The organism is Stenotrophomonas forensis, from assembly GCF_028752115.1.
GTDB classification, from domain to species: domain Bacteria; phylum Pseudomonadota; class Gammaproteobacteria; order Xanthomonadales; family Xanthomonadaceae; genus Stenotrophomonas; species Stenotrophomonas forensis.
In genome coordinates this window covers 624,181-680,487 of the sequence record NZ_CP082270.1, presented here as the reverse complement: position 1 = coordinate 680,487, position 56,307 = coordinate 624,181, and the positions used below count along the sequence as shown (strand labels likewise).

Here is a 56,307-nt window from a genome sequence, read left to right as displayed (position 1 = left end):
GTTCCTGTTCGCCACCCTGGGCGATCTTGCCAACCAGCTGCCCGCCGAGATTGCCGAGCCGCTCGAAACCACCCTCGCCGCCAATCCTGCGGCCAATGGCATCAACTTGCTGGACTGTCTGCAACGCATCCGCGAGGTGGAGGCGGCCGATGGCCAACCGCTGCAGCGGAAGGGCCGTTCGTCCGGCCAGTGCATGGCGCTGGCACGCATCAACCGCGCCAATGCCGGGCTGACGGTGCTGTTGGAACTGCTGCACGCCAGCGAGCGCGTGCGTGTTGATGGCGAGGAAGCGCAGCAGGTGGGCAACGATGTGCGCGAGGGCCTGCTGCTGGCGTGCCGTGGTTTGTCGGAGTACGTGGATACGCAGGTCTACGTGGCCTAACCGGCACCGCCGGGCTTCGGTAGAGTCGAGCTTGCTCGACTGCTCTTGGCCAAGGCAGTCGAGCAAGCTCGACTCTACAAAAGCGGGCCTCAGCGGTAGGTAGCGGTAATCACCGCCTGCCCTTCCACCACACCGCCGTGCAGCGTACCCGTCTCGCGGTAGTAGCGTGCACCCAGCGTCACATCCTGCGAACCGTTCTGGCTCATCGGCACTGACCAGCGTTGCCCCAGCACCACCGGATTACCCTCAAGCAGCAGCTGCACGCGTACGGCCCCAGCCGTGGCGTTGCCGGTGGGCGTCAAACGGCTGCCGGTGTTGCCCGGCGCGTTGGCGTCGGTCAGTGCCAGGTACATCGGGAATGCACCGTTGCAGTTCATCGGGACAGTGAACTCCCGCTCACGGGCAGTGCTGCCTTCCGCGGGCAGATCGGCAATGTCCACATCCTGCAGCGTGACAGCGGTAGCCGTGAGTCTGCAGGTCTTGGTCTTCAGGGTGGCGGTAACGTTGTAGTTGTCCTTCTTTACAAGCGCAGGATAGCTCGGCGTCGAATAGGTGATCTCTCCGACAACAGTGGTCGGCAACGCCTCCATCTCGCCGCCGCGGGACACTGCGGCCATGCGCACCCACGACCAGCGAGTGCTGCCGCTCCAGCCGGCACCGGAAAACTGCAGGCCGGTCTGCGGGTTGAAGGGCATGAACCGATTTCCCCCGCTGGCGTTGCCAACCGCGTACTGGAAGATCAGCAGCGGGGTTTTGGGCTTGCCGCGCATTCCGAACGCCGGAAAGGTCTCACCATCCACAGTGACGTTCCGGACAAACTCCAGTCCGGGCATTGCCGCTGAGACATCAACGGGTATCAGTTCACTGGCGTTGCAACCAAGCAGATAGGTGGCGTTGCCTGAATGCATCCAGGGACTGACAACGACACCTTCATCGATGTCGTCCCACGCATCGATTCTGATGCTGGTACTGGCCCCGGCATGCGCACTGGTGCAGGCCTGCGCTGCAAACGGCGCCAGCACGCCGCAGCTGAGCAGCACCAGCAGGGGGCAGCGGCGGCCGATGCCACTGAAGAATGGAAATTTCATCATGTAGTTACCTCTGCCTTTCTGCTCTGCGTGCAGAGCTATCGGTAGGTGGCGGTGATCACCGCCTGCCCTTCCACCACGCCACCATGGAACGTGCCCGCCTCACGGTAGTAGCGCGCGGCCAGGGTGATGTTCTGCCGTCCGTTCTGGGTGAGCGGAATCGTCCAGGTCTTGCCCAGCTCTACCGGCACGCCTTCGCGAAGCAACTCCACACGCACCGCACCTGCGGTGCTGTTTGCAGTCGGCGCCAGACGGCTGCCGGTATTGCCCGGAAGGTTGGCATCGGTCAGCACCATCTCAACCGGGAAAGCACCGTTGCAGTTCATGGCGACATCGAAACTGCGTTCGCCCGTATGACTGCCGCTGGCGGGAAGATCGACCGCAGCGACGTCCAGAAGTTTCACGGGTGTATCAGACAGCTGGCAGGTGGGAACCTTCAGGTTGGCAGTGACGGTAAACGTATCGGTCTTGACGAAGGCTGGGTACAGCGGTGACTGACGGCTCACAGTGCCCAGCAGTGTGGTAGGCACCCGCTCCATGATGCCTCCGCGGGATACTGCTGCCACCGCCACCAGTGAGCCGCGACCGTTGGAGTCCAAGGGTTTGGACGTGAAATGGACCATGCCGCGAACATCCAATGGATAGGATTGCTCACGGATGCTGCCACCGCCTGTCCAGATTTGATGCGAAAAGATGAGCAAGGGTGAACGAGGGTAGTCGGTCAATCCGAAGGCGGGATAGCTCTGCCCATTCACCAACACATCGCGGACGAACTCCAGGCTAGGCAGCATGGAAGTGACGTCCATGGGAACAACCTCGCCGTGCGCACATCCGAGCAGGAACTGGGAATTTCCGTTGCCCATCGTGAAGTTGGCGATCAGCTTGTCCTGTTCGACATCATCCCAGGCGTCGATCACCAGGTTCACCGGCCCGCCGGCATTGTGCTGGCTAGTGCAGGCAGTGGCGGTGGCCGAGGCCAGCAGCCCCAGCGCTGCCCACACGCAGCGGGCGCGCACATGGCGCCGCGTGGCGCTGCTTTTGTGTGTAGAAGTTGCCATCATGCTGGAACCTGTCAGAGAGTAAAAAGCTGCTATCGATACGTTGCGGTGATTACCGCCTGCCCTTCCACTACGCCAGCATGGAAGGTTCCTGCTTCGCGGTAGTAGCGCGCGGCCAATGTGACGGCCTGCCCACCGTCCTGGGTGAGTGGAGTCGTCGAGGTCCTGCTGAGCACCCCTGGCACAACCTCATGGGAAACCATCACCGGCACTCCGCGGCCAGCCCAGCGGCCAGGCGTAGGGACGGCACGTAAACGCGAAGACCCGAGCTGGCCGTTTCATGACAGTCTCCTGGATTACTTGTAGGCCGCTGTAACGGTGATCTGCGAGCTGACCGTGCCCGCCGTGAGCGGTGTGCTGGCATCGCGGAAGTAGCCGGTACGCATATCGAACTTGGCTGTGGCTGCGCCGTTTACCACAACGCTTCGCTTCGCTGTCTTTTTCAGGAACACGTTGCCGGCCGTTCCCTCGAGCAGAGCCACCGCAACGCCGGTGGCACCGCCGGTGCTTGCCAGGTTCTTCCAGTGCCCGTCCTGCGCGGCATCGTCGGTGCCGTCAAAGGTCAGATCGATGCCCGCAACGCCTACGCAACTGGTGAAATTGAGCACGGCGGGCTTCAAGCCGTTGTCATGCCCTGCCTTCAGATCGGTGGCATCGATGTCGTCCAGCGCCACGGCAACGGTGGGCGCGATGGTGCAGGTACCCGGCAACACCTTGCCGGTAACGGTGATGGTGGCCGAGTCGGCGTGGGCCAACGGTGCGGCGGCGATCAGCAGTGCTGCACACACCAGGTGCGAAGTTTTCATTGGGAAGCTCCGGTAGTTGAAGGGGGAACATCGTCGGCCAGCCCTTCCGGGCCTGGCGCCATGCAACGGGCTTTGGCCCAGTACTGGCCGTGTGCATCGGGGGTGTCGGGCATGGCGTAATGCAGTCGGCAGGCGATGCCGTCTTCGGTCTGCACGTGCACCAGGCCGGTGTTTTCCAGGCCACGCAGGGCCACCACACCGCCCTGCCCCACCTGACCCAGCATCCGCCCATCGGGGTGGGCAATCTGCGCGCCGTAGGGCAGCGGCTGCCCGTCGGTATCGCTGGCGTCGATCAGCCACAGGCGATCGTTACGGGTCTGGAAGCTGACCTTGACGATGCTCCCGGCGCTGGGTGCCACGCGCTGCGAGCTGGCCTGCACTTCCACGTCCAGCGGCAGTGCGGCGGTATCGAGGTGTACCTGGTTCCAGCGGTAGGGGCTGGTATAGGGCAGCACGGCATAGCCGTTGCCGGCCACGGTGACGGTGCGGCCACTGCCCACCTTCGCGCCCTGCGCGCCCTGCGCTTCCACCAGCGCGAAGCTCTCGCCCAGCGACGGGCCGAAGTTGATGCCGCCCCGGTGCAGCACCACGCTGCCGGTGGCCCCGGCATTGAAGCTGCTGCTGCCGTTGGCGTGGCTGTAACCGGCGCTGAGATCGGCTTGGCTGCCCTGGTAGCTGGCGTAGGCGTTGTAGCCGCTGCTGCCCTGGCCACGGTTGCCCGACAGGCTGTAGGACAGCGCGCGGTCTTCGCCCAGGTTGCCGTTGACGCCCAGCTGCTGCTGGCTGCCCAGGCGGCTGTCGCTGTAGGTGGCGGTGGCACGCGGCGCGTTGCCACTGCGGCCCAGCGGCACGCTCAGCATGAATGACAGGCGCGTATCGGGTGCGCCGTTGGCCATGCGGTAGCGCGTGGCGGACAGGGTGTAGTTGGCGCTGCGGTAGCTGCTATGGAAACCCAGCTGCAGATCGTTCTGCTTGCCCGGCCGGTTCCAGTAGGCGACGTGGCCGCCGCTGACATACAACTGGCTGCGCGAGCCAATGCGCTGCGAGAAATTCACCTGAAAGCGCTGGCGGGTACGCATGACGAACGCGTCGGCCGCCTGCGGGCGGTCGAACGACAGCTGCGACACATCGGTGAGGGTGAGGAAGCCTTCGGTACTGTAGCGGTACGCGGCCAGGCCCAGGTTGGTACCGGTACGCGCCACGCTGCGCTGGTAGTTCAGGCGGTAGCTGCGGCCGCTCTGCGCCGGCAGCCCCGGCACACTGGCGCGGGCATGGGTGATATCTGCACCGATGGCGCCGAACGGCGTGTTGAACGCCGCGCCGGCTAGGCCGGCCTGGTAGTGCTCGGCTACCTGCACGCCGCCCAGCAGGGTCATGCGGTTGCTGACGCCACGCGCGTAGGTACCCTCGGTGAAGCGCAGCGCGTTCTGCGCCAGGCCGGTATTGCGTAGTTCACCCGCGGTAACGCTGAAACGCTGGCTACCTTCGCGCAGTGCCTGCGGCACGGCAGAGAACGCCACGGTGAAGCGCTCTTCGCGGCCATCGGCTTCGGTGACGGCTACTTCCAGATCGCCGCTGCCGGCGTTGGGGTAGAGATCATCGATGGCGAACGGGCCGGGCGCCACCGTGGTTTCGTACAGCACCGCGCCGTTCTGGCGGATGGTGACGCGAGCGTTGCTCTGTGCCACGCCACGCACCACCGGCGCATAGCCACGCAGTGAATCGGGCAGCATGCGTTCGTCGGTGCTGATGCGCACACCGGTGAAACCGACGCTGTCGAACAGTTCGCCACCGGTGTTGGCCTGCCCCAAGGTGAGCTGGCTGTTCCAGCGCGGCAGATCGCGCTGCAGCGTGCTGTTGAGTGTGGTGAAGTGTGTGCCCTGCGGGCTGTGGCTGAGCGAGCTGCGGTGGCGCAGCCGCCATGCCCCCAGGTTCAGCCCGGTGGTGATGCCCGTGTAGGTGTTCTGCTGGCCCTGGTTGCGGTAGTGGTTGACGCTGTACCCGAGGAACGCGGCGGTGATGCCGTGGTCGCGCAGTTCCGGCGCAACGAAGCCGCGCGCCTGGCGCTGCAGCGCCACCTGCGGCAGCGAGATATCCAGCCGCAGCTGGCTGTCGTCGTAGCGTACGCGTGCGCCTTCAATCGCGGCCTCTACATCGACGCAGTGCGGGGTGGCCGTCGCTTCCACGGCCTGGCGGGCGGCATCGCTGAGGCCCAATGCCAGCAGCAGGTGTGCGGGCACGCAGGGCTGCGCGACATGCGGTGTATCCGAGGCCACCAGGTCGATGTCATCGCGGCGGACGAACTCACCGTTGAGGTGGATATCGACGTTGTAGCGGCCCGGCTCGACCGGGTTGCCCATGCTGAAACGCGCCAGGTCTTCGCCGACGAAGCCGCTGGCGAAGCCTTCGCTGAACTCGACTTCGCCGCCCGGCCGCGCGTACGCCGGCAGCGCAGCCGCAAACACTAGGGTGGTGCTGATGGCCGCAGCCAGCGCGGTATGGCGCAGGGAATACTGCGTGGCGCTTTGAGGGGGAGAGGAAGACAGGCGCATGGCGTCGACGCGGCCGCAGTGCAGCCCCGGTAGTAATGGGAGGCGTGCAGACTAGGGCGCGATCACACCGGCGAACATGCAATTACTTGCAGTTTTTCCTCGATGTAAGTGTTTGCAACTAATTGTATGGAGCACGGCGGGCATCGGGCCGAACATGCGCCGGGCAGAAGACGGGCGTGCCTCGTCCTGCGTCGGCAAGGGATCTGTCGACAGACATCACGCCTCCTGCACCGGCCACCCTTCGCACAGATGACGGGTGGCGTTCCCGATTCCATTACTTAGTTGAAGAGCACACCCATGAAGAACCTGAAGACCCCGATGGCGCTGGCCATCCTGCTGGCCGCTGCCCCGGCCGTGAATGCTGCTGATCTGACCATCAGCGGTGAGATTGTTGAGACCACCTGCACCGCTGTCATCAACGGCGGCGTTGCCGTGGCGATGGGCAAGATGGATCTGGAAGACCTGAAGGGCGCAGACCGTATCGGCCGCCGCGATCTGGACGTTGAAGTGGCCTGCCCGGGCGCTGCTGGCGCGCATGACGTAGCGGTGAAGTTCAGCGGCCCGAGCACCGCCGATGGTGCGTTGGCACTGACGGCTGCCAGCGGTGCCGAAGGCGTGGCATACAAGATCTTCGACAGCACCGACACGCTGCTGAAGATCAACAACGCGCCGACGCAGTTCGTGAACGTCACCGACACCGCGCCGCAGACGCTGAAGCACAGCGTCTGGTATGCCAAAACCGGTGCAGCTGACGACGTGGTGGCCGGCACCGCCATCGCCAACGCGCAGATGGACATCGTCTACAAGTAAGCGCACACCGCCCGGCGGCGTGCTGCCGGGCGGCTCTTCCCGAGGAGACTTCCATGAACCTTCGCGCATGCGCGGCAGTGCTGGCCCTGGCCGGTGCTTCCGCAGTACTTCCGGCCTCTGCGGCAGTGACGCTGCAGGGCACGCGGGTGATCTACGATGGCAGCAAGGGCGCGGTGACGGTGAACGCCAACAACCGCGGCGACAACGTGGCCCTGGCTCAGGTGTGGCTGGACGATGGCGATGCCAGCGCCAAAGCCGGCAGCCAGAAACTGCCGTTCGTGCTGACGCCCACCACGCGCCGCATTGATGCCGGGCATGCGCAGGCGTTCCGGCTGACCTATGCACCGATGGCCGGTGCAGCGCTGCCGGCAGACCGCGAATCGCTGCTGTACTTCAACCTGCTGGATATTCCGCCCAAGCCGGAAAACGTGGAAGGCAAGAACCTGCTGCAGTTTGCCGTGCGCACGCGGGTGAAGCTGTTCTACCGGCCCGCCGGTCTGCCGGGCCATGCACGCGATGCAGCGGCGGCGCTGGAATGGCGTGTTGAAGGTGGGGCGTTGCAGCTGCACAACCCCACTGCCTATCACGTGACGTTGGCCAACCTGGTGCTGCCCGATGGCAAGACCATCGAGGTGGACATGGTGCCGCCGGGCGAGCGCATCAGCTTGGCCGTGCCGGCTGGTGCAACGGTGCCGGCCACGCTGAAATTCCAGTGGCTGGATGACTACGGTACGGCGCGCGATGCCGAGGCGAAGATCGCCCGTTGAAGATGTAGAGCCGAGCCCATGCTCGGCTTTTTTCTTTGCGCCAGGCAGCCGAGCATGGGCTCGGCTCTACTGAGATGCGCGTTGCGATTGCAACAAGTTGCATGGAGTACCGTCCCGCCAGCAGCGATAGTGCGCGCTTCCTTTTCTGAGAGAGTGCCGATGCACAAGATGATGACTCCGCTGACCCGCTATGCGCAGTTCAGCGGTCGTGCCAGCCGTAGTGAGTTCTGGTGGTTCCAGTTGTTCATCGTGATCATTTCGATCCCGCTGTACGTGCTGAGTTTCTACGCGGGCTACACCGGTTCAAGCACGCTTGCGCTGGTAGTCAGCGGGTTGAGCGTGGTGCTGTGGCTGGCGGTGATCGTGCCGCTGATTGCAGTAACCGTTCGCAGGCTGCATGACACCGACCGGTCCGGGTGGTGGTACCTGCTGATGTTCGTGCCAGTGGTGAGCCTAGTGGTGCTGGTGTTCCTGCTGCTGCCGAGCACCCCGGGCGGCAACCGTTTCGGCGCGCCGGTTCCGCACGTGTAATTCCCGCGCTTTGGTAGGTGTCGACCTTGGTCGACACGGTGTGGGTATGGATGCCTGACACATTCGTGCCAACCAAGGTTGGCACCTACCAGAGCAGTTCCGGCGCGCCGCGCTTTGGTAGGTGTCGACCTTGGTCGACACGGTGTTGGCACGGACGCCTGACACATTCGTGCCAACCAAGGTTGGCACCCACCAGAGCAATTCTGGCACGCCCCGCATGGGTGGGTGTCGACCTTGGTCGACACGGTGTTGGTACGGACGCCTGACACATTCGTGCCAACCAAGTCCATGGCTTTGGTAGGTGTCGACCTTGGTCGACACGGTGTTGGTTCGAACGCGTGACACCTTCGTGCCAACCAAGGTTGGCATCTACCAGAGCAGCACTCAGGCAGCCCATGGCCTTGGCCTGACACCTTCGTGCCAACCAAGGTTGGCACCCACCAGAGCAGGTATTGCTGCTTCTACGCGAAGTGCTGGTAACCGCCGCTGGCGGCTTCGCCATCCACGTGTACGCCCTGCCCTTCGGCAATACGGCCGATGCGGGTAAGCGGCAGGTCGAGCGTCTGCGATAGATACATCAGCGCGTCGCGTTGATCGGCGGCGGCGGTGAAGCACAGTTCGTAATCGTCGCCGCCGCGCAGCGCGCACTCACGTGCTTCCTCGCGACCCAGCAGTTCGCGCAGCTCCGGCGAGATCGGCAGCATGTCGGCATCCACATGCACGGCCACGCCACTGCGTGCGGCAATATGGCCGGCGTCGGCCAGCAGGCCGTCCGATACATCCACGGCCGCGTGTGCGAAGGCACGCAGGCGCAGGCCGAGGGTTACACGCGGCGTGGGCCGCAACAGGCGCAGGCGCAGGTATTCGTAGTCGGCCAGCAGTGTGGCGGTAGCCACGTTCAGCGCGCCCTGCTGCCAGAGCTTCAGTGCGCCGGCGGCATCGCCCAGGGTGCCACTCACCCAGAGGTCGTCGCCCACCTGCGCGCGATCACGACGCAGCGCCTGGCCTCGGCCCACCTGCCCCATCGCAGTCACCGACAGCGACAGCGGGCCGCGCGTGGTGTCACCCCCGATCAGCGCGATGTCGTGCTGGTCGGCCAGTGCGAAGAAACCATCGGCAAAGGCTTCGATCCAGTCTTCGGAAGTTTCCGGCAGCGACAGCGCCAGCGTGCACCAGGCCGGGCGTGCGCCCATCGAGGCCAGGTCGGACAGATTGACCGCCAGGGTCTTCCAGCCGATGTCGAACGCCGGGGTTTCCACCGGGAAGTGCACGCCGCTGTTGAGCGTATCGGCGGTGACCACCAGCTGTTCGTTGGCACGCGGCTGCAGCAGTGCGGCGTCGTCGCCGATGCCGAGCAGGATGTCGTCGCGCTCCAGGGTGCGGGCGCGGATGCGGTCGATGAGGGCGAATTCGGCCAGGGACATGGGGCGCTCCCGCTGTTGTACGTGCCGCGCAATGCGCGGTGGGCGGTAGTGCCGGCCGCTGGCCGGCAACCTCAGGATCCCTGCAGCTGCCGGCCAGCGGCCGGCACTACCACAGGCGGGTCAGTGACCCGATTCGACCTTGCGCCATTCCACGGCGGCACGATCCAGCACGCCGTTGACGTAGGTGTGACCGTGCTCGGAACCGAAGCGCTTGGCCGATTCGATGGCTTCGTTGATCACCACGCGGTACGGCACGTCCAGGCGGTAGCGCAGCTCGTAGCCGGCCAGGCGCAGCACGGCGCGTTCGATGGCGTCCACTTCTTCGATGCCACGGTCCAGGTACGGGCCGAGCGCTTCGTCGATGTCGCGGCGGTTGTCCAGCACGCCATGCACCAGCGCTTCGAAATAGGCCAGATCGGCGATTTCGCGGGCCTGCTCGTGGGCGAACTGGGCGATCAGCGATTGTGCGTTGCCGCCGGAGATCTGCCAGGCATAAAGCGCCTGCACGGCACGACGGCGCGCGCGCGAGCGCAGCACCGGGTCGACGCCATCGCGGCGGACGGGTTTACCGGAGGGCTTGCCCTGGGTGTTCTTGTTCATGGCAGTTGCTCCAGCAGGTTGACCATTTCCAATGCGGCGAGTGCGACTTCCTCGCCCTTGTTGCCGTGGCTGCCGCCTGCGCGGGCCTCGGCGTCTTCAACGCGTTCCACCGCCAGCACGCCGTTCAGCACCGGCACGCCGAAATCCAGCTGCACGCGCATCAGACCTTCGGCGCAGCGATCGGCCACGTGTTCGTAGTGGCGGGTATCGCCACGGATGACGCAGCCCAGAGTGAGGATGGCGGCGTGTTCATGCGCGGCGGCCAGGCGTGCGGCCACCAGCGGCAGTTCCCAGGCACCCGGCACGCGGATCACGTCGATGTTGGCTTCGCTGACGCCGTTGCCGGCCAGGCTCAGGCGGGCGCCCGCGACCAGCGCGTCGGTGATGCGGGCATTCCAGCGGCTGGCCAGGATGGCGAAGCGCGCCGACTCGGGAGTGCGAAGATCGCCTTCGTAGTGGCTCATATGCGGCTTGGGGGACTCGATAAGGGGGTGATTCTACCGTGGATGGGCCCCGGCCGTGGCTGGCGGGGGCCCACAGGGTGTGCCGACCAACGGTCGGCACCCACCGGTAGTGCCGGCCGCTGGCCGGCACTACCGGGGATGCGGTTGCCGGCCAACGGCCGGCACTACCGGGGATGCGGTTGCCGGCCAACGGCCGGCACTACCCATTACAGGGTGACCGTCTCCACCACTTCCAGGCCGTACCCGGCCAGGCCGACCTGGCGGCGTGGGGTGCCCAGCACGCGCAGCTTGCCCAGGCCCAGGTCGGACAGGATCTGCGCGCCGGCACCGTTGCGGCGCCACTGGCCCACATCCTTGTCCTTGCCCGGCACCACCGGCGCCGGCTGCTGGCGCAGGCGGGCCAGCAGGGCCTCGCCGTCGCGCGGGGCCGACAGCACCACCATCACGCCCGCCCCTTCGGCATCGATCGCACGCAGGGCATCGGTGGCGGCCACGCCGAAATCGTCGCGGCGCCAGTGCAGCAGGTCAGCCAGCGGGTTTTCCACCTGCACGCGCACCAGCGTGGGGCTTTCCGCGTCCGGGGTGCCGCGGACCAGGGCGAAATGCAGGTCGTGGGCGATGCGGTCGCGGTAGGTGACCAGCTTGAATGGGCCGAATTCGGTGTCGATGTCGCGCTCGTCGACGCGCTCGACGGTCTTTTCGGTGGCCAGCCGGTAGGCAATCAGATCGGCGATGGAGCCCATCTTCAGGCCATGCTCGCGGGCGAACACTTCCAGCTCCGGGCGGCGCGCCATGCTGCCATCCGGGTTCAGGATCTCCACCAGCACGCCGGCCGGCTCCAGCCCGGCCAGCATGGCCAGGTCGACGCCGGCTTCGGTGTGGCCGGCACGGGTCAGCACGCCACCCGGCTGCGCGATCAGCGGGAAGATGTGGCCCGGCTGGTGCAGGTCGGCCGGCCTGGCATTCGGCTTCACCGCAGTGCGGATGGTGTGGGCGCGGTCGTGCGCCGAGATGCCGGTGGTGACACCCTCGGCGGCCTCGATGCTGACCGTGAAGTTGGTCTGGAACTGCGCGGTATTGGCCTGCACCATCGGCGCCAGGCCAAGGTCGGCGGCGCGGGTGCGGGTGAGCGGCAGGCACACCAGGCCACGGCCGTGGGTGACCATGAAGTTGATGTCCGACGGCTTGACCAGCTCGGCGGCCATGATCAGATCGCCTTCGTTCTCGCGGTCTTCGTCATCGACGATGACCACCATGCGGCCCAGGCGGATCTCTTCCAGGATTTCCGGAATCGGGGCGAAATTCATGCGGCATCTCCCTCTTCAGACGGTAGCTGCCGGCCGCTGGCCGGCAGGCTGACAAGCCTTTCCACATATCGGGCCACCAGGTCGATTTCCAGGTTCACCGCACTGCCCACGCCCGAGGCGGAGAAGGCGGTGTTGGCCACGGTGTGCGGGATCAGGGCGACTTCAAAACCTTCGTCATCCACTTCGTTGACGGTGAGGCTGACGCCGTCCACGCAGATCGAGCCCTTCTTGGCGATGTAGCGGCGCAGCGAGGCCGGCGCGGCGAAGCGCCAGCGCTGGGCGCGCGCGTCTTCGTGGATGGACAGCACCTGGCCGAGGCCATCGACGTGGCCGCTGACCAGATGGCCGCCGAGGCGGTCGGTCGGGCGCATGGCGCGCTCCAGGTTGATGACCGCGCCCTCGCCCAGCTGGCCCAGCGTGGTCAGGCCCAGGGTCTCGGTGGAGGCATCGGCCTGGAAGCTGCTGGCGTCAAAAGCAATGACGGTGAGGCAGACGCCGTTGATGGCGATGCTCTCGCCCATCTGCACGTTGTCGAACGGCAGATTCCCGACATTGAAGGTGAAGCGGACATCGCCGCCGATGGACTCGCGTGCGGCCAGACGGCCGACGCCTTCGATGATTCCAGTAAACAAGTAACGTTCTCCGCGAAAAGTGAGCGAAAAACGCCGCAAGGCAAACAGGCGCGCGCAGGGCATGAGCCCTGTGGCACCGTCTTCTTTCATCCGGACTATGACCGTCGGCTCCGGCATTGGACCGGATCTGCTGACCCCCGGCGTGGGCCGGGGCGCTCGCGGGCTCGTGCTTGCGCACCTACCGCCGGTGGGGAATTGCACCCCGCCCTGAAGACGTTTGTGTACCGGCGAACCGGCACCGGTAGTGTACCAGCCGCCTTGCCGGGGTCGCGCAGGGCCGGGCCATCCCTCGTTCAGCTGTGACCGGCGTCGCGTTGCTGGCCACGGCTTCGCCCCGCAGCTCGCATTCTGTAAAATTTTCATTAAAATCCGTCGCCGGACGACATGAGGTCGCCACGGGCCGCCCGCAGGGCCGGCTCGCCAATGGACTGAAATTCACAGGAATTCCCATGCGCAAGATCCTGATCGTGGCCGCTCTGCTGGCCGCCGCCCCCTTCTCGGCTTCGGCTGACGCCCTGAGCTACACCTACGTGGAAGGCGGCTGGACGCAGGTCAAGGTTGACGACAACGCACTGGACGACCCCAAGGTCGACGGCGCCTATCTGCGCGGTTCGTTCGCACTCTCCGAGCAGGTGCACGTGTTCGGCGGCTGGTCGCGTACCCGCAAGACCTACCACTACAACGACGGTTCGCTGAAGCTGGAACTGGACCAGCCGGAGCTGGGCATCGGCTACCACATGCCGTGGACCGACCGCGTCGACTTCACCGCCGACGCCGCCTGGGTGCGCCAGAACGTTGAGCTGACCGATCGTTACTACGGCTACTCCGAGCGCTTCAAGGACCACACCAACCTGGGCCGCGTCACCGTGGGCCTGCGCGGCAAGCCCTCGCCCAAGACCGAAGCCTGGGTCAAGACCGGCTACATGGACGGCGGCAACAACTTCAAGGGCACCTGGGTGGGCACCCTGGGTGGCCAGATCAACTTCACCAGGACCTGGGGCCTGGTGGGCGAGATCTCCGGCTACCGTGACGTCACCCAGTACTCGGCCGGCGTGCGCGCCAGCTTCTGATCCAACGATCGCTCCTCGTCGTGCGATCGAACGGGCCCCGCAAGGGGCCCGTTTTTTTTGCCTCCACCGCGACGCCGCGGTACGAGACGAAACGTGTGTCGCTTTCCGCAGCCCTGCACGCGCACTGCACCGAGCGGCGCTAGGAATAGTACGAAAGCCCTTGCGGGCCACCGCGACGTGGCATTGCGGAAGACTTCAATGATCTCGGCACGTTAGCGATGTTGGCGACGCCTCTGGAGACATCACGGCAAACCGACGGCCTTGTCTGATGCCCACGCGGCGCCGCATGTTCTGCCGCAGGCAACGCAACCCGCATCGCGTCATGAAAAGACACTGGATCGTCGTAGGCGACAGCACCCGCAGCAACGGCCGCGTCATCACCGGATCGCCGCATACCGATATCGAAGGCAAGGCGGTAGCACGCGAAGGTGACCGCGCGACCTGCCCGCTGCATCAAGGCACCTTTCCGATCGTGCAGGGTGACCCTACCCTGCTCATCGACGGACATCCCGTCGCGCTGCACGGACACCACCTCGCCTGCGGCTGTCCGCTGATTTCGACCCAGCAGCGATTGGTGTATGTCACCGATGCCACCTTCCGCGATGAACCCTCCACCCCGGCACCGATACAGCTGTCTGCGTTGAAACCTGCGGTCTGTCTGGAATGTCTGCGGGCTGCGGCCAGCAGTGCCGCCCCATTGCTGGTGCGTGCGTGAGCGGCCAATACGCTTATGCACTGCTGGACTGTGCGCCGGACGAGGGCCGCGAAGCGCAGCTGCATCACCATGCCGCGCAGAACGCATTGATGCATCGCTCACTGTTCACAGGACAACCCGAAGAAGACCTCCCATTCGCTTCACCGTATCTGCTCGAACTACCGATAGGCGCCATCGAACGGCCCATCCATCACTGGTTGCGGCAGCTCGGCCGGCAGCGTCCAGGGTCGACCTGCCTGTTCTCGGACGCACCGTTCGAGGAGCTCTTCCACCATCTGCACGCACAGCTCGACATCGCCCTTCCCGATGGATCGCTGGCGCTGATGCGCTACTACGATCCGCGCGCGTGGCTGCGTTACCGCGACGTACTGACGATGCAGCAACAACGGCAACTATTCGGACCGATCAACTCGTGGCAGATCACCATGGGCGGCCAGACATGGACGCTGGCCCGCAGCGAACTGGAGCTGCAGGCGCCAATGATGCTGACACTGAGCGCTGAACAGTACGCGATGCTCTGTTTGCCGGACGCGGCCACATTCTGCAGCCCACTCTCGGCCGAGACACGTAGCGAATTTTCCGATGAAACTGCACATCTGAACGATGCAGCGCTCATACAGGCGGTGTACGCAAGCTACCGCCATGCGGTGACGTCACTGCATATCACCCATCTGCCCACGGTAGTGCGATGGGTGAAGGCCGACGTGGCCTGGGCACCAGGACTTCGCAACCACGCGGTGACCGCCGTATGGTTCAAGCGGACCCTCCATGCCAATGCAACGGCAGCCGATCTGCTGGCGCTGCTTGCCTCCCGCTTTCTGGCCGACTGAAAGGAGCCGACCATGGGCGCCCTCCCATTACCACTGCCCTTGCCCCCGGTAACAACCCCGGGTGGCTGGGACCCCACCCAGGATGTTCCCGGGCACGCGCCTGGCGGGCCGCCTGGGAATATCGCAGACAGCCCTACCCTCGGCCAGGTCTGGCGCAGCATCAAGGAAGCAGCAGGTACCGGCGTCGATTCCAGGGCCGAGCCACGGGTGGAGTCCAGCGACACGGACTGCTCGCAGACCCGCAACCAGAACGACTGCAATGCCTGCAAGCTGGCGCAGGGCTTTCTGGTACCTGCCAACTATACGATCCCGTTGAAGCAGTACCGCGACTTCGACTACCAGCTGCGCATCGCCAATCACCTGGCAGGTCCGGAAGTGTTCACCTATACCTACGGCGGCACTGGACTGGACCGCGCTCGTCTGAGACTGACGGGTAGCAAGGGCAAGAACGAAATTACCGTTACCGAGTGGAACCACGGCGGTATCCGCTTTGATGGGTTCTGGCGGAGCCGATGCACCGTTGTGGAGGCGAAGGGGCACTACAAGCAGTTCTTTGATGAGGAAGGAAAGCTGCACCGTTGGGCATCGTCGAGCAGGCCCACAGTCTTGGAAAGTTGGGCGCGACAGCTCAACTCTCAAAGGCGACATATCCAGTCTCTTGGCAAACCCGCCAAGCTTGAATGGCATTTTCTTGAAGCCGAGTGCTTCTCCGCGGCACAAAAATCCTTCAGGGCCTTCTCAAGCCATCTCAGGCACACACCATGAACAGCATGTACAGATGCGAGATCTACTGCTCAATACCTGATGAAACACTAGACGCCCCAACAGTCTACGAACGACTCAGCGAAGTGCTCCATGCGCTTTCCGAGGTCAGTCCTGCATTGAATGGTTGGGTGGAACATTCACGCGGGAATGGCCCAGTTCCATTCTCCGAAAAATCGCGGTTCATCGAGATGCTTGCAATCAACGCGCGGCAGGACGGTGATGAGTACCCGACAGACCCCTCTGCAGCGGGCGCAGGCGCCAACCTGACCACCGCGAGAACGCACAAGGAATGGAAGGCTCCGGGGTGTGCCACGATCAACTATTGGCCCTGGTTTGGCCAGTTGACGATGGAGATCGATGCTCCGATCAAAGCATTCGGTGAGTCCGAAGCACCCATCATCGTACGTAAGTGCGTTGCGGCGATAGCGCAGGCAATCGAAGTCGAGTTCATCTCAACGGATGTCGTGGGACCGAAGCCTGAAGGCAAGGAATATGAAACCTACTACCTCAACCACAGGCTGTTCCCCCACCGCCGTTGGCTGGGCTGGATGGGCTTCGTCCCTGAGCTGGTGCCACGCAGGTTCATTCCGGAAGCCGCCGTCATCGAAGTGGTGAAAGGCAGAGGCACGATCATCGTGGCCGTAGATGCACCCTTCGACCTGCACAACCCGGACCACCTCAAGCGCGTGCACCAGGTGGAACTGCGCATGGCCAACGCGGGGCTGCTGGAAGTCATCGATCCGTCGCTGCTTGAGTGAGGCGTCCGACGGTGGCGGGTAGCCGTGGCATGGAGACCTGGCATTTGCCAACGATCCACCGCCGAGAATGCGCGAATTCCATTCATTTCTACTGGGCCGCGAAGGATGCCCGCTGGACCCGCATGCAAAGTGCGCTAGGCTTGCGCGCCTCTGGAACAGGAAACTCCGTCATGAAGACCCCTATCCGCACGCTGCTGGCCAGCGCCCTGCTGTGCGCCCCTGCGTTCGCCACCGCCGCCCCGGCCACGCTCTCGCCCGAGCAGGCCTTCGACCTGTATGCACGCGTGCTGCTGGAAGACGACGCCGCCGCCACCCGCACGCTCAACGATGCGCTGAAGCCCGCGTTCGAAGGCCAGGACGCCGTGACCCCGACCCCGGGCGCGCTGGCCAAGGCACTGGCCGAACCCTGGCAGACCGTGCTCACCAGCACCGGCGCCAAGGTAGACGCCGCCGCCACCGAAGCGCTGTACGCCAAGGCACTGCGCGATTCGCAGTGCCGCGCGACCAAGAGCGTGATTGAAGACAACGAATACGTGGAAGACCAGAAGCTGGCGCGGATCAGTTTCAGCTGCCAGGTACCCGACCTGGGCAAGGTGCGCCCGCTGTTCGCCGCCAGCCTGGCCGCCGATGCCAGCCCGGCCGTGCGCAAGCAGTTCACCGATGCCTACACCCAGGCACTGCAGACGGGCGCGCGCGTGCCGGTCAGTGGCACCTTCACCCTGTACCCGGCCAAGGACAACGGCTACTGGTACAGCGGCAATTTCGATGATCTGGTCGGCACCGTAGCCGGTGCACTGGCGCCGTTCGAGGACTGGATGCAGGACGCGCAGGCGGCCAGTGCACCCAAGGTGACCGGCGTGCCGGGCTGCGACCTGCTGCTGCAGCAGCACCGCGCGTGCGTGGCGAAGATCGCACCGGAACAGATCAGCGGCGTGGATGCGATGGCCGAGGAACTGAAGGCCAAGGCGCAGGTACAGTCGGCCGAGGAGATGACCCAGGAGTGCAAGGCACTGCGCCCGATCGCCGAGATGATGTGGACCGACGCGTGCGCGTGAGCCGGTAACGCCGGGCATTGCCCGGCGATTCCCAGCTGCCGTCATGCTTCGTCATCGTCGTCCGGATGTTCGCCGAACTCCGGACGATTCTGCTGGTACTCGCAGCCGTGCAGGGTTTTGCCCTGTCCCCAGGCACGTACGATGCGCGCGCGGTCTTCCAGCCACCCGTCGGCAGCGGTGTCGGTATCGTGGAAGCCGACAAAGGCGGCTTCGTCCCAGCCATCGTAAGAGGGAAGAGCCCACTCTTCTGCCAGCGCCGGTGCGATGTCTCCGTCGAGTTCCGCGTACAGGGTCAAGCCCACCTTCACGAAGCGTGAGACGGGCCTGCCGGCGATCATCACCGGCGCCGGCGGCGTCCACCAGCGATAGCCCTCTTTGTCCTCCCCATCCTTCCAGCCCTTGAAGCGCGCGTCAGTGGTGTGCGCTGACATGCCTACCGCCCAGCCCGCCGTGTAGTTGCGCAGCGCATCGGCCCTGCAGGTCAGCACGTCATCGAGCTCGGTGGCAACATCCACCCCCGAAGCAAACACCACGTCAGGTTCCTTGCCGCGCCTGCGCAACTGCTCCATGCGTGTGTCGTAGCGATCCTCACAACCGAGCAGCACCGCATTGGGGTGGCTGGAAATGCGCGATGCGGTCAGCGAGCGTACCTGGAATCCGATGTCGCCCCTGTTGCGAAGTGACAGCTCCCGCACGTGGATGTGCGGCGCCACCGTTGCACTCAGTGGCCGCATCTCCAGCTGACGCGACATCTCCTCCAGCGTGACGCCCTCGATGATTGCCATCACTGCCTCGGAAAGAACAGCAATGCGCGTGGTTGAGTGACCGAACACCGTGATCGGTTCGGGCAGGGCCACCTCGTGCAGTGACGCGTTGGGCTGCTCGACAACAGCCCATGTATCGAATGGGCGTGCGACCTCGTTGCCCAACGCGACCGCCCACAAGTGGGGCGACAACTGCTTCGGCACCGAAGCAGGCGCACGGCATTCGATGATGGCGGTCAGGTCCTGCAGGGCCTGTGCCTGTGTGAAGGCACGCGCGGGAGCCGGCGCTTCCTCATCTGCGGACACGACAGGCGAAGCTGACACGCCGAGCAGAAGCAGCGCCGAAAGCAGCAGATTGCGGTTTGGGTGCAGCATGACAGTTACCGACGGGAGACAGCCGGTGACTGTGCGTGCGTAGTGCACGGTTTGATATGAAGATTGTTGCAAATAACGGCATCAAGATCGGCGTGACGTCGCCCGGTCATTTTCAGACGTGTTGCATGGTCAAGTGGAATTCGCCGCTGCATGCTGCCTGATCGATTCACAGCACTGCCTTGCCCTGTACATGCCTCTATTCGCCACAGCGGTCGCCGTCACGCTCTGCCAGGATGCCCATGAACACACCCACGCCTGGAAGGCTCATACCGGAGATGGTCATGCCACCTAACGCGCGATGGACTGGACTTCTACCAGCGCTGTTTGCGTTAACCGCCTGCCTGCAGCAAGCGGACAGCGACGTCGCGCGCGAACCTGCACGCAGCAGGCTGCAGACCGATGCCCCGCGTTGCACGGAGGATGACGACATCGTGGCCTGCCTGCGACGGTACGCCTCTCCCCCGCGCAAGGTATTCACAGCACGAGCTGACTGCAGTGTGTTCACCCAGCGGGGTGACTCGGTGGCGATCGAACCCACGACCCAGGCTGCCCACCCGGCGCGTTTTCCCGACAGGGTGCGCAGCAGCGGCAAGGTACACCTGCAGATGCGGGTGGAGGCCACTGGCCGACTGGCCGGAATCCGTGTACTGGAGTCCAGCGGCCATCCCCAGCTTGCCGAGGCGGCGATGGCCGCTGCCAGGGACTGGTGCTATCTGCCCGCACACCGCGACGGCCGCGACACCGGCGGCGATGTGGAGGCATGGTTCCACTTCAACGTCGTGACCTGGCCGCAGAGCGGCAAAGCGCCACAGGCAGAGGCGTCTGCGCCTCGGCCTCCACCTCGTTGATGCCGCGCCTGGCCAGCGGCCACAGGCCATGCCTTTCGTACTTATTGCATGGATACTGCCCGATTCCGAGGTGAGGCTGGCAGTCCTTCCAACGGGACGTTCCAATGCGGATTCCGTGCCTCCTGCTCCTGCTCTTCATCCCCTTTGCTTCACATGCAACGCCGACCGGAAAGCTCAGCCCTGAGCAGGCGTTCGACCTGTTTGCCAGGGCACTGCTTGAAAGTGATGCTGAGGCGGGCGACACCCTCCACCGTGCCATGCACGCTGCCCAGCATGGCGACGCCCTGCTCGCAGTCAAGGCTGCGCGCCTCGTTCCAGAAATGGTTGAGGCGCTTGCGAAGGGCGAGATTGACGACGACGTCCCGCCCGAGTTCGCCGCGGCGCTCGGCAAAGTGATCAGGTCGACGTACCTGCGCAGCCACTGCCGCGCGACGTCGGCAGTGCCTGTCAATGAAAGCGCGCAGGGCCTCCAGCAGGTGACGTTGTCATTCCGCTGCCAGGTTCCGGACTGGGACGCGGCGGCACCTCCGTTGACCGACGAAGTCATCAGCAGAATGAGGGCCGACGCATCATTCGCCTATGGGCTGATTACAACCACGGTGCCAACGCTGCCCCGACGCTCGATTACCGATACCGTCACTCTCACGGCTGATGCAAACGGCAACTACTTTTTCGTCGATGGGCAAGCGCTGCTTACTCCGCTGATCCAGTCCACGATGCCGATGCTGTTGCTGGCCGGTCACACCCGATCGCAGGGTCAGCCATGACAGCCGCCCGGACCGCTGATGTCAGCCAACAGGATCAGGCCAGCGCACCCAACACGCACGTCGCCCTGCCTGTTGCCAGGGCAATCGTGCGAACACTGTGCGTTCCCCTCGCTCTGTGCATCGCAGTTGCCGGGCATGCTGCGGCAGAGCCCTCGATCAGCCCCGAACAGGCGTTCGAGCTTTTTACCAAGGCGGTACTGGAAAGTGACGCGGATGCGAGTGCAAAGCTGCATCGCTCAATGGTGGACATCAATCACTACGAGGCGGAATCGGTAGCGGACCTGCATCAGTATGCTCCGGCACTTGTCCAGTCAATGGTAGACGGGCTGGTCCAGTTCAAACTCTTCTCTGCCAAGTCCGCCCATGAGTACGGCACGTTGATGACCGACGCGTATGCAGGCACCCAATGCAGGGCAACGGGGACACGAGCGGCTTCGCAGTATTTGCGGGAAAAAGAGAAAGTCACGGAGATCATGGTGCAGTTCAGCTGCCAGGTGCCGGCTTTCAACACTGAGAGCGGTGAGGTGACGGATGCGGCCATTCTGAGAAAGATGCGCAAAAGCACGAAATATGCCTTCCGCACATGGGCGGCAATGCTCAAAAGCGGCGAGAAGCGCACGATGACGGGTGAGGCGATGCTGACTGGAGATCCTGATACCGGTTACTTCCCCGACGCCTACAACCTGAGATCCCTGACATCAGTGCTGTACTCGGCACTACCAGCAGAACGGGTGGATCCTTTTGCTGAGATGGAGCGGGATGCGGAGTAGAGGCCTCAGTGCCGACCAAGGTCGGCACCTACCAGAGCATTACGCGCGCAGCAGCAAACGCAGGTCCTCGCCCACCTGGCGCTGATCGGCCACGCGCAGGCGGCGCTGCTGGTCCATCGCGTCGATGCCGAGGCCAGCCAGCAACGGGCGGCCACTGTCACCCAGCAACGTGGGCGCCAGGTACAGCAGCAGTTCGTCTACCCAGCCACCGCGCAGCAGCGCGCCAGCCAGGGTCGCGCCCGCTTCGGTGTGCACTTCGTTGATGCCGCGCTCGGCCAGCAGCGCCAGTACCGCGCCCAGATCGAGATGCCCATGGCGCAGCGCCACGCTGGCGAATGCGGCGTCGGCCGCATCAGGGGGACTGACGACCGCGTTGTGCAGGTACAGCGTGGGTGCCCCGCCCTCGCGCACGCGGCTGCATTCCAGCGAACGCAGGCGCGAATCGAGAACGACGCGCAGCGGTGGCATCACTTCGGCATCGGCCAGGCGCACGGTCAGCATCGGGTCGTCGGCCAGCACGGTGTCGGCGCCGGTGAGGATGGCGCCCGCACGTGCGCGCCAGTGCTGCACGTCTTCGCGCGCCGCCGCGCCGGTGATCCACTTCGATGTGCCGTCGGCCATCGCGGTGCGGCCATCCAGGCTGGCGGCCAGCTTCACCCGCAACCACGGACGGTTGCGCTCCACGCGCGACAGGAAGCCCTTGTTGAGCTCGCGTGCCTGCGCGGCCATCAAACCCTCGGCCACGTCGATGCCGGCCTCGCGCAGCAGATCGAAGCCACCGCCATCGACCTTCGGGAACGGATCGCGCATCGCCGCGACCACGCGCGATACGCCAGCCTCAATCAGGGCCAGGGCGCAGGGCGGTGTACGCCCGTAGTGCGCGCAGGGTTCCAGCGTGACGTAGGCGGTGGCACCGCGCGCTTCGCTGCCGGCCTCGCGCAGCGCGAATACTTCGGCATGCGGCCCACCGGCACGCTGATGCCAGCCCTGCCCGACCACGCGTTCGCCGTGGGCGATGACGCAGCCGACCATCGGGTTGGGGCGGGTGGTGTAAGCACCGCGCTCGGCCAGACGCAACGCGTTGGCCATGTGCAGGTGGTCAAGGACGGAGAACGGGGTGGTCATGCCGCCATGGTAACGCCGCCAGCGTGGATCCACGCCATGCGGTCTCTGTGCCAACCAAGGTTGGCACCCACCAGGGCGTCAGCCCTTTTTCTTCTTGGTCAGGGCGATCACATCGCCCAGCAGCTGCAGCTGCTCGGTACTGGAAGGCAGTTCGCGCTCCAGCTTCTCGATCTCCTCGCGGAAATCGGCCACATCCTCGAAGCTGCGGTACACCGAGGCGAAACGCACATAGCCCACATGGTCGAGCTTGCGCAGTTCGTTCATCACGAACTCGCCGACCTTGATGGAAGGCACTTCGCGTTCGCCACTGATGCGCAGCTGGTGGACCACGGCGCGCACCGCTGCTTCGATTTTCTCTTCGGGCACGGCGCGCTTCTGCAGCGCGCGGTCGAAGCCGGCGCGCACCTTGCGCTGGTCGAAGGCCTCGCGGGTGCCATCACTCTTGACGATGGCCGGCAGCTTCAGCTCGACCGTTTCCAAGGTGCTGAAGCGTTCGTTGCAGGCCTCGCACTCACGCCGACGACGGATCGTCGCGCCGTCTTCGGAGACGCGCGAGTCGATGACCCGGGTATCGGCATGCTGGCAGAAGGGGCAATACATGGAACGCCTGGCTCGCGAGAAGACCTGCGGCCACGGTCGTGGCAGCGTCGCAAAGGTACCTGAGAAGGGGCGCAGCAGCAATCTCCGCGCTTCTTCACTCAGGCCCGCCGCCCTTTGCCAGCCATCGGAAGTGGCAGGCAAGGCTGAGCCAGGGAGCTCCCCAACCCATCGCCAACACCAGCAGAATCGGCTCCCATCCAAAGCCCGGGACCGTCATGATCAATGCGGACACAACCTGAGCGGCAGACAGCAGAAACAGCGCCACCAGCATTGGCGCGGCCGCTTTCAATCCGTCTGGTCCACGCATCTGCCATGTATTTGCCAGCCAGACAACAAGAATGCACGCTGCCACGGACAGCACACCCCAAGCCGCACCCCATGCGAGAAATGCTCCCTTACCGCTGCCATGTGCCCATCCCCACAGCAGCACTAGCAGGCCCGCCAGGCCAGCCAATGCGCAGGGAATGGAGAATAACAAGCTATGAAGAAGCAGATAGAGGCCGTGTCGACGGCGCACGGTGCGCATTGGGGTGTCCATGCAGGAAACCTAGGCCGGCTTTCCCCAGCAAACCATGCAATTTCTTTGAAACCGCGGGTCGTGCTGTCCCAGCGGCAATGACGACACGCACGCCGAAGGCTTTACTCCTCCTGCCTTGAAAGCCACCGCATATGCCAGCTCAAACTGGCCCATGGGGCGCAAATAGTCATCAGGAAGGGGGTATACAGCAGAGCTGCTGGCTCCCACCCAATGGCCGTGAACAGCATCGCCACCGCCGCCGCGGCCTGGAAGGCAGAAACGATGGGCAGCGCCTCCAGCAAGCCTGCATGCGAATGTAGCCCTTCCACACCCGCAGTCCGCCAGCTGTCGCCCAGCACTACAGCTGCATAGGCACTCCAGACCGACATCACCACCCAGTTGGCGGCAGCCATCAGGAACGCTTCGGATGGCTGCGGCCTGGCGAGCCACACCATGAAGAGCGCGCATGTGGCCAGCACGCCAACCAACGCGCACGGAATGGAAAACAGCAACAGATGCCACCGCAACCTGACGTGCGCAAGGCGACCCAGCGGATTCATGGGATATCCCAACCGTGAAGACCGCTGGGAGCTTAGGCAGGGCGCGCGCCCACTACCATGCAACTTGTCTTAAAAATCGGCGCGCGGATAACCGGCTCACGTCCCCCAGCGCAACCACGCCAGGTGTGCGGCCGGCAACAGGAACGGCGGCCCCAGGCCCAGGTAGCTCAACAGCGCGAATTCGCCGTCCTTGAACGCCAGATGCAGCGTGACGGCGACCACAGCCAGCGCGGCGAGGACGCCCAGCAGCAAGCCCACCCACGCCACGGGCGACGATTGCCGCAGGCCATCGCAGCCGCGCCGCAGGAATACACCGCTCAGCCACAGCCATGACAGCAGGCCGATGATCCCGCCCAGCGACCACAGCAGCAGCAACGTGGGTTCGTTGCCAGACAGGTACTTGCCGTCCATCGCGACCATCAGCCCCAGCACCGCGACGGTTCCGCCGGCAGCAAGTGCAGGCAGGCCAAGCACGAGACCGCCCACCGCAACCATCCGTTTGTGCAGATGCTCATCCATGCATCCGGTCTCCTTCCATGGGCCTCATCATGCGCGGCGTTTGAGCCACACCAGCATCGCGGCCGGCACCAGCATCGACGGGCCCAGCAGCAACACTTCCAACGCCGAGCCGCCCTCCTGGAACCCGGCCCATGCGGCCAACCAGAGCACCGGCAGCGCGGCCAGGCCACCGGCCAGCAGCAACCACCACCATACCGCTCGCACCTGCAGTCCGGCCCGGCCCTGCAGCAGATACCCGGCGCTGAGCCACAGCCACGCCAGGCATCCGACGACACCCGCCAGGCCCCACGCCAGCAGCACGAGGTTGGGGTCGCTGTTGCGGCCGAAAGACTGCAGGCCATGCACCAGGAACATCGCTGCGACGATACCGCCCATCGCCAGGCTGGGCAGGCCGAACAGCACCGCCAGGGCGGTGTACAGGTACTTGAGGTGGCGCTCATCCATGCGCGGTTGCTCCGATACCGGGGTCAGAGCCCTTCCCTGCGGGAAGGGATCCGACCCCTGCTTCGATACGGGCTTCGGGGTTGGATCCCTTTCCGTCAGGAAAGGGCGCTGACCCCTGCTCCGGTCAGCCGTAGACCGGATACTTGCGGCACTGCGCGCTGACGGCGTCGCGCACGCGGGCGATGACCGCTTCATCGGCCGGAGCATCGAGCACGTCGGCGATCCAGTTGGCCAGGTCCACGCAATCCTGTTCGACGTAACCGCGGGTGGTCACCGCCGGGGTGCCCAGGCGCAGGCCCGAGGTCACGAACGGCGAACGCGGGTCGTTCGGCACCGAGTTCTTGTTGACGGTGATGTGGGCCTTGCCCAGCGCGGCTTCCGCGTCCTTGCCGGACACGTCCTTGCCGATCATGTCGACCAGCATCAGGTGGTTCTGGGTGCCGCCGGAAACGATCTTGTAGCCACGTGCGATGAGCGTGTTGGCCATCGCCTGGGCGTTCTTCACCACCTGCTGCTGATAGGCCTTGAAGCCCGGCTCCAGCGCTTCCTTGAAGGCCACGGCCTTGCCGGCGATGACGTGCATCAGCGGACCGCCCTGGATGCCGGGGAACACCATCGACTGCAGCTTCTTGACCAGGTCTTCGTCGGCGCCCTTGGCCACGATGATGCCGCCGCGCGGGCCGCGCAGGGTCTTGTGGGTGGTCGAGGTGACCACGTGGGCATGTTCCAGCGGGCTCGGGTAGACGCCAGCGGCGACCAGGCCGGCCACGTGGGCCATGTCGACGAACAGGTAGGCACCGACCTTGTCGGCGATGGCGCGGAAGCGCGCCCAGTCGATCACCTGCGAGTAGGCCGAGAAGCCGGCCACGACCATCTTCGGCTTGTGCTCCAGGGCCAGGCGCTCGACTTCGTCGTAATCGATCAGGCCCTGGTCGTTCACGCCGTACTGCACGGCGTTGAACAGCTTGCCGGAAGCATTCACCTTGGCACCGTGGGTGAGGTGACCACCGTGGGCCAGGCTCATGCCGAGGATGGTGTCGCCCGGCTGCAGCAGGGCGAAGTACACGGCCTGGTTGGCCTGCGAGCCGCTGTGCGGCTGCACATTGGCGTAGTCGGCACCGAACAGCTGCTTGAGGCGGTCGATGGCCAGCTGCTCGGCGATGTCCACGTATTCGCAGCCACCGTAGTAGCGCTTGCCCGGGTAGCCTTCGGCGTACTTGTTGGTCAGCTGGCTGCCCTGGGCCTCCATCACCGCCGGGCTGGTGTAGTTCTCGCTGGCGATCAGCTCGACGTGGTCTTCCTGGCGCTGGGTCTCAGCGGCAATGGCCTTGGCCAGTTCGGGATCGTAGGATTCGATGCGGACGTCACGCGGGAACATCGGGTACTCCAGCAGGCAGGGAAAGGGGGTACGACTCAGCCCTCGATTGTAGCCCCGCACCGGCCTGCTGGGGCCGAAACGGACGGGGCCGGCATCCCCGAAGGAATCCGGCCCCGTATGGTTTCGCCTGCCGTATCAGCCACGCCACGCCATGCGTGGACCAGACCGTCGGCTCAGCGCCCGCTGAGCACGTACTGGGCGATCACGCCGGTGGCGATGGCCACCAGCAGCATGTTGCCGCGGTCATCGCGGATCCAGTGGTGGCCATAGGGCGGGCGGCGCAGGTGGTAGCGCGGGTAGTCATTCACCACGTAGACCGGGCCGGAGTAGTAGTTGCGATAGGGCGAGCCGACGCGCCAGCCGTAGCTGCCATAGCGCGGCGGCGGTGCGGGCCGATAGACCACCCGCGGCGGTGCCGGGCGGTAGTAGCGGTCGTGGTCGCGGTGCCAGTCGCGGCGGTCACGCTCCCAGTCGCGGCGGGCCTCGCGGCGGTCGCGTTCCCAGTCACGGCGATCCTGGCGCCACTCGCGGCGGTCTTCGCGCCATTCACGGCGGTCCCGGTGGTCGTTGTCGGCGAAGGCCGGGGCGACGGCACCCAACGCCAGCACAGAGGCCACGGCGCCGGCCATTACTCGATTGATGCGCATGTCAGACCTCTGCTTGAGTGGGTGGTGGTGAGCCCATATTGCGCACTTGATCTGAACCGTTTCCAGCTGGAAACGCTTCCCGTTTCAGGACTGTGACCGGGTATTCAGGCGATAGCCAGCCCGGCGCCCCCTGCCCGGCGCGGCCCGGAACCGGTTCCGGCTATAATTAGCAGTACACCTTTTCAGTCTGTGCCCGCTGCCGCAACGGGATGTTCCCGTGACGGACCGGGCGCAGGGCCGCGCCTACGGAGACCTCATGTCCTCGCAATACATCTACACCATGAACCGCGTGTCCAAGGTGGTCCCGCCCAAGCGGCAGATCATCAAGGACATCTCGCTGTCCTTCTTCCCGGGCGCGAAGATCGGCCTGCTGGGCCTGAACGGCGCCGGCAAGTCCACCGTGCTGAAGATCATGGCCGGCGTGGACACCGATTTCGAGGGCGAAGCCCGCCCGCAGCCGGGCATCAAGGTCGGCTACCTGGCGCAGGAACCGGAACTGGACCCGACCAAGACCGTGCGTGAAGCGGTCGAGGAAGGCGTGGGCGAAGTGCTGCAGGCCCAGGCCGCGCTGGACGCGGTGTACCTGGCCTATGCCGAGGAAGGCGCCGACTTCGACGCGCTGGCCAAGGAACAGGAACGCCTGGAGGCGATCCTGGCCGCCGGCGACGCGCACACCCTGGAAAACCAGCTGGACGTGGCCGCCGATGCGCTGCGCCTGCCGCCGTGGGATGCCGTGGTCGGCAAGCTGTCCGGTGGTGAGAAGCGCCGCGTGGCGCTGTGCCGCCTGCTGCTGCAGAAGCCGGACATGCTGCTGCTCGACGAACCGACCAACCACCTCGACGCCGAGTCGGTGGAGTGGCTGGAACAGTTCCTGGCGCGCTACACCGGCACCGTCGTGGCGGTCACCCATGATCGCTACTTCCTGGACAACGCCGCCGAGTGGATCCTGGAACTGGACCGCGGCCGCGGCATCCCGTGGAAGGGCAACTACACCGACTGGCTGACCCAGAAGGACGAGCGCCTGAAGCAGGAAGACAACCAGGAAAAGGCTCGCCAGAAGGCGATCCAGAAGGAACTGGAGTGGTCGCGCCAGAACGCCAAGGGCGGCCGCACCAAGGGCAAGGCCCGTCTGGCCCGCCTGGAAGAGCTGCAGTCGGTCGATTACCAGAAGCGCAACGAGACCAATGAGATCTTCATCCCGCCGGGCGAGCGCCTGGGCAATGCGGTGATGGAGTTCAAGAACGTCTCCAAGAAGTTCGGCGACCGCCTGCTGTTCGACAACCTGAGCTTCCTGGTGCCGGCCGGCGCCATCGTCGGCATCATCGGCCCCAACGGTGCCGGTAAGTCGACCCTGTTCAAGATGATCACCGGCCAGGAAAAGCCGGATACCGGCGAGATCGTGGTCGGCCCGACCGTGAAGCTGTCCTACGTGGACCAGAGCCGCGACGCGCTGGAAGGCAACCACAACGTCTTCCAGGAAATCGCGGGCGGCCTGGACATCCTCAACATCAACGGCATCGAGATCCAGTCGCGCGCCTACATCGGCCGCTTCAACTTCAAGGGCCAGGACCAGCAGAAGATGGTCGGTTCGCTGTCCGGTGGTGAGCGTGGCCGCCTGCACATGGCCAAGACCCTGCTGCAGGGTGGCAACGTGCTGTTGCTCGACGAACCGTCCAACGACCTGGACATCGAAACCCTGCGTGCGCTGGAAGATGCGCTGCTGGAGTTCCCGGGCAACACCTTCGTCATTTCGCATGACCGCTGGTTCCTGGATCGCATCGCGACCCACATCCTGGCGTTCGAAGGCGACTCGCACGTGGAGTTCTTCCAGGGCAACTACCGCGAGTACGAAGAAGACAAGCGCCGCCGCATGGGCGACGACGCTGCGCCGAAGCGCCTGCGCTTCAAGGCGCTGAAGTAACGGTTCCTGCAGGAAACGAAAGGCCGCGCTCGCGCGGCCTTTCGTCATTCAAGAGGACCTATCGCCACGCATTGTCGTTTTCAGCCGCCCTGGCCCACCGACTCCAGCCACGCTGGACCGCCTCGCCCTCAACCGGCCTTGCTGCACCCGGCACCCACCGCACTTTGCAACTCGTTGTATGTTTCCGCCCGCGCTCATCGGGTTTCCTACGCCCCGCTTCATCCCCCAACGTAGGAAACCGCAATGAAAACTCTGATCATCACCACGGCCGCCCTGCTGCTGTCGGGCACTGCCACGGCCGCCACCCCTGACTGGGACGGCTTCTACCTGGGTGCGCAGGCCTCGCATGGCGAGGGGCACAGCAAGGACCGCAGCAATGCCAGCGCCTCGGAAAAGAGCGTGCGCGGCTTCAGTGGCGGCGTGCAGGGTGGGCGTCGCTGGCAGTTCGACAACAACATCGTGGTCGGCGTTGAAGGCGCGCTGTCGTTCGGCAACATCACGCGTGACTGGAAGGATCGCGAGCAGCACCGGTACAGCCCGTACTACGGCAAGGATGCGGTGACCCGTTCGGGCACCTTCGATGTGACGCTGGGCCGAGCGATGGGTCGCTGGCTGCCCTACCTCGGCGCCGGCGTGACAGTGGCCCAGCAGGCATTCACGCTGGGCTGCGACAAATCGCTGGTGGAAGCCACCAACGGCTGCCGCGTGGCTGAGTTCGAGACCCGTGCCTCGCACCTGTCCACCGGCGCCAACGCCACGGCAGGCGTGCTGTACCGCTTCAACGACCGACTTTCCGCCGGTGCCGAGTACCGCTACACCCACCTGGGTTCCAGCCCGGTGACGCTCGACGATCCCAACTACCCGGCCGCGGCCCGCCGCAGCTTCCATACCGACTACAGCAGCGCTACGCTGAAGTTGAACTACCACTTCTAACCGCCTGACGACGCACCTGCGGCACCTTCGGGCGGCAGGGCGCGCAGGCATGAGAGATCTGCGATGCCCCTGTTCGAACGCCTGTTCCAGCTGCAGCAGCACGGCACCACCGTGCGCACCGAGCTGCTGGCCGGTGTCACCACCTTCCTGACGATGTCCTACATCGTCTTCGTGAACCCCGAGATCCTCGGCACCACCGGCATGGATGCCGGTGCAGTGTTCGTGGCCACCTGCCTGGCCGCCGCGCTGGGTTCGGCGGTGATGGCACTGGCCGCCAACTTCCCGGTTGGCATGGCACCGGGCATGGGCCTGAACGCGTTCTTTGCCTTCACCGTGGTCGGCGCTGCCGGCCTGCCGTGGCAGCAGGCGCTGGGTGCGGTGTTCATCTCTGGCCTGGTGTTCCTGGTGCTGTCGCTGACCGGCGTGCGCGCGTGGCTGGTATCGGGCATTCCGGCATCACTGCGTTCGGCGATCGTGGCCGGCATCGGCCTGTTCCTGGCGATCATCGCGCTGCAGAAATCCGGCGTGATCGTCGGCAATGAAGACACGCTGGTGGCGCTGGGCCCGTTGAACACGGCGCCGCCACTGCTGGCACTGGCCGGCTTCCTGTTGATCGCGGTGCTGGAAGCACGCCGCATCCGTGGCGCGATCCTGATCGGCATCCTGGCGGTGACAGCCGCAGGCTGGGCATTGGGTGATGTGCAGTACCAGGGCCTGGTGTCGCTGCCACCGAGCCTGGCCCCGACCTTCCTGCAGCTGGACCTGCCTGGCCTGCTGCACCACGACGGCGGCGCGCCGATCGCGGTGCTGCTGCAGGTGGTGCTGGTGTTCGTGCTGGTGGAAGTGTTCGATGCCACCGGCACGTTGTATGGCGTGGTCGGCCGTGCGGGCCTGCTGAAGCTGCCGGGCGCGCAGAAGCGTTTCGGCCGCGCACTGCTGGCCGACAGCACGGCGATCGTCGCCGGTTCGTTGCTCGGCACCAGCAGCACCACCGCCTTCGCCGAAAGCGCCTCGGGCGTGCAGGTGGGCGGCCGCACCGGCCTGACCGCGCTGGTGGTGTCGGCGTTGTTCCTGGCCGCGCTGCTGTTCTCGCCGCTGGCGGCGATGGTGCCCAGCTATGCCACTGCGCCGGCGCTGCTGTTCGTGGCCGGATTGATGCTGCGCGAACTGGTGGAAGTAGACTGGAGCGACCTGACCGAATCGGTACCCGCCGCGCTGTGTGCGCTGGCGATGCCGTTCACCTACTCGATTGCCAACGGCCTGGCGTTTGGTTTCATCGCCTACGCCGCGCTGAAGGCGGGCACCGGCCGCTGGCGCGAAGTGCACCCGGCGGTGTGGCTGGTGGCGGTGCTGTTCACCCTGCGCTACGCGCTGGAGTAAGCGGGGCCGGCATGCACTCGGCGCTGCAGTGCGCGCGGTTCACCAGCGCGGCTGCAGCCTGCCGTCGGCGTTGAAGCGCCAGCGCCCTTCGGCCCAGCCCAGCCCGAACAGGCTGAGCATCTGCGAGTAGTAGGCCGGGGCATCGGCGCGCTGCTGCTCGGCGCTGGGCAGGCTGGCCTGCAGTGCACGGGCGCGCTCGTTTTCTCCCTGGGCCAGCAGATACGGCAGCAACGCCGCGCGGAAGCCGTAGTTGCCTTCGCCCTGCCCCTGCCCGCTGCGGGTGTCGATCTTTTCCCACATGGCAGCGCCGCTGCGCAGGCGCTGCAGCGGGCCGGACAACGCAGCCAGCTGCGGCCGGAACAGCGGATCGCGCGGCGCGGTCATGCCGGCCCAGGCGTAGCAGCGGATCGCATCGTAGCTGCCGACCGCACCCTTCACCGGGTCGGCCACGAAACCGCCGGCCTGCCAGGCCGTCCAGTCCGGCGCGAATCCGTGCGGGCTGCTCTGCTGCAGCATCCGCACCGTGTTTGCCGCCAATGCCGGCCACGGTCCCTTGCGGTCAACCGATGCAAACCGTCGCAGCAGCGGCAACGGCAGATAGCTGGGATTGATGCGGGTCGCATCGCCTTCGACGAAGCCCTGCGGGCCGGGCAGCAGCATCGGCCCCAGCCCCGGCAACTGCACGATCTCGCGCGCGCGCACCTGCTGCAGCATGCCTTCGGCGATGGCCTGCAACGCCGGACGCCGCCACAGGCGCGCACCTTCCAGCAGCGCATAGGCCAGCCACAGATCCGAGTCAGAGGCAGGGTTGCTGTCCAGTACCTGCCAGCCCCCCTTGGCATCCCGTCCCCACAACCAGGCCGGCAGGTGCTGGCGCATGTCACCGCCGGCCAGGTTGTCCTGCGTCCAGGCCAGGATGCGATCGAACAGGGCCTGGTCGTTGGCCACCAGCGCAAAGAACAGTGCATACGACTGCCCTTCGGAGGTGCTGCGCTGATCGTCCTGGCTGCGATCGATCATGCGCCCGTCGCGGCTCAGGCTGCTGTCGAGCAGCACCTGCCACGCCGGCCAGCGCGATGCCGATGACGCCGGTTGCGCCTGCGCAGCACCCCAGCCGAGCAGCGGCAGGGCCGCGGCGGCCTGCAGCAGGCGCCGGCGGTGCAGGTCAGCGGAATTCGCCATAGGGCACCAACGGAGAGACCGGCAACGGCAGGTTGCCCTGCCAGGGTTTGAAGGTATAGCGCAGGTAGAGCTGGAACGAGTTCGGCGAGAAGTCGCGGCTGCGCTGCAGGGTACCGGCGGCGCCCAGCACGAAGTGGTCACCCAGCCGGCGCTCCACCGCACCGTACAGGCGGTAGCCGGTACCGGTGCTCTTGCTGTCGCCGGTGTACAGGCCCGCCTGGTCCAGTGTCAGCGGGCCGTACTGCGGTTCCAGCTGGGCGATCACGCGTTCGATCAGCGCCTGATCCGGGTAACGGCTGATAGAGGACGTCCGCGCGCTGGACACGCTGACCGATCCGTCCAGGCGTACCGACCAGTTGTCGTTGCGCCAGGCGAAGCTGACCGGCAGGCTCAGCGATGCGTAGCGCTGCGGGCTGTAATAGCCGCCCTGGCCCAGCGAGTAACCGCCCAGATCCTTCTGGTAACGCCAGTACATCGCGGTGGTACCGACATCCAGGCGCATGTCGGTGCGCTGGATCAGCTTGTGGTACCAGCCAACCATCGCACGGGCGCGCGTGTTGTCCACCACGTTCTCGCCGGTCAGGCGATGCCAGCTCCAGTTCGACCAGACGCCATTGCGGCCGCCCTGGTCGTAGCCCAGGCTGAAGGTCAGGCCATTGGCGGTGACACCGCCCCAGCGGATGCCGCTGCGCGGATCGTATGCACCGGCCTGCGACAGCAGCGAATTGGTCATCGGCCGCCGCGATACGGTGGCTCCCCAGCCGAAACGGCCCAGGTCTCCATTGAAGGTAAGGCCGCCGAGCCAGTTGCCGACCGCATAGTTGGACGGCGTGTGGCCGATATCGAAATTCCAGCGATCGTCCAGCGTGCGCCAACCGACGGCGAAGCCAGCACCGGACGTGCGTTGCTGATGCACGAACCGGGTGCAGCCCGGTGCACGCAGGCGCGTGCCGTCGGCCTGGACCAGGTCCAGATCGCAGCTGCCGAAGTCTTCGTCGTAGGCGCCGTTGGCATCGGTCTGGAAGCGACCGGCATCGAACTGCACCTGCTCGATGCGCGCCCAGCCCAGCCCACCCGCGAACGGCGCGTCGAGGTGCGCGATGCGGGTATCACGCGACAGCCGCGAGATGCCCGGCGTGCCATCGCTGCGGCGCCCCGTATCCTGCATCACGGTCAGGGTGGGATTCTCCTGCTGGTACAGGGTTTCGACATCACTGCGCAGGCTGCGACGCAGCCAGTCGTCGCCTGCGGTCTCGCGGCTGGCCAGCGTCAGCGCGCGGTTGTCGCGCGGTGCTACCTGTGCCGGTGCCAGCAGCCCGTTGTCGGCCATGGCCTGCGCGTACATGTCCAACGCCTGCTGCGGATCGTCACGGCGAACCAGCCGGGCCGCGTCGCGCCAGGACTGTGCATCGGGCGCGGTCCTGCGTGCCAGCAGCGCACGCAGGATCGCAAGCGCCTTCGCGTCCTCGCGCAGGTCGGTCCAGATGGTGGCGAGCTGGCGCTGCTGCCCCGTCGCCTCATCGGCAACCTGGGGCGGTGCATCCTGCATCTGGCGGCGTGCGCTGGCCAGGTCGCCGCTGCCGATCCAGGCCTGGATCCGGCCCAGCTGCGCATCGACGTTGTCCGGCTGTGCGGCCAGCACGCGCTGGTAGTAGTGCAGAGCCTGCGCGTGATCACCGCGCAGGCGGGCCCACTCGGCCAGCAGCATGTCGTTGTCGGTGCTGGGCGGTTGCTGCAGCAGCAGGGCGATGGCCTCGGCCTCCCTGCCCTGCGCGCGCAGCTCCCACAGATGGTCGGTCAGCTGCTGCCGGTGCAGGCGCGCCGACAGCGCGCGGATGTCATCGTCCCATTGCGCCTGGGGCAATGCATCGAGCACGGCCAGCGCCTGCGGCAGGCGATCGGACCCGGACAGGTACAGCGCCTGCGCATAGCGCGCCTCTGCACTGCCGTTGCGCCGGGCCATGTCGGCCACCACGGCATCGGCCTCCTGCTCCCGGCCCGCCGCACGCAGCTCGTTGCCGAGGGCATAGGCCAGCCAGGCATCATCAGGCAGTTCCGCGCGCAGCTGCGTTCCCAGTTCGATGGCGGTGGCGGCGTCACCGGCGGCCAGCGCCTGCTCGCGGCGCTCGCGCAGCCGCGTGATCTGCAGCTGGCGCAGGTCTTCGGCATACAGCTTGCGCTGTGCGGCAGGCAGCGCGTTGATGAAGGCCTCCAGCCGCTGCGGATCGGTGCGGCCATACAGCTGCACCAGCTTGCGCACCACGTTGGCATCGTTGGGCGCGATCCGCCGCGCGCTCTGCAGCTGGCGTTCGGCAGCCGCATCGTCACCGCGCGCGACGGCGACGTCGACCAGCCCCAGCGCGGCATTGACGTCGCGCGGCTGCTGCCGCCGTGCCTGCGCGTACAGGCGCTCGGCCTCGTCCAGGCGGCCTGCCTTCAGCGCGGCATCGGCCTGGTCCAGCTGCAGCCAGTAGCGGGTGCTGGCGATCAGGTCGCGCCACTTGTCATTGCTGTCGCCGGCCGGTGTTGCCTGCACCGCGCGCTGGAAGTAGGCGATGGCCTGCTCGCGGCGGCCCTGGCGCATCAACGCCATGCCCAGCCCGCCAAGCAGGCCTGGCTCGCGCGGATAGCCTCGCAGCGCCTGCAGGAAGGCGCGCTCGGCGTCTTCATTGCGGCCCGCGTCCAGCAGTTGCTGGCCGCGCAGCCCGGCACGCCAGGCCGGATCACTCACCCGCTTGTGCTGGTCCGCGTAGCGCTCGCGCACCAGTGCGATGTCGGTAAATGTGGGATTGCGGGTGATGAAGTCCTGCAGGCGGCGCACGCTGCGCTCGTCGGCCGGCTGGTCCTTCAGATAGGCCCATTCGGCGTCGGCGGCCATGCCGCGTGCTTCCGGATTGCGCCCCATGCGCTGCAGCGCCGCCAGTGCCTCGCTGTCGCGGCCAGCGGCGAACAGCAGCTGCGACAGTGCCTGCAGCAGGGTGACATTGCCCGGGTAGCTGCGATCCAGCTCGGTGAGCGCACGGATCGCCGGTGCACGGCCTTCGGCCTGGGTACCGCGAAGCCGCCAGTATTCCAGGCCCAGCTGCAGGCCCGGCGGATCGTCGTTGAACAGGCGCCGGTAGATCGCCAGTGCTTCCTCGCTGCGACCACCGGCGGCGAACAGGCGGGCCTGCTGCAGTTCCTGCTGCAGGTCGCCGCGATAGGCCTGCCACAGGCGTTCGCCGGCCGCCAGCTCGCGGCTGCCTGCGCCGATCTGGCGCAGCCGTGCCAGCGTGGCTTCGGCATCGTCCAGCTTCTGCTGCGACAACTGCACTTCCAGGATCGCCACCAGCGTGCCGCGATCATCCGGTGCCAGCATCCGCAGCCGCGCCAGCGCGTCTTCGATCAGGCTCTGGCGGCCGGTGGCCTCGCCGATGCGCACCTGCTGCAGCAGCCACTGGCGTTGCTCGGCCACCGTGCCTCCCGGTGTGGCCGGCAATGCCTGCGCCGCGCACGGGCCGGCGCCGGCCAGTCCCAGCAGGACCAGCCCCGACGCCGTCACCAGCGGGTGCCGCACGCGCGCCATCAGTGCCCCGGATCCAGGCGCTTGGCGGCCACCCAGCGCAGCGTGCGCCACAGCAGGAAGGCGAACATCAGCACCACCAGCGTGGCCAGCACCGCCAGCAATGCGGGATGGTCGGCCAGGTGGTACCACAGCAGCAGCCACCACGGCAGCGCGCCAACGTAGTAGTGCTCACCCACGAACTGGCTGTGGATGCCGGACGTGCGCAGGATCGCCACCGAGCCGGCAATTGCCTCGCGCTTGCCGGTATCGCTGAGCGCGTCGTCGAGCAGGCCATAGTCCGCGGCATTGCTGGCGGCCAGCGAGACGATGCTGCGCTGGGCATGATGCGGCGACTGCATGCCGATGATCGCGGCAAACGGTGCCTGCGCGGTCACCGCAACTTCGGTCACCGCCGGGTCGCCATCACGGCTGCCACGTCGTGCCTGCTCCATCGCCTGCTGCGGCGAAGGCGACTGGCCGTTCAGCAGCCGCGTGCGCTGGTCATCGATCAGCAGCGAAAGCTGCTGGCTGCCGCGCAGCTCGGCCGGCAAGGCGCCCAGCATCAGCAGGTCCGCATCCAGTGCGCTGGCCTGCTTCCAGTCATCGGACAGGCGCAGGCCGTAGGCGGGGTAGCCGGTCTGCACGCCCAGGCCACCCACCAGGTTCAGCAGCAGGCTGACCTGCGCCTCGCTGGCAGCGGGCGGCACCAGCACGACGGTCTCGGACAGGTCGGCCATGCGGGTGAAGGGGAAACCGCTCAGGGCGAATGCAGACAGGTCCGGCAGGCCCATGTAGTGATGGAAGCCGGAGAAGTCGATGGTTGAATCTTCCTCGATCGCCGCCTGCAGGTTCGGTGGCAGCACGGTCTGGCAATGATCGCGCTGCGCGCTGCCCATCACGCTGGCGAAGTTGAAGTCGAAGCGCAGCTGGTTGCGGTCACCCAGCTTGAGTGCAGGAATCAGCAGGCGGCCATCGTCGGCCCCGGCATCACCGGCCAGCACCGGCAGACGGATCTCTTCCAGGCCCTGCTTGCCGGTGCGCCGCACCAGCGGGAAGCTGGAAATGAACTGATCGTTGATCGCAACGCCCAGCCGCGACTCGTCGCTGCCGAAGGGCGGCGTGTAGCGGTAGCGCAGGTTCAGCGGAATGCCCTGGTTGCGCCAGATGAACAGATCCGGCGGCAGGTTGAGGTTGACCGTGATCGGCTGCGGCGACACGCCGTTGGCATGCAGCTGCTGCGGATAGTCCAGCAGTTCGGCCAGGCGCACGGCGCGGTCGGTGCGCACCCAGTTCGGGGCGTCGTACGGCTTGCGCGGGGCCAGCGGCTTGATCTCGTCAATGCTGACCTGGCGCCCGCGGAACAGCACGTTGCCGGCCGCCATCGCAGCCACTGCCTTCTGCAGGTCGTCATCGTTGCGGCCCAGCACCAGCAGCAGCTTGCGCTGCGGGTCGTCCGGCAGTGCCATCAACTCGATCACCGGGCCCTTCACCGGCGCGTGGTTGCCGATCACCGCGGGGAATTTCCCGTTCACGGCCAGCACCACCGCATGGCCCTTCCCGGGCAGCGCGCCGAAGCTCACCGGGAACCGCGCCTGCCGCCACCAGCCGGCGAGGCTGCCGAAGTACGACGACATCACCGCCGCCGCGCGCTGCTGTGCCAGGCTCGGGGCGCCGGCGAACACCACCGGCAGTTCGAGCCGCGCGGTGTCGCGCGGATCGAAGAACGGCAGCGGGAAGTTCGCCAGGTCGTCCTGCATCGCCAGCGGCTGCCCGCCCAGGCGCAGGGTGCTGTTGCTGGACAGGTTGACCCACAGCGAACTGTGCGTGGGTTCTTCGCAGATGTCGGTGTAGTGGCCGACGAACTCCAGCCGCACCTGGTTGAAGTCGGCGATCAGCCGCGCATCCAGCGGCAGCTTGGCCTGCACCGGGCGGCCCAGCTGATCGTTGCTGATCGGCACCACGCCCATCATCGCGTCGTTGAGGTAGACCCGCAGATGCGACAGGGTCGGCAGCAACGACGGCGAAGGCGTGAAGCTCAGGTCCAGTTCCGCATCGCGCACCAGGCGGTCGCGACGGACCTGGAACTCGAACGTGGTGGCGTTGCGCACGCCGGACAGCAGGGTGTCCTGGCGACGCCCCAGCTGGGCGAACGTACTCTGCCGCTGCCAGGGCCAGGCGCTGCCGGTCCAGGTCTGTGTCAGCGCCGCTGCCTCGGCCGGAACCGCGGGGGTGGCCGAGGTTGTGGTCGCCGCAGGCGGCGCTGCCACCGCTGCGGCATTCGCCGGTGCGGGCGGCGGCACCGGGACCGGCGCAGGTGCGCTGTTGCCGGATGCCACCGGCAGGGCCAGCAGGGGCAACAGCAGCCAGCGCAGAGAAGACGGAATGCTCATGGACGAAGCCCTGGATCAGCGGCTGGGTCAGCCGGGTGGGAAGGAAGCGGACGTTGCGGGGCAAAGCTGGCGAGCCATCGCAGCAGGCGACGATTCCAGTGTGCCGGGCGGTCGAGGTCGAACGGAGTGAAATCGCCCATCCGGCGGTAACCGCGCCAGCCCAGAACCAGCACGCTCCACAGGCTGCGCGGCAGGCTCTTGGGTTGATAGCCGGCATGCCAGTCGAGCCACGCGTCCGCGCGCGCGAACGTGCACTGGGCGAACTCCACGCGCTGGCGTTCGTCCTCGAACAGCAGCAGCAGGCCCAAGCGGTGGCCGACGGTGCGCTGCACGCGTGCCGGGAAAGCGAATTCACGCCGGCCGCGCCCCAGCAGCACCTGTACCTGCTGGCCTTCGGCGAGCTGGGCATCTTCGCCCAGTTCGACGCCAACGCCATCGTTGGAGTAATCCTGCAGCACGCCACGCAGGCGCCGGCCATCGGGAATCTCCAGCGCCATCGGCAGGCGGGTGGTGACGCGATGCGTGCGCCGCACCTGCTGCACCTCGGCGGCCACGGCCAGCGCTCCGCCGATGATCAGCAGGTTGTACAGCACCCACAGCGAGCTGACGACCACCGTGCCGCGTTCATCGGCCGGCCCGTGCATGAACCGCCACACCGCAAAGCACAGGCCCAGCACGTTCAGCAGTGCCAGCACCAGATAGGGCCGCGCCACCCGCCAGTCGAAGCGGTCACCGGCCTGGGTGCCGCCCTTGTCGGTGACGTTGAACTTGCCGCGCCCCGGGCTGAACAGTGCCACCGTGGTGGGACGCGCGATGTACCAGGCCAGCACGGTCTCATACACCTCGCCCCAGAACGGGCGGCGGTACTTGCCCTGGATGCGGGCATTGGTGAGGCTGGCATGGGCCATGTGCGGCACCACGAACAGCAGGATGGCCAGCGCCGGGGCGTAGATGATGTAGACGTGCAGCAGCAGGAACGCCAGCGGCGCGGTCAGGAATACCAGCCGCGGGATGCCGGCAAGAAAATGCAGCATGGCATTGGCATAGCAGAAGCGCTGGAACAGGCTCAGCCCCTTGCCCAGCAATGGGTTGTCGATGCGGAAGATCTGCACCATGCCGCGCGCCCAGCGGATGCGCTGGTTGACGTGCGCGCCGAGGCTGTCGGTGGCCAGCCCGGCCGCCTGCGGGATGCGCAGGTAAGCCGAGTTCCAGCCCTTGCGGTGCAGGCGCAGGGCGGTATGCGCATCTTCGGTGACGGTCTCGGTGGCAAAGCCGCCGATCGCATCGATGGCCTCGCGCCGCAGCACCGCGCAGGAGCCACAGAAGAAGGCCGCGTTCCACAGATCGTTGCCGTCCTGCACCAGCCCGTAGAACAGCTCGCCCTCGTTGGGATCGCTGCGGAACACCTGCAGGTTGCGCTCGAACGGGTCGGCGGAGAAGAAGTGATGCGGGGTCTGCACCAGCGCCAGCTTCGGGTCACGCAGGAACCAGCCACAGGTGATCTGCAGGAACGAGCGCACCGGCAGATGGTCACTGTCGAAGATCGCCACCAGCTCGCCATCGATCAGGGTAAGCGCATGGTTGAGATTGCCGGCCTTGGCGTGGCGGTTGTCGGTGCGGGTGATGTAGTTCACCCCGGCGCGCTCGGCGAAGGCACGGAACTCCTCGCGCTTGCCGTCATCGAGGATGTGGATGCGCAGTTTGTCCGCAGGCCAGTCCAGGCCCATCGCGGCGTATACGGTATGCCGTACCAGCGCCAGGTCTTCGTTGTAGGTGGGAATCAGCACGTCCACCGTCGGCCATTGCCGTACGTCGGCCGGCAGCGGCGCAGGTCGCCTGCGCAACGGCCAGGCGACCTGCACGTAGCCCAGCATCAGCACCAGCCAGGAGTAGGTTTCCGCAGCCAGCAGGATCACGCCGCAGATCAGGTCGAAGGTGCTGTTCCAGTTCAGGGTGGCGGTGTAGCGCCACCACAGGTAGCGGCAGGAGACGGTGATCGACAGCACCACCAGCACCAGCGTGGCGTAGCGGCCCTGCATGCGCCGCACCAGCAGGGCGATGACCCACAGCAGCAGCACGAACACGAACTGCGCGACGTAGGTGAACGGTTGGGTGATGCACAGCGCCGCCAGCCCGAGCGTGATCAAGCCGATCAGCAGCGTCAGCAGATGCCGCGAGCGCGGCGACAGGGCGCGGACGCGCTGCCCGAACCAGCCTGCGAAACGGCTGTTCCAGAATTCGCTGGGCGCATCGCTCATCGCCCGCAGATAGCGCAGGCGGCCTCGGCCTGCGGCGCCGCGAAGCTCGGCAATCCGCTGGCGGTTGGCTTCGGCCAGGCGCTGCCGCCGCTTCGACGCCTTCGGCACCAGCCGCACCAGTGACAGCCAGGCGGCCTGGATCAGCAGGCGCAGCGGATCACCCGGACGCCAGCGACGGTCACCCTGGATCTGCGGGAAGGCGTTGCGCAGGCGCGGCGCGATCGACTGCCAGGCCGGTCCCTCCAGGCGCAGGAAGGCCCACCCGGTCCATTGCAGCAACCACAGCAGCGCCCGCGTCGGCCAGGACGCATGCACCCGCTCGCGCAGGCGCCCCCAGCCCAGGTAGTAGACCCGGGCGCCCATCAGGGGCCGCCTTCGCGGTGCTGCCGCCGCGCCGCTTCAGCCAGGCACCACAGCACCAGGCCATCGACGTCGGCCGCGGCCAGCGAGTTCGCCGCGTAACGCCCCAGCGGTTGCTTGCTGGCGAGTGCGGCCGGCACCCGCGCATCCTCATGCAACGGCTGCGGCACCAGCCGCCTGGCATGGGTGTGCAGCCACAGCTGCATCAGATCGCGCTGCACCGGAACGGCCGGGTCGTAGCGGTTGGCCAGCACCAGGCGCTCATCATCCGGCTGCCGTTGCAGGACCACATGACTGACCGGATCGACGCAGGCCAGGCGCAGCGGCAGGGTGCAGCGCGCGTGCTGGTTGATGGCTGCCGCATGTGCCGGCAGGCGCTGCGGCAGATCGAACAGCACCCAGTCGAACTGGGTCTGCAGCAGCGGCAGGCGATCGGCCCAGGTCGAAGGCGCCTGGCGCAGCTGTTGCTCGACCTGCATCGCGCCCCCGGCATCCACCCGGCCATAGGGCAGCACGGCCAAGCCGGGCGCGATGGCAAAGGCGGCATCGCGCCAGTCGCTGCCGTCCAGCTGTGCATGCGCCCAGCCACGTTCGACATCGGCGGGCAGGCCCAGATGCAGGCCGAGCATCTGGTCGGGACTGCATTCCACCAGCAGCACGCGCTGGCCCTGGGCATGCAGGCCCTGCCCCAGCGCGGCCAGCACCGTGGTCACGCCGGTGCCGCCATGGACGCCCTGCAGGGACAACACGTTGCTCATCCGCGCCGCTCCAGTTCCGCCAGCAGCGGCCAGCGCGCCAGCGCCTGGGCACGTTCATGCTGGGCCGAGAAATCCACGTAGGGCAGCTCCGGCATGTCCAGGCTGCGGCGCAGCAGATCGATGTCGTCCTCTTCCACGGACAGGGTGGCGGGCACGGCAAGAATGTCGGCAGGCATCAGCGCGCATCCTCCGGGTAGGGGCTCCAGGTCTGGCTGCCCTGCAACTGCAGCCAGGGTTTGCCGCCGTAGTCGATGACCTTGGCGCCTTCGTTCTCCGACACCGAGGGCGTCTGCGGCAGGCCCTTGAGCAGGCTGTCCCAGTTGCGTTCGCTCGGCGGCGACTGCGCGTTGAGTGCGTAGACGCGCGATACCAGCTCGGACACGGCCAGGTAGCTGCTCGGCTCGGGGATGTGGCGCGGGCCACCGGCCGCCGGTGCGCCCATTCCGACCAGCTTGACGCCCACCGGCACGTGGGTGATCGACGGGCTGGGGATCTCGCGCATGCCCGGAATCTGCATGCGGTCACCGTGCAGCGCGGCGCCATGTTCGGGGACCACCACGATCATCGCGCGCCGGCCGCTCTTTTCCACCGCATCGACAAAACCGGCCATGTCACCCAGCACCATCTCCGCGCGCGCCTTGTAGTCGGCGGCATTGGAACGGCCATCGGCACCGACGATGCGATTGCCGTCATGCAGCGAGATCGTGTTGTAGAACAGCGCCACCTGCTGCGGGGCCTCGGCCAGCCGCTGCTTCCACCAGGCCATCAGCACGTCGCCATCGCGGCGCAGTGGCGACTTGTCGAACGCCACCAGCGCCTTCGGGAAGGCGCTGATATCCATCGGCTGTGCCTGCAGCCCACCGTACTGGTGCAGCTCGCCGATGAAGTCGTCGAAGTGGCCATCGTGGTTCATTGCCAGCTCGCTCTGGAAGCCCAGCCGCTGCAGGTTCGAGAACAGCTGGCACTCGGCAGGCACCGGGTCGAACAGCTTGGTATGCGAGGTCTGGCCACAGCTGGCGCGCAGCAGGCGGATCGCTGCCGGGCCGCTGTAGGCGGTGGCCGAATTGAAATCGTCGAACACCACGTCCATGTGGTCGAGCAGGTTGTTCTGGCGCAGCCCGACTTCATCCAGGTCGCTCCACGCCAGCGAGCAGATGTTGAGGATGATGACGTCGAACGGAGCACCGCTGGCCGGCGCCGGGAAGCTGGTCTTCAGGCTGGCCTGCTGCTGGTAGAAACTGCTCAGCCACGCATTGAGCGTGTCGTTGTTGGCCGGCGGCAGTCCCCCTGTCGTCGCCCCAGCGGTCCCTGTGCTGGCCGCCGTGGCAGTGCCCTGCCCCCAGTTCCAGCCCGCCGGCATCGGTATCGCCATGACGGCAAGGCCAAGCATGCCCAGCACGCTCAGGGTGGTGATGCGCAGCCACGGTTTGAGCAGGAAGTAGGCCACCAGCAGCAGCGCGAGCACCGCCACCATCTGCCAGTTGATGAAGCGCTGGGCCAGTTCGAGCCAGTAGTCCGCCGAGAAATCCAGCACGCCCGGTTGCACCAGCAGGCGCTGGAACGGTGGCCACCAGGTGTCCTGGTAATAGAGCGCCACGCCCACCGGCACGGCCACGACGGTGCGTGCGATGCGTGCCCAGCGCCAACGCAGCGGCACCAGCAGCGCGCCCAGGAACAACAGGTTGGGCAGGATCTTCAGGTCCAGCGCGCCCATCCAGGCCAGCACCACCTTGGACAGGAAATACAGGTTCCAGCCACGCAGGTCGGCCCATGCGAACGGAGATGCGGGAACGTTCTGCGGACTCATGCAGCGCTCCGCGGCGCACGTTGGCGTACGCCGGCGCGGCGCAGATGGCGGGGCGGCAACCAGCGCGTGGCACGGCGGCGCAGCCCGCGCCACAGGGTGCCCAGCATGGCCCCGAAGGGAATCATCACGACCGCGCAGGCGACGATCAGGGTCCAGAGTTGCTGGTCGGTGGTCATGCGGTATCTCCCAGCCGCAGCGGCTTCGGGGCAACGACGGCAGGCGCTTCCCGCACCGGAGCCACTGCGGGCAAGGCAACCGGCGCCTCGGGCAGCAGCTCGGCGTCCGGATCACTGCCGCTCGGGTTCATGGCGGCGATGTCGTACTCGGCAAGGCGCTGATAGCCGTCAAACAGTTCGCGCCAAGGCAGGCGGAACAGGTTGCCCAGCGCCTGCTCGACCGCATCGCGGCGACAGCCGAACAGGAACAGGCGGACCTGCCCGCGATAGACACAGGCAAGATCACCCTGGCGGCGGATGCGCAGCTGTTGCAGGGTCTGTTCGGCGCGCAGGCCGGCAACCGGCTGCAGGGCCAGCACTGCGCTTTCCACCGCGCTGCCGTCCTGGTCGATGCGTTCTGCGGCGATCTGGCGGAAACGTGCGGCATTGACCAGGCCGCTCAACGACGGCGGCCGATGGGCGCGGATCAGCGGCTCCGGGTCATCGGCCAGCTGGCCCTGCCAGCGCTGCCGCTGCACCGTTTCCAGCAGCGTCAGCAGGCGTGGCAGCGGCGTGTCGGCCGGCACCACCAGGCTGCACCCGCACTGCATCAGCAGGCGTTCGTCGGCGTAACGCAGGCAGGGCTGAAGCTCGCGCACGACCAGTTTCAGGGCGGTGCCGCGCTCGCGGCGCAGGCGGTGCAGCAGCCGCGCCAGCGCGTCCACCTGGGCGTTCTCGTTGATGGCCAGCACCACCGTGGCCTCGCGCGCCTGCAGTGCGGCCGGGAGCAGACCGGCCCAGCCCTCGTAGAGGCGCCATGCGGCGGACAGCGGCGGCGCGCCCTCCAGCACGTTGGCCTGGGCGAGGAAGACGTCGCGATCACTTCCGCTGGCAAGGCTGGCAGCCTCGTCAGCAGTATCGGCCTCGGCCACGTGGCGCAGGCCCGTCCCTTCCTGCAGCACGGCAAAAGAACGCTGCGCGACCACGCCATGGCTGTTCGACCAGTAGTGCAGCAGCAGCTGCAGGGCGCCGCGATGCGGGTGCAGCTGGGCCACGCCGGCGCAGGCGCGGTTCAAGGGCAGCAGGCGCGGTGCCAGGGTGGCGACTTCGCCATGGCAGAGCAGCAGCACGATCTGGCCGGTCTGCCCGGCCCAGCGTTGCAGCCGCTCGCACCAGCGCGCCAGGCGCGTGTCATCCCAGCCATCCAGCGCGGCAACCGGAAACTGCACCAGGCTGAGCCCGGTGGCGGCGGACGCCACCCGCGGCAGGTCCTGCGGCAAGCCGCGCAACGCCTGCTGCATGCCGTGGTGGGAACGCTGGAACAGGCGCAGGCGCAGCGGCCCCTGATCGTCCGCCAGCAGCGACAGCATCGGCTCGGCGCCACGGCCCAGCGTCACCAGAACGGCGTCCTGCAGTGCGGCGGCGGTGGACAGCACGCCGGCGCCGAGCAGGTCGGTCGGCGCGCTGCCGGCCGCGACGACCCAGTACAGGCCGCCCCCGCGCATCTCAACGAACTCCGAAGGCAATCCGGCAATGGCAAGGTGGGCTGCTGTCACGCCGGGTCCTTTCAACGCCCCTCAACCGGGTGGAAGGCCCGATGGCGGAGACGCTGCGGTGAAGGGAAGGTCATTTCCATGACGCACATCACATTCATGTTTCTGTACGGTCATGATAGCTCCGATCTTCACGTTTGCGGCATCAAGACGCAGTCAACGCCGCCTGCGGAACAGGCGACGTGCGGGGCAGTGCTCAGCGATGGAAAAACGCTGCTACTCGTACTGGATCGTGAACGTTGCCTGCCCGTTGGCGACACCGGCACCGACGGTCCCGGCCTGGGTCTGCACATAGCGGGCCCGCAGCGGCAGGCTCATGACACTGGTACCCGGCGCGGTGGTGCCGACATTGATGGCCTGGCCGAAGCGGACTTCGCGTTCGGTGCTGCCATCACGCTGCACCATCTGGATGCCGATGCGGGTCGCACTGTTGGTGGCCGCGCTCAGCTTCAGCACGCCGGGCATGTTCGAACTGTCCTGGTCGGCGTCGAGGCGGATGCCGATCTTGCTCTGGTAAGACGCAACGTTGCTGCCCTGGCAGTTCAGGCGGATCTCGAAGTCACGATCGACCGCACGCGAGCCGACGCCGGTGAAGCTGGTGTTGGGCACGCTGCCGAAATCAACGGCGATGTTGCGGCTGCCAGCCTCCACTTCGCAGGTCGGGCTGACCACGGTGGTGCCCGAACCGCGGAAGGTCGAGGTCAGCACCGGGCGGCTGGGGCCGTCGCCATCGAAGTAGTAGGTGGTGAAGCGGCCGTTCGGCGCGATCACGCCCGAACCGGTCTGTGCGGCGGTCTTGATCAGCTGGATGCGGAACTGGCCGCCGATCAGCGAGATGGTGGAATTGGCGCCGAAGTTGATGGAATGCGGGTAGTAGGTCTGGATCGCGCCGGAGTCGCGGAACAGGCGGATGCCCACACCGGCAACGCCGGTCTCGTAGACGTTGGCGAAGCCGGCCACCGGCCGCTTCTGCGGCGCGTTGACGTACTCACCGGTCGAGCTGCCGCCGTACCAGTAGTCACAACGGGCGACGTTGTTCTGCTGGTTGATCGGCACGCTGAGTTCCTTGATCACACCACCGACCGGCGTGCTGGGCAGGATCACGATCTGGCCCATGTCCATCTGCACATCCTGGGCGACGAAACCGTTGATCTGGATGCGGCAGGCGGCGCTGGCCTGCTGCGCCAGCAGCGCGCCACCGAGCAGGGCCAGCGTGGCCAGCAGCCTGCGGCCACGGAAAGGAATCATCGGCATGCTGCCTCCAGCGGAATGAAGCCGGTCTTGGACGCATCGGCGCCCGCCGGAACCTGGTAATCAATGGTGCAGCGCTGATCGGCACCGGCGCCCCACTCCACCAGCAGGCGGCCCTGGTTCTGTTCGCTGCGCACGTACAGGCGGCCACCCTGGCTGACCATGCCCACCGGCTGGCCCTGCTCATCCTTGACCTGCGCGCCGAACGGCATGCTGCGGCCATCGGGGTTGCGGACCTGGATCAGCAGCGCGTTGCCCTTGCGGGTGTCGAAACGCAGGTAGCTGATGGCACCGGCGAACGGCGCGACCGACTGGCTGGTGCTTTCCAGCTCGACGTCGTGGGCCATGCCCTGCGGGTCGAGGGTGACGGTGTTGAGGCGGTACGGCGACACGTACGGCACCACCGCGTAACCGCGGCCGTCCACGCGCAGGCCCGGGGCGTTGCTGACGATGGCATCGCGCGCGCCCGGTGCTTCGACCAGCACCATGGTGTCGCCGCGCTGCGGGGTGAAGGTGAAGCCGCCCGGATGCACGACCACGCTGCCGTTGGCACCGACCGAGGCCTGGCGGAAGTCACGCGAATGGCTGTAGGTCGCGTTCAGTGCCGAGTAGCGGCTGCGGTACTCGACATTGCCGACGGCGGTGGTGCCACCCTCGCGCGAATCGGACAGGGCCGCGCCGTAGCTGAAGTTGTTGTCGACACCGGCAGAACCGGTGATGCCGACGCGGCTGTTGTCGTAGCCGCCGCGGTCGCGCATGCCGAGGTCGGCACTGAACGACACCGGGTGGGTGCCACGGCCCAGCGGCACGCTCATCGACAGCAGGTACTGGGTGTCGGAACGACCGAGCACGCCTTCTTCGGTGCGCAGTGCGGAGAAACCGAAGTTCACCGAACGCCAGGCGTTGTTGTAGCCGACCTGGTACTGCTTGGAGGTGCCGGCGCGGTCGTAGAAGTCACGCACCGAGCCGGTCACGTACAGCGCGCCGCCGCGACGGCCCAGCGGCTGGTTCAGGGTCAGCTGGAACTGGCTGCGCTGGCGGCCACGGGTGGTCGGATCGATGCCGCGCTTGTCCGAGTCCCGGCCATACAGCGCGTCCTGCAGGCTGTAGAAGCCTTCGGTCGAATAGCGGTACGCGGCCAGGGTCAGGTTGGTCCCGGTCTCGCCGATCATGTTGCTGTAGCTCAAGCGCACGCTGGCGCCAGTGTGGTTGCCGTAGTGATCGAACGAGGTGCGCGCATGGGTGACGTCGGCGGCGAACGCACCGACCGGCGTGGACAGGCCGACGCCGTACAGCAGCGACAGGTAGCCATCGCTCAGCGCACTGCCGCCGTAGAGGGTCAGCTGGTTGCCGATGCCGCGCTGGTAGGTACCCTGCACCAGCCACGGCTCATCGGCCAGCAGCTTGTTGCGGACCTGGCCGGCGGTCAGCGCGTAGCGCGACACGCCTTCGCGCAGCATCTGCGGCACCGAGCCGAATGGCACCTTGAATTCGCGGCGGCGGCCATCGGCCTCGATCACGCTCACTTCCAGGTCGCCGCCGTAGCCGGTCGGGTACAGGTCGTCGATGACGAAGCTGCCCGGCGACACGGTGGAGGAATAGATCAGCTGCTGGTTCTGGCGCACTTCAACGCGCGCGTTGGTTTCGGCGATGCCGCGCACGACCGGCGCGTAGCCGCGCAGCGAGTCGGGCAGCATGCGGTCGTCGCTGGCCAGGCTGGCGCCGCGGTAGCCGATCGAATCGAACAGTTCGCCGGTGGTGTAGGCCTCACCGATGGTGAGCATGCCGCGCACCTGCGGGATGCCGCGCTGTGCGTAGGTGGCAATGCTCTGCCAGTGGCGGCCATCGCCCTCGGACCAGGTCAGGTTCGAGTCGTGGCGGAACTGCCAGCCGCCCAGGTTCAGGCCGGCATTGAGGCCGAGGTAGGCGCTGCGGTTGCGCTGGCCACCTTCGACGCGGCTGTCGCTGTCGATGGCATTGAAGCTGTAGCCGACGAAGCCGGCGTTGATGCCACGGTCCCACAACGCCGGGTTGACGTAGCCGCGCGCTTCGCGGCGCAGGAACACCTGCGGAATGCTGAGGTCGTAGCGCAGGTTGCCACTGTCATAGATGCCGTAGGCATTGGCCATGCGCTTCTGCACCGGCACGCAGCTGGTCTTGTCGGTCGGCAGCGTCGGGTCCTGCTGCAGCAGCACGGCCTCGCTGTCCACGCCCATTTCTTCCAGCATCGGCAGCGGCAGGCACGCATCGACATGGCCCTGCGCATCGGCCTTGAACTGCAGGTCGCGACGGCCCTGCCAGCCGCCGTTGACGTAGACGTCGACGCGGTAGGTGCCGGCCACCATCGGGTTGCCATTGCTGAAGGCCGCCAGGTCAACCTGCTTGGCCTGGCCGGACAGGAAGCTGGAATTGAACTGGGCCGATTCCGGGGCACGCGCATTGGCTGCGCCGCTCTGCGCCATCAGCGCCTGCTCGCCCAGATTGGCCGGCGCTGCCAATGCCCATCCTGGGCAGGCCACGCCAGCAGCCAACAGGCAGATCGCCTGGTGGATCGACAATGTCAATCTGTTTCCGATCACACTGACATTCCTTCAATTCGCCGCGCGGCGGCGGTGGCGGGATGCGCTGGCCCTGGGCCGGCGCGGCGCGTTCAGCCCCCGGTGCTGCCGAGGCGGATCGTGTGTTCCACCCGACCGCCGTAATCGTTGATGGTGATGAAGCGCACCTGGTCGGTGCCCGCCGGCGCGGCGAACTCCAGGCTCTGCTTCGGCGCGACCATTGCGCCCTTGTCCTCGACGGCCTTTTCGCTGCTGCCGGTCACGGCATGCACTTCGGCCAGCGTGACGTGGAACGGACTGGGGTTTTCCACGCGCAGGCGGTCGCCCGTGCGGGTCCAGCGCAGCGCTGCCGGTGCGTCGTTGGCAACGCCCTTCAGGCCCTGCGGCCGGTAAAAGAGCTTCAGGCGCGAACGGAACGCGACCTGCAGGTAATTCTGTTCGCCCGTGTTGTCGGCGTTGTCCGGCGACGGCGGCACATCCAGCACGTTCAGCCAGAACACCGACTCACGGTCGGCCGGCAGTTGCGCACCGGAGAAGATCACGCGCAGCGCCTGGCTGCGGCCCGGCTCGACGCGCGCGATCGGCGGCGTCAGCACGAACGGGGCATCACTGGTATCGGCGGTCTGGTTGGCATCGCCACTGTCGATCCAGGCCTGCACCAGGGCCGGCGAGTCGCCCACGTTGTCGACCTGCACGGTGACTTCGCGCGCCTGCGCCGGGTAGATCACCCGCGTGCCATTGACCACCACGCCGGCCAGTGCGTCCTGGCAGAAGGGCAGCGTGAACGCTGCCAGCAGCAGCGCCCGGGGAAAGAATGCTTTCATCGGAAGTACTACGCTCGAGAGGTGTGGCCAAAGGCCGCGGAGCACTGGCCGGCGCGTACGCCGGCCAATGCGGGTACGGCGACGATCAGTTGTAGATGATCGTGTACTTGACGCTGCTGGTGACGTCGCCCGGGGTGGCGGCGGCAGTGGCGTAGTACTCAGCGTAGTAGTTCAGGTCGGCCGAGCCGTCGGTGCCGACGGTGACCCACTGCGAGTTGGTCTGGGCCAGGCCAGCGCCGGCAGCCTTGATCGGCAGGAACTGGTTGTTGGAACCCAGCAGCTGCAGCTGCACGTTGGTGGCAGCGTTGGCCGAGGCCTGGTTGACCAGGCGGCCGCTGTTGAAGTCGACGGTCGAACCCGGCTCGAAGTAGGTGGCGACGTTGCCGGCGCTGCACTTGGTCAGGTTGATGGCGAACGGGGTACGCCCCGCAACGGAACCGGCGGTGGCCAGGGTGTTCTTGGACACGGTCGGCAGGTTGACGGCGAAGTCCTTGCCGCCCGGGGTCGAGATGGTGCAGGTCTTGTCGGTGACCTTGCCATTGAAGGTGATGGTGCCGTCGGCGGCGTTGGCGGCCAGCGGAGCGGCGGCCAGCATCAGAGCGGCGATGAGAGTGTTCTTGTGCATTCGCTTTTACCTAACCCTACTGAAGAGATGAGAAGTAGAGGAGGAAGCAAGGAGCACTGCCGGGCTAACAAGACCCATCCTTGCGTCTCACCTGTGGCCGGACTCGGACATACCTTCCCCTGAATCCGTGACGCAAGTATAGGCACAAGTGTGATGAAAGTCTCATTATTTTTATGAACGCCAATTTATTGACGGCACAAATGTGACGTGCTAAGCGAAATGGCGCCCTGTGGGGCGTGGAGGATTTGACGCGGGCCCTGGCGGGCCGCAAACGACGTTCGATGACGTATCGAGTGACGCATCCGGCATGCAGGGAATCCGGCCTTTTTCAGGCGGAAATCAGCTTCTTTGATGTGCATCACTCTTTCTTGGTGATGGCCCTAGCAGATTCGAACTCGTCCTATTAAAGGCTGATCGAAGCTGTCGCTAACTAGGACACACCGAACCAGAGAACGTGTCATGAGGAACTCCATTCTGCTGTGCGTGGCCCTGATGTCCGTCAGTGCGCTGGCCCAGGCCAGCAGCGGCAGCATCCGTTTCAGCGGCCGCATCGCCGAGCCGGGCTGCACGACGAACCTGTCCCAGGGCGAACTGAGCCTGGCGGCCTGCCCGCCGTCGGCCAAGGGTTCGACGGTGGAAGTGACGGCGCTGGCCGATGGCCAGGCTGCGACGCTGCGCGACGGCAAGCGCCAGGGCCAGAAGCTGTCGGTGTCGGCCAGCGCGATGCGCGCCGGCGATATCGCCTTCTCCGAACGCTACCGCGTCCAGGCTTCGCAGCAGCAGCCGCTGCAGGGCGCCTATCTGGTGGTCGTCGACTACCTGTAAGCGCCCGCCCCCAACGGCGCGGTCATTCCGGCTGCGGCAGCTCGAAGACCTGGCGCAGGTAAGCCAGGTAACCCGGGTCGTCGCACATGCTCTTGCCCGGCGAATCGCTGAGCTTGGCCACCGGCTGGCCATTGCAGCGGACCATCTTGATGACGATGTTGAGCGGCGTCGGGCCCAGATCATTGGTCAGGTGGGTGCCGACGCCGAATGCGACCTGGCAGCGACCACGGAAGTAGTCGTACAGGCGCATCACCTTGGGAATGTCGAGCCCATCGCTGAACACCAGCACCTTGCTGCGCGGATCGACGCGGCGCTGCTGGAAGTGCGCCAGCATGCGGTCGCCCCAGTCGAACGGATCGCCCGAATCATGGCGGACGCCGTCGAACAGCTTGCAGAAGTACATGTCGAAGTCGCGCAGGAACGCGTCCAGGCCGACCACGTCGGACAGCGCGATGCCGAGGTCGCCGCGGTACTCGCGCGCCCACGATTCCAGTGCCGCCACCTGTGAGTCGCGCAGGCGCGGGCCCAGCGCCTGGAACGCCTGCAGGTACTCATGGGCCATGGTGCCGTGCGGGGTCATGCCGTACAGCCGGGCGAAGTGAACGTTGCTGGTGCCGACCAGCTGCGGGCCAAGGGCATCGCGCAGCAACGGCAGCAGGCGCGCGTGCCAGTCAAGCGAGTAGCGGCGGCGGCTGCCGTAGTCGGCAATGCGGCATTGCTCGAAGCCGGGGGTATCGCGCAGCAGCGCGGCCTTGGCCTGCAGCCGGCGCTCGCCCTCGGCGAAGTCGGCCGTGGTGGTGTTGCGGAACCAGACTTCGTTGATGATCGCCAGCAGCGGCACTTCGAACAGGATGGTGTGCAGCCACGGGCCGGTGATGTCCAGCTCGATCTCGCCAGGCACCGCCTTCGACGCGCGCAGCTGGATGTACTTGCGGTCGAGATGGAACAGGCCGAGGAAATCGGCGAAGTCCGGCTTTACGAAGCGCAGGCCCCGCATGTAGTCCAGCTCTGCGTCACTGAAGCGCAGGGTGCACAGGTGGTCGATCTCTTCGTCGATCTGGTCGATGTAGCGGGCCAGGTCGATGCCGGGGGTGCGGCACTTGAACCGGTACTGCACCTGGGCGCCGGGATGCTGATGGAGCACCGCCTGCATCATGGTGAACTTGTACAGGTCGGTGTCGAGCAGGGACTGGATGATAGGCATGGGGCGGATTATGCGCCCGCCCGGGTGAACCGGGGCGCCTGCCCCCCCGTCTGTAGAGCCGAGCCATGCTCGGCTGGATCGTTGCCTGAGCCGAGCGTGGGCGCGCCTCTACAGCGACCTGCGCAGCAGGCGCGGCACCAGCATCAGCGCATGCGCCCAGATCGCCGCCCATACCGCAGCGCGCACCGGCAGCGGGCGCTGCTTCGCCTCGAATTTCTGGAAGTAGCGCCACAGGCCCTTGTGCTTGTGCCATTCGACGAAGAACGGCCGCGAGCGGCTGGAGACACCGCGCACGTGGGTCACCTGCAGATCGTTGGCGATGGCCACCACCGCGCCGGCCTCGCGCGCACGGCGGCACAGGTCCAGGTCTTCGGCATGCAGGCGGTAGCCCGCATCCCAACCGCCGATGCGGTCGAACAGGACGCGCGGCATCATCAGCAACGCACCGGACAGCGCCGGCACCCGCTGCAGGGCCTGGTGCGGATCGCGCGGCACCGCCAGTTTCGAACCCCGGCCGGGCGACCGCAGCATCAACAGGAAATCGGGATCGCGGCGGCGTACCGCCTCGTCGGCCTGGCCATGCTCGTCCAGCTGCTCGACGCCGAGCAGGCAATCGCCCAGCGCCTCGGCACGGCGGCGCAGCTCGGCCAGGGTATCCGCTTCGACCATCAGGTCCGGGTTGATGAAGGCCAGCCACGGGCTGGCCGAGTCGGCCACGCCCTGGTTGTTGGCGGCAGCAAAACCGGGATTGTCCGGATTGCCGACGAAACGCACGCGGGCATCATGGCTGGCATGCCGCTGCACGATGTCCAGCGTGCCATCCAGCGAACCATTGTCGATCACCCGGATCTCGGCCACATCCTGCGCCTGGCGCAGGCGCGAGAGGCAGGCATCGATGGTGCTGCCACTCTGGTAGGTGACGACGATGGCGGCAATGGCAACATTCAAACGGGTGGCTCCGGCGCGGGCGGGACGAACAGGTCGCCCTGTTCGCGCGGCATTATCGCCTGCTGCATGCGCTGTTGCAGATCGGCACGCAGTCCATGCAGCGGATCATGCATCAGGAAGTCGGCCAGCCGCGGCACCCAGCCCGGCCAGCGCGCGGCCAGCGCTTCAAGATCACCGTCGCGGCTGATCGCCTCCCCTGCCCGGCTGACGAAGGCGGTCTCGCACAGCACGTTGCGCCATCCCAGCCCGGCCATGCGCAGGCTGAGATCGACCAGTGCGGCGTTCCAGCCGGCGTAGCTGTCCACGTCCAGGCCACCGGCGCGACGGCGCGCATTGCCGCGCACCAGTACCGCATGGGTGACCGCCGAAGGCAGTTCCGGATGCAGCGTCGGCAGTGTGGCACAGGTGTGCGCCAGCACGGCCGGGTCCTGGGGTTCGGGATTGATCTCGCCCAGCCGAGGCCAGGCCGCCGTTTCCCCGGCATTGCACCACGGTGTCGCGGTGGCGATGGCGGCATCGCGGGCGAAGGCGTCCTGCAGCTGCTGAAGCCAGCCCGGCGCCGGCACGCTGTCCGGTGCCAGCACCGCTACGTCCAGGCCATCGCAGGCCCGCAGCATTTCATCAAGGTGGGCGACTTCGCCCAGTGGCCGTGCACGCCGGGTGTATTCAGCCTGCAGCGGCGTATGTGCCAACCAGTGCTCCACCACCGCCTGCGCGCGCGGACCGGTCTGCGCATCGTCGGCCAGCCAGACCGCGGTACCCGGTGCGGTGCCGGCATCCAGCGCCGCCAGGCAGCGGTCGAGCGCAGCGTCGTCCACGCACAGCGGCAACAACACGATCGCCCCCATCCCGCCTCCGTGGTTGTCGGTGCCCACAGCCTAGCACTGGCAGGGTATCGGCCGGGTTGCACCCGGCACCTGCAGAGGCCAGAGCCGAAGCAAGAGCCAGAGCGGGTTCCTGGGGTTGGCGGGGTGGGTCCGGTTGCGGGGGACGCCGTAAACCCCCCTCCGGGGTCCGGCCCAGCCGCTGGCGGCTGTGCGTTCGGGCGCTTGCGAAGCAGTGCTTCGCAAGCAAAGCGCCCTCACCCTTGTAGGCTCGGTCGCCGCATCCATGCGGCTCACGCCCCCGCAACCGGACCCACCCCGCCTTCGACAGATTTCTGCGACCTGTCGGGCCTTGCTTTCTGTAGAGCCGAGCCATGCTCGGCTCAGATCTCACAGATATCAAAATATTCGATTTCGATGGAGAGTCATCCACGCATCGCGTGGATCTACGTGTCGACCAAGGTCGACACCTACCCACGGCCGCAGGAAATTGTCAGAGGCGGGGCGGTGTCGGATTGCGGGGTGTCCGCGGCATGGATGCCGCGGCCAAGCCCCCAGGGATGGGTTTACGGCGTCCCCGCAATCCGACACCGCCCCGCCATCCCTCAGTAGCCCGCCGTTGCTGTTGCTGTTGCTGTTGCTGTTGCTGTTGCTCCAGCTTCGGCCTCTGCGGGTGCCGGGCGCCGCCCGGCCGCAAACCCCTTACTTCTTCGCGCGCGGCTGGTTCAGCGGCTCCATCGCCCGGAAGCGCTGGCTGTACTCGTCGGTCAGGTTGCGCGATTCCTGGGCGTTGCGGACGATGGTCGGGGTCAGCAGCACGATCACTTCCGAACGACGGCTGGTGCGGGTCTTCTGCCCGAACAACGCACCGACCACCGGGATCTTGCTCAGGCCCGGGATGCCGCTGCTGCCATCGGTGGCCGAATCGGTGATCAGGCCGGCCAGCATGATGGTGTCGCCGCTCTGTACCGCCGCTTCGGTGGACAGCTTCTTGGTCGAGATGCGCGGGTTGCAGTTGCGCTCGGTCGGGTTGCAGGTCTCCGGCACGTCCGAGGCACTGCTGACTTCCTGCACGATGTCCAGGAACACCGTGCCATCACGGGTCACCCGCGGGCGCACCTTGAGGATCACGCCGGTATCGATGTACTGCACCGAGCTATAGCTGCTGGTGCCCACGCCGGTGTTCACCGTGGTGGTGTTGATCGGCACCTTGTCGCCGACATTGAGCGTGGCCTCGGCGTTGTTGCGCACGAACACCGAAGGCGTCTGCAGCAGGCGCACATCGGTGACCTTGTCCAGCGCGCTCACCACCGCCGCGCCGTTGTGGCCGGTGAACGCCCAGCCCAGGCCATCGGCGCCGGTCACCGCGCCCGCGAAGCTGCTCCAGGAACCGCCGGCTGCGGCCGGCAGGGTCACGCCGCCCAATGCGCCGGTCAGTTTCTGCCCGAGCACCGCATTGTCGAAGAACCAGTTGACGCCGTACTTCAGGTCGCCGGTCAGCGCGACCTCGGCCACCTGCGCTTCGATGTGCACCTGCAGTGGCATCACGTCCAGCTTCTCGATCACTTCGCGGATCGAGCGCCAGGCCTGCGGGGTCGAGCGCACCAGCAGGGTGTTGGTTTCCTCCACCGCCGACACGCCCACGCGGTCGCCTTCCACTTCCAGGCTGACGCTGACATTGCCGGACTGGCGCTGCGGCAGGTTCATGCTGCCGTTGTTGCTGCCCCCGGTGCTGCTGCCGGAGGTCGAGCCGAAGTTGCTGCTGCCGTTGCTGCTGTCCATGCCACGGTCGCCGTCGCTGCCCAGCTGCGACGGAATCGCGCCGGGTGCCAACGATGCCGGGCTGGAGCCGCCGCGGTTGCCGCTGCTGGCGAAGGCTTCACCGAGACGTTCGGCCAGGTCGCGCGCCTTGATGTAGCGCAGTTCATAGGAGAACAGGCGGGCGCTGCCACCGGCGGTGTCGATGCGGTCCAGCCACTGCTGGATCTGGTCCAGGTAGCGCACCTGCGGGGTGATCACCAGCACGGCATTGGCATTCTCCAGCGGCAGGAAGCGGAACATGCCCGCGCTGGGGGTCTT

At 66.5% G+C, this 56,307-nt stretch carries 52 protein-coding genes and 1 riboswitch (2 of these 53 cut by a window edge); of the genes, 17 read left to right on the top strand and 35 right to left on the bottom strand.

Going from position 1 to position 56,307, the window contains the following annotated elements; all coding sequences use genetic code 11:
• On the top strand, positions 1-382 hold the 3' portion of the coding sequence (locus tag K5L94_RS03090) for a hypothetical protein (RefSeq protein WP_053448791.1). It extends 20 nt beyond the left edge of the window; the window shows 382 of its 402 coding nt (coding positions 21-402); its start codon lies beyond the left edge, outside the window; its stop codon occupies positions 380-382.
• A gap of 89 nt (positions 383-471) precedes the next feature.
• On the opposite strand, the gene K5L94_RS03085 is transcribed toward K5L94_RS03090, so the two are convergent.
• The 4 genes from K5L94_RS03085 to K5L94_RS03070 all read right to left on the bottom strand — a co-directional run bounded on the left by K5L94_RS03085 (position 472) and on the right by K5L94_RS03070 (position 5,886).
• Positions 472-1,422, bottom strand: a complete 951-nt coding sequence (locus K5L94_RS03085) for a fimbrial protein (RefSeq protein ID WP_274511986.1) — start codon at positions 1,420-1,422, stop codon at positions 472-474.
• Positions 1,423-1,508: 86 nt separating this feature from the next.
• On the bottom strand, positions 1,509-2,531 hold the full coding sequence (locus K5L94_RS03080) for a fimbrial protein (RefSeq protein ID WP_274511985.1): 1,023 nt from the start codon (positions 2,529-2,531) through the stop codon (positions 1,509-1,511).
• A gap of 293 nt (positions 2,532-2,824) precedes the next feature.
• On the bottom strand, positions 2,825-3,334 hold the full coding sequence (locus K5L94_RS03075) for a fimbrial protein (RefSeq protein ID WP_274511984.1): 510 nt from the start codon (positions 3,332-3,334) through the stop codon (positions 2,825-2,827).
• The gene (locus K5L94_RS03070; protein ID WP_274511983.1) at positions 3,331-5,886 is read right to left on the bottom strand and encodes a fimbria/pilus outer membrane usher protein; all 2,556 of its coding nucleotides are present in this window, start codon (positions 5,884-5,886) and stop codon (positions 3,331-3,333) included. Before K5L94_RS03070 ends, K5L94_RS03075 begins: the two co-directional genes overlap by 4 nt.
• A 297-nt stretch (positions 5,887-6,183) precedes the next feature.
• On the opposite strand from K5L94_RS03070, the gene K5L94_RS03065 reads away from it, so the two are divergent.
• The 3 genes from K5L94_RS03065 (at position 6,184) to K5L94_RS03055 (ending at position 7,994) form a co-directional block, all read left to right on the top strand.
• On the top strand, positions 6,184-6,696 hold the full coding sequence (locus K5L94_RS03065; RefSeq protein ID WP_274511982.1) for a fimbrial protein: 513 nt from the start codon (positions 6,184-6,186) through the stop codon (positions 6,694-6,696).
• Positions 6,697-6,749: 53 nt separating this feature from the next.
• Entirely contained in the window at positions 6,750-7,463 is a 714-nt protein-coding gene (locus K5L94_RS03060; RefSeq protein WP_274511981.1) for a fimbrial biogenesis chaperone, read from the top strand.
• A 159-nt stretch (positions 7,464-7,622) separates the two neighbouring features.
• Positions 7,623-7,994, top strand: coding sequence for a DUF805 domain-containing protein (locus K5L94_RS03055; protein ID WP_053448785.1), 372 nt, complete (start codon positions 7,623-7,625; stop codon positions 7,992-7,994).
• A gap of 461 nt (positions 7,995-8,455) precedes the next feature.
• Here K5L94_RS03055 and thiL read toward each other — a convergent pair whose 3' ends face one another.
• The 5 genes from thiL to K5L94_RS03030 all read right to left on the bottom strand — a co-directional run bounded on the left by thiL (position 8,456) and on the right by K5L94_RS03030 (position 12,421).
• Entirely contained in the window at positions 8,456-9,418 is a 963-nt protein-coding gene (gene thiL / locus K5L94_RS03050; RefSeq protein ID WP_274511980.1) for a thiamine-phosphate kinase, read from the bottom strand.
• A gap of 120 nt (positions 9,419-9,538) precedes the next feature.
• Complete coding sequence (gene nusB, locus K5L94_RS03045) at positions 9,539-10,018, bottom strand: transcription antitermination factor NusB (protein ID WP_008266434.1); 480 nt, start codon at positions 10,016-10,018, stop codon at positions 9,539-9,541.
• Positions 10,015-10,482 (bottom strand): 6,7-dimethyl-8-ribityllumazine synthase, encoded by a 468-nt coding sequence (ribH, locus tag K5L94_RS03040; protein ID WP_053448784.1) that lies wholly within the window; start codon positions 10,480-10,482, stop codon positions 10,015-10,017. The genes nusB and ribH overlap by 4 nt, the downstream gene beginning before the upstream one ends.
• A gap of 206 nt (positions 10,483-10,688) precedes the next feature.
• Positions 10,689-11,789 (bottom strand): 3,4-dihydroxy-2-butanone-4-phosphate synthase, encoded by a 1,101-nt coding sequence (ribB, locus tag K5L94_RS03035; RefSeq protein WP_008265585.1) that lies wholly within the window; start codon positions 11,787-11,789, stop codon positions 10,689-10,691.
• Positions 11,786-12,421 carry a riboflavin synthase gene (locus K5L94_RS03030; RefSeq protein WP_049456310.1) on the bottom strand — a complete coding sequence of 212 codons (636 nt, stop codon included), beginning with the start codon at positions 12,419-12,421 and terminating at the stop codon, positions 11,786-11,788. Before K5L94_RS03030 ends, ribB begins: the two co-directional genes overlap by 4 nt.
• Positions 12,422-12,495: 74 nt before the next feature.
• A riboswitch (FMN riboswitch) is annotated at positions 12,496-12,640 on the bottom strand.
• A 230-nt stretch (positions 12,641-12,870) separates the two neighbouring features.
• On the opposite strand from K5L94_RS03030, the gene K5L94_RS03025 reads away from it, so the two are divergent.
• The 6 genes from K5L94_RS03025 to K5L94_RS03000 all read left to right on the top strand — a co-directional run bounded on the left by K5L94_RS03025 (position 12,871) and on the right by K5L94_RS03000 (position 17,614).
• Positions 12,871-13,491 carry a hypothetical protein gene (locus K5L94_RS03025; RefSeq protein ID WP_053448782.1) on the top strand — a complete coding sequence of 207 codons (621 nt, stop codon included), beginning with the start codon at positions 12,871-12,873 and terminating at the stop codon, positions 13,489-13,491.
• A 268-nt stretch (positions 13,492-13,759) separates the two neighbouring features.
• A complete protein-coding gene (locus tag K5L94_RS03020) occupies positions 13,760-14,206 on the top strand; it encodes a PAAR domain-containing protein (protein ID WP_274511979.1) in 447 nt (148 codons plus the stop codon).
• Positions 14,203-15,036, top strand: coding sequence for a DUF4123 domain-containing protein (locus K5L94_RS03015; RefSeq protein WP_274511978.1), 834 nt, complete (start codon positions 14,203-14,205; stop codon positions 15,034-15,036). The genes K5L94_RS03020 and K5L94_RS03015 overlap by 4 nt, the downstream gene beginning before the upstream one ends.
• 12 nt (positions 15,037-15,048) lie before the next feature.
• Positions 15,049-15,801 (top strand): Tox-REase-5 domain-containing protein, encoded by a 753-nt coding sequence (locus K5L94_RS03010; protein ID WP_274511977.1) that lies wholly within the window; start codon positions 15,049-15,051, stop codon positions 15,799-15,801.
• Positions 15,798-16,559: an Imm52 family immunity protein gene (locus K5L94_RS03005; protein WP_274511976.1), complete on the top strand. Its 762-nt coding sequence runs from the start codon at positions 15,798-15,800 to the stop codon at positions 16,557-16,559. The genes K5L94_RS03010 and K5L94_RS03005 overlap by 4 nt, the downstream gene beginning before the upstream one ends.
• 170 nt (positions 16,560-16,729) lie before the next feature.
• The gene (locus K5L94_RS03000; RefSeq protein WP_274511975.1) at positions 16,730-17,614 is read left to right on the top strand and encodes a hypothetical protein; all 885 of its coding nucleotides are present in this window, start codon (positions 16,730-16,732) and stop codon (positions 17,612-17,614) included.
• Between the two features lie 41 nt (positions 17,615-17,655).
• On the opposite strand, the gene K5L94_RS02995 is transcribed toward K5L94_RS03000, so the two are convergent.
• The gene (locus K5L94_RS02995; RefSeq protein WP_274511974.1) at positions 17,656-18,753 is read right to left on the bottom strand and encodes a hypothetical protein; all 1,098 of its coding nucleotides are present in this window, start codon (positions 18,751-18,753) and stop codon (positions 17,656-17,658) included.
• 521 nt (positions 18,754-19,274) lie between these two features.
• Here K5L94_RS02995 and K5L94_RS02990 point away from each other — a divergent pair.
• The 3 genes from K5L94_RS02990 (at position 19,275) to K5L94_RS02980 (ending at position 21,138) form a co-directional block, all read left to right on the top strand.
• Positions 19,275-19,601: an energy transducer TonB family protein gene (locus K5L94_RS02990; RefSeq protein WP_274511973.1), complete on the top strand. Its 327-nt coding sequence runs from the start codon at positions 19,275-19,277 to the stop codon at positions 19,599-19,601.
• Between the two features lie 104 nt (positions 19,602-19,705).
• Positions 19,706-20,368, top strand: a complete 663-nt coding sequence (locus tag K5L94_RS02985) for a hypothetical protein (protein WP_180878753.1) — start codon at positions 19,706-19,708, stop codon at positions 20,366-20,368.
• Entirely contained in the window at positions 20,365-21,138 is a 774-nt protein-coding gene (locus K5L94_RS02980) for a hypothetical protein (protein WP_274511972.1), read from the top strand. Before K5L94_RS02985 ends, K5L94_RS02980 begins: the two co-directional genes overlap by 4 nt.
• Before the next feature lie 39 nt (positions 21,139-21,177).
• Here K5L94_RS02980 and ribD read toward each other — a convergent pair whose 3' ends face one another.
• The 8 genes from ribD to K5L94_RS02940 form a co-directional block, all read right to left on the bottom strand.
• On the bottom strand, positions 21,178-22,263 hold the full coding sequence (gene ribD / locus K5L94_RS02975) for a bifunctional diaminohydroxyphosphoribosylaminopyrimidine deaminase/5-amino-6-(5-phosphoribosylamino)uracil reductase RibD (RefSeq protein WP_274511971.1): 1,086 nt from the start codon (positions 22,261-22,263) through the stop codon (positions 21,178-21,180).
• 78 nt (positions 22,264-22,341) lie between these two features.
• Positions 22,342-22,863 (bottom strand): transcriptional regulator NrdR, encoded by a 522-nt coding sequence (nrdR, locus tag K5L94_RS02970; RefSeq protein WP_004154186.1) that lies wholly within the window; start codon positions 22,861-22,863, stop codon positions 22,342-22,344.
• Positions 22,864-22,957: 94 nt separating this feature from the next.
• Positions 22,958-23,389, bottom strand: coding sequence for a hypothetical protein (locus K5L94_RS02965; protein ID WP_180878754.1), 432 nt, complete (start codon positions 23,387-23,389; stop codon positions 22,958-22,960).
• Between the two features lie 113 nt (positions 23,390-23,502).
• Positions 23,503-23,940, bottom strand: coding sequence for a hypothetical protein (locus K5L94_RS02960; RefSeq protein WP_180878755.1), 438 nt, complete (start codon positions 23,938-23,940; stop codon positions 23,503-23,505).
• A gap of 96 nt (positions 23,941-24,036) precedes the next feature.
• On the bottom strand, positions 24,037-24,459 hold the full coding sequence (locus K5L94_RS02955; protein WP_180878756.1) for a hypothetical protein: 423 nt from the start codon (positions 24,457-24,459) through the stop codon (positions 24,037-24,039).
• A 27-nt stretch (positions 24,460-24,486) separates the two neighbouring features.
• Positions 24,487-24,903 carry a hypothetical protein gene (locus K5L94_RS02950; protein ID WP_274511970.1) on the bottom strand — a complete coding sequence of 139 codons (417 nt, stop codon included), beginning with the start codon at positions 24,901-24,903 and terminating at the stop codon, positions 24,487-24,489.
• A gap of 124 nt (positions 24,904-25,027) precedes the next feature.
• Positions 25,028-26,281, bottom strand: a complete 1,254-nt coding sequence (gene glyA, locus K5L94_RS02945; protein ID WP_274511969.1) for a serine hydroxymethyltransferase — start codon at positions 26,279-26,281, stop codon at positions 25,028-25,030.
• 173 nt (positions 26,282-26,454) lie between these two features.
• The gene (locus tag K5L94_RS02940; protein WP_008267952.1) at positions 26,455-26,928 is read right to left on the bottom strand and encodes an RcnB family protein; all 474 of its coding nucleotides are present in this window, start codon (positions 26,926-26,928) and stop codon (positions 26,455-26,457) included.
• A 256-nt stretch (positions 26,929-27,184) separates the two neighbouring features.
• Here K5L94_RS02940 and ettA point away from each other — a divergent pair, with 256 nt between their 5' ends.
• From ettA to K5L94_RS02925, 3 genes are all read left to right on the top strand, one after another.
• A complete protein-coding gene (gene ettA / locus K5L94_RS02935; RefSeq protein ID WP_005412220.1) occupies positions 27,185-28,849 on the top strand; it encodes an energy-dependent translational throttle protein EttA in 1,665 nt (554 codons plus the stop codon).
• Positions 28,850-29,092: 243 nt separating this feature from the next.
• Positions 29,093-29,782, top strand: a complete 690-nt coding sequence (locus tag K5L94_RS02930; protein WP_164087429.1) for an outer membrane protein — start codon at positions 29,093-29,095, stop codon at positions 29,780-29,782.
• A 63-nt stretch (positions 29,783-29,845) separates the two neighbouring features.
• The gene (locus K5L94_RS02925; protein WP_004154176.1) at positions 29,846-31,162 is read left to right on the top strand and encodes an NCS2 family permease; all 1,317 of its coding nucleotides are present in this window, start codon (positions 29,846-29,848) and stop codon (positions 31,160-31,162) included.
• Between the two features lie 39 nt (positions 31,163-31,201).
• Here K5L94_RS02925 and bcsZ read toward each other — a convergent pair whose 3' ends face one another.
• The 13 genes from bcsZ to K5L94_RS02860 all read right to left on the bottom strand — a co-directional run bounded on the left by bcsZ (position 31,202) and on the right by K5L94_RS02860 (position 50,427).
• On the bottom strand, positions 31,202-32,344 hold the full coding sequence (gene bcsZ / locus K5L94_RS02920; protein ID WP_274511968.1) for a cellulose synthase complex periplasmic endoglucanase BcsZ: 1,143 nt from the start codon (positions 32,342-32,344) through the stop codon (positions 31,202-31,204).
• Complete coding sequence (gene bcsC / locus K5L94_RS02915) at positions 32,328-35,909, bottom strand: cellulose synthase complex outer membrane protein BcsC (RefSeq protein ID WP_274511967.1); 3,582 nt, start codon at positions 35,907-35,909, stop codon at positions 32,328-32,330. Before bcsC ends, bcsZ begins: the two co-directional genes overlap by 17 nt.
• Positions 35,909-38,278, bottom strand: coding sequence for a cellulose biosynthesis cyclic di-GMP-binding regulatory protein BcsB (gene bcsB / locus K5L94_RS02910; protein ID WP_274511966.1), 2,370 nt, complete (start codon positions 38,276-38,278; stop codon positions 35,909-35,911). Before bcsB ends, bcsC begins: the two co-directional genes overlap by 1 nt.
• Positions 38,275-40,899 carry a UDP-forming cellulose synthase catalytic subunit gene (gene bcsA / locus K5L94_RS02905; protein WP_274511965.1) on the bottom strand — a complete coding sequence of 875 codons (2,625 nt, stop codon included), beginning with the start codon at positions 40,897-40,899 and terminating at the stop codon, positions 38,275-38,277. The genes bcsB and bcsA overlap by 4 nt, the downstream gene beginning before the upstream one ends.
• Positions 40,899-41,654: a cellulose biosynthesis protein BcsQ gene (gene bcsQ, locus K5L94_RS02900; protein WP_274511964.1), complete on the bottom strand. Its 756-nt coding sequence runs from the start codon at positions 41,652-41,654 to the stop codon at positions 40,899-40,901. Before bcsQ ends, bcsA begins: the two co-directional genes overlap by 1 nt.
• Positions 41,651-41,830, bottom strand: a complete 180-nt coding sequence (gene bcsR, locus K5L94_RS02895) for a cellulose biosynthesis protein BcsR (protein ID WP_040008936.1) — start codon at positions 41,828-41,830, stop codon at positions 41,651-41,653. The genes bcsQ and bcsR overlap by 4 nt, the downstream gene beginning before the upstream one ends.
• Positions 41,830-43,461, bottom strand: coding sequence for a cellulose biosynthesis protein BcsG (gene bcsG, locus K5L94_RS02890; protein WP_053448767.1), 1,632 nt, complete (start codon positions 43,459-43,461; stop codon positions 41,830-41,832). Before bcsG ends, bcsR begins: the two co-directional genes overlap by 1 nt.
• A complete protein-coding gene (bcsF, locus tag K5L94_RS02885) occupies positions 43,458-43,637 on the bottom strand; it encodes a cellulose biosynthesis protein BcsF (protein WP_040008940.1) in 180 nt (59 codons plus the stop codon). The genes bcsG and bcsF overlap by 4 nt, the downstream gene beginning before the upstream one ends.
• Positions 43,634-45,172, bottom strand: a complete 1,539-nt coding sequence (bcsE, locus tag K5L94_RS02880) for a cellulose biosynthesis protein BcsE (protein WP_180878763.1) — start codon at positions 45,170-45,172, stop codon at positions 43,634-43,636. The genes bcsF and bcsE overlap by 4 nt, the downstream gene beginning before the upstream one ends.
• Positions 45,173-45,385: 213 nt before the next feature.
• Positions 45,386-46,423, bottom strand: coding sequence for a fimbrial protein (locus K5L94_RS02875; protein WP_133933779.1), 1,038 nt, complete (start codon positions 46,421-46,423; stop codon positions 45,386-45,388).
• Positions 46,414-48,978 carry a fimbria/pilus outer membrane usher protein gene (locus K5L94_RS02870; RefSeq protein WP_053448764.1) on the bottom strand — a complete coding sequence of 855 codons (2,565 nt, stop codon included), beginning with the start codon at positions 48,976-48,978 and terminating at the stop codon, positions 46,414-46,416. The genes K5L94_RS02875 and K5L94_RS02870 overlap by 10 nt, the downstream gene beginning before the upstream one ends.
• 92 nt (positions 48,979-49,070) lie before the next feature.
• A complete protein-coding gene (locus K5L94_RS02865) occupies positions 49,071-49,802 on the bottom strand; it encodes a fimbrial biogenesis chaperone (RefSeq protein WP_008266722.1) in 732 nt (243 codons plus the stop codon).
• A gap of 85 nt (positions 49,803-49,887) precedes the next feature.
• Positions 49,888-50,427, bottom strand: coding sequence for a fimbrial protein (locus tag K5L94_RS02860; RefSeq protein ID WP_164087418.1), 540 nt, complete (start codon positions 50,425-50,427; stop codon positions 49,888-49,890).
• A gap of 459 nt (positions 50,428-50,886) precedes the next feature.
• On the opposite strand from K5L94_RS02860, the gene K5L94_RS02855 reads away from it, so the two are divergent.
• Positions 50,887-51,252 (top strand): hypothetical protein, encoded by a 366-nt coding sequence (locus K5L94_RS02855; RefSeq protein WP_274511963.1) that lies wholly within the window; start codon positions 50,887-50,889, stop codon positions 51,250-51,252.
• A gap of 22 nt (positions 51,253-51,274) precedes the next feature.
• Here the strand turns inward: K5L94_RS02855 and pncB are convergent, their stop codons facing one another.
• The 4 genes from pncB to gspD form a co-directional block, all read right to left on the bottom strand.
• Positions 51,275-52,456 carry a nicotinate phosphoribosyltransferase gene (gene pncB, locus K5L94_RS02850; protein WP_274511962.1) on the bottom strand — a complete coding sequence of 394 codons (1,182 nt, stop codon included), beginning with the start codon at positions 52,454-52,456 and terminating at the stop codon, positions 51,275-51,277.
• A 108-nt stretch (positions 52,457-52,564) separates the two neighbouring features.
• The gene (locus tag K5L94_RS02845) at positions 52,565-53,404 is read right to left on the bottom strand and encodes a glycosyltransferase family 2 protein (protein WP_053448762.1); all 840 of its coding nucleotides are present in this window, start codon (positions 53,402-53,404) and stop codon (positions 52,565-52,567) included.
• The gene (locus K5L94_RS02840; RefSeq protein WP_197605671.1) at positions 53,401-54,252 is read right to left on the bottom strand and encodes a glycosyltransferase family 2 protein; all 852 of its coding nucleotides are present in this window, start codon (positions 54,250-54,252) and stop codon (positions 53,401-53,403) included. Before K5L94_RS02840 ends, K5L94_RS02845 begins: the two co-directional genes overlap by 4 nt.
• Before the next feature lie 678 nt (positions 54,253-54,930).
• Positions 54,931-56,307, bottom strand: partial view of a type II secretion system secretin GspD gene (gspD, locus tag K5L94_RS02835; RefSeq protein ID WP_053448761.1) — the 3' portion only. Its footprint extends 828 nt past the window's final position; only the last 1,377 of its 2,205 coding nucleotides appear in the window; its start codon lies off the right edge, out of view — the gene reads right to left on this strand; it ends in the stop codon at positions 54,931-54,933.

Excerpts from the sequence above, each read along its gene's own strand:
- ribB (WP_008265585.1), bottom strand. The coding sequence starts at position 11,789 with ATGAATTTCGCCCCGATTCCGGAAATCCTGGAAGAGATCCGCCTGGGC.
- K5L94_RS02955 (WP_180878756.1), bottom strand. The coding sequence starts at position 24,459 with ATGGATGAGCATCTGCACAAACGGATGGTTGCGGTGGGCGGTCTCGTG.
- K5L94_RS02855 (WP_274511963.1), top strand. The coding sequence starts at position 50,887 with ATGAGGAACTCCATTCTGCTGTGCGTGGCCCTGATGTCCGTCAGTGCG.
- ribD (WP_274511971.1), bottom strand. The coding sequence starts at position 22,263 with ATGACCACCCCGTTCTCCGTCCTTGACCACCTGCACATGGCCAACGCG.
- K5L94_RS02940 (WP_008267952.1), bottom strand. The coding sequence starts at position 26,928 with ATGCGCATCAATCGAGTAATGGCCGGCGCCGTGGCCTCTGTGCTGGCG.
- K5L94_RS02860 (WP_164087418.1), bottom strand. The coding sequence starts at position 50,427 with ATGCACAAGAACACTCTCATCGCCGCTCTGATGCTGGCCGCCGCTCCG.
- ettA (WP_005412220.1), top strand. The coding sequence starts at position 27,185 with ATGTCCTCGCAATACATCTACACCATGAACCGCGTGTCCAAGGTGGTC.
- K5L94_RS02875 (WP_133933779.1), bottom strand. The coding sequence starts at position 46,423 with ATGCCGATGATTCCTTTCCGTGGCCGCAGGCTGCTGGCCACGCTGGCC.
- bcsR (WP_040008936.1), bottom strand. The coding sequence starts at position 41,830 with ATGCCTGCCGACATTCTTGCCGTGCCCGCCACCCTGTCCGTGGAAGAG.
- bcsF (WP_040008940.1), bottom strand. The coding sequence starts at position 43,637 with ATGACCACCGACCAGCAACTCTGGACCCTGATCGTCGCCTGCGCGGTC.
- K5L94_RS02840 (WP_197605671.1), bottom strand. The coding sequence starts at position 54,252 with ATGGGGGCGATCGTGTTGTTGCCGCTGTGCGTGGACGACGCTGCGCTC.
- K5L94_RS03065 (WP_274511982.1), top strand. The coding sequence starts at position 6,184 with ATGAAGAACCTGAAGACCCCGATGGCGCTGGCCATCCTGCTGGCCGCT.
- nrdR (WP_004154186.1), bottom strand. The coding sequence starts at position 22,863 with ATGTATTGCCCCTTCTGCCAGCATGCCGATACCCGGGTCATCGACTCG.
- nusB (WP_008266434.1), bottom strand. The coding sequence starts at position 10,018 with ATGAACAAGAACACCCAGGGCAAGCCCTCCGGTAAACCCGTCCGCCGC.
- K5L94_RS03020 (WP_274511979.1), top strand. The coding sequence starts at position 13,760 with ATGCCCACGCGGCGCCGCATGTTCTGCCGCAGGCAACGCAACCCGCAT.
- bcsQ (WP_274511964.1), bottom strand. The coding sequence starts at position 41,654 with ATGAGCAACGTGTTGTCCCTGCAGGGCGTCCATGGCGGCACCGGCGTG.
- K5L94_RS02995 (WP_274511974.1), bottom strand. The coding sequence starts at position 18,753 with ATGCTGCACCCAAACCGCAATCTGCTGCTTTCGGCGCTGCTTCTGCTC.
- K5L94_RS02865 (WP_008266722.1), bottom strand. The coding sequence starts at position 49,802 with ATGAAAGCATTCTTTCCCCGGGCGCTGCTGCTGGCAGCGTTCACGCTG.
- K5L94_RS03075 (WP_274511984.1), bottom strand. The coding sequence starts at position 3,334 with ATGAAAACTTCGCACCTGGTGTGTGCAGCACTGCTGATCGCCGCCGCA.
- bcsC (WP_274511967.1), bottom strand. The coding sequence starts at position 35,909 with ATGGCGCGCGTGCGGCACCCGCTGGTGACGGCGTCGGGGCTGGTCCTG.
- K5L94_RS02960 (WP_180878755.1), bottom strand. The coding sequence starts at position 23,940 with ATGAATCCGCTGGGTCGCCTTGCGCACGTCAGGTTGCGGTGGCATCTG.
- thiL (WP_274511980.1), bottom strand. The coding sequence starts at position 9,418 with ATGTCCCTGGCCGAATTCGCCCTCATCGACCGCATCCGCGCCCGCACC.
- K5L94_RS03070 (WP_274511983.1), bottom strand. The coding sequence starts at position 5,886 with ATGCGCCTGTCTTCCTCTCCCCCTCAAAGCGCCACGCAGTATTCCCTG.
- K5L94_RS02925 (WP_004154176.1), top strand. The coding sequence starts at position 29,846 with ATGCCCCTGTTCGAACGCCTGTTCCAGCTGCAGCAGCACGGCACCACC.
- K5L94_RS03025 (WP_053448782.1), top strand. The coding sequence starts at position 12,871 with ATGCGCAAGATCCTGATCGTGGCCGCTCTGCTGGCCGCCGCCCCCTTC.
- K5L94_RS03010 (WP_274511977.1), top strand. The coding sequence starts at position 15,049 with ATGGGCGCCCTCCCATTACCACTGCCCTTGCCCCCGGTAACAACCCCG.
- bcsB (WP_274511966.1), bottom strand. The coding sequence starts at position 38,278 with ATGAGCATTCCGTCTTCTCTGCGCTGGCTGCTGTTGCCCCTGCTGGCC.
- bcsZ (WP_274511968.1), bottom strand. The coding sequence starts at position 32,344 with ATGGCGAATTCCGCTGACCTGCACCGCCGGCGCCTGCTGCAGGCCGCC.
- bcsG (WP_053448767.1), bottom strand. The coding sequence starts at position 43,461 with ATGAGTCCGCAGAACGTTCCCGCATCTCCGTTCGCATGGGCCGACCTG.
- K5L94_RS03055 (WP_053448785.1), top strand. The coding sequence starts at position 7,623 with ATGCACAAGATGATGACTCCGCTGACCCGCTATGCGCAGTTCAGCGGT.
- ribH (WP_053448784.1), bottom strand. The coding sequence starts at position 10,482 with ATGAGCCACTACGAAGGCGATCTTCGCACTCCCGAGTCGGCGCGCTTC.
- K5L94_RS02985 (WP_180878753.1), top strand. The coding sequence starts at position 19,706 with ATGCGGATTCCGTGCCTCCTGCTCCTGCTCTTCATCCCCTTTGCTTCA.
- pncB (WP_274511962.1), bottom strand. The coding sequence starts at position 52,456 with ATGCCTATCATCCAGTCCCTGCTCGACACCGACCTGTACAAGTTCACC.
- K5L94_RS02980 (WP_274511972.1), top strand. The coding sequence starts at position 20,365 with ATGACAGCCGCCCGGACCGCTGATGTCAGCCAACAGGATCAGGCCAGC.
- K5L94_RS02965 (WP_180878754.1), bottom strand. The coding sequence starts at position 23,389 with ATGCGCACCGTGCGCCGTCGACACGGCCTCTATCTGCTTCTTCATAGC.
- K5L94_RS02930 (WP_164087429.1), top strand. The coding sequence starts at position 29,093 with ATGAAAACTCTGATCATCACCACGGCCGCCCTGCTGCTGTCGGGCACT.
- glyA (WP_274511969.1), bottom strand. The coding sequence starts at position 26,281 with ATGTTCCCGCGTGACGTCCGCATCGAATCCTACGATCCCGAACTGGCC.
- K5L94_RS03005 (WP_274511976.1), top strand. The coding sequence starts at position 15,798 with ATGAACAGCATGTACAGATGCGAGATCTACTGCTCAATACCTGATGAA.
- K5L94_RS03060 (WP_274511981.1), top strand. The coding sequence starts at position 6,750 with ATGAACCTTCGCGCATGCGCGGCAGTGCTGGCCCTGGCCGGTGCTTCC.
- bcsA (WP_274511965.1), bottom strand. The coding sequence starts at position 40,899 with ATGGGCGCCCGGGTCTACTACCTGGGCTGGGGGCGCCTGCGCGAGCGG.
- K5L94_RS02950 (WP_274511970.1), bottom strand. The coding sequence starts at position 24,903 with ATGGATGAGCGCCACCTCAAGTACCTGTACACCGCCCTGGCGGTGCTG.
- K5L94_RS03080 (WP_274511985.1), bottom strand. The coding sequence starts at position 2,531 with ATGATGGCAACTTCTACACACAAAAGCAGCGCCACGCGGCGCCATGTG.
- K5L94_RS03000 (WP_274511975.1), top strand. The coding sequence starts at position 16,730 with ATGAAGACCCCTATCCGCACGCTGCTGGCCAGCGCCCTGCTGTGCGCC.